This is a genomic window from Mesorhizobium sp. WSM4829 (genome assembly GCF_055811475.1).
On the sequence record NZ_JBVVQJ010000019.1, the window covers coordinates 57,672 to 115,342 of the forward strand.

Consider the following 57,671-nt stretch of genomic DNA (forward strand, 5'->3'; position numbering starts at 1 on the left):
TGCGTTCCCGTCGCGTTCGAGTGGCCTGTCAGGATGAGCTTGTTTGGATCTTTACCGAACATCTCGATGACGTCCAGTTCCGGTGGCCAGGAGCCGTCCGCCGGGAGAAGCCAGAAGGCCGGCCATGCCCCTTGTGTTTCGGGCATGTCGGCGCGAATTTCAAAATAGCCGTAGGTCTGCGCGAAGGATTCGTAGGTCGTCAGCAACCCTGACGTGTATTCGTAGTTATTTATATAGGGACGAATCGCCTCAGGAGCCCGGGCGGCGGTAATGGTGAGAACGCCGTCCTCGATGCTGAATGGATTGACGGAGCGTGTCGGGGCGTAGTCGGTATCGATGTACCATTGAAGATCATTGTTGCTCGTGAGCGTGCTGCCGTTCTCAGCCCCCCACCAGTAATTCGAATCCCAGGTGCCGCTCGAGCCGTTCCACAGGTCCAACGTATCGAACTCGTCCGAAAAGGTCAGTTCCAGGGCCGACCTGTCCACGGCCAGCTTGAACTGGCTTGCGGTGAAATCGCCGATGGTCTTGTTGGCGAAGACGAGAAACTCGCCGTCGGACAGATTCAGGCGGACGTTGGCTCCCGACTGCACCATGTTGGCGCGCACCTCGTCGAAGGAGGTGAAGCCGTAGCTCCCGACGCGAACCGTATCCGTCGCGCCAAGGTCCAGGATCAGGTCACTGCCGTTGCCGGGGTTGACGACGAAAATGTCCGCCCCGGATCCGCCCTTGAGCACGTCATCGCCCTGCAAGCCGTCGAGCGTCTGTTGGCCGGAGCCGCCGGTAACGATGTTGTTCAGCTCGTTGCCGAAAGCATAGCGTTTGTCGCCGGTGACCGTCAGGTTCTCGAAATTGGCCGGGAGCTTGTAACTCATCCAGGTCGAGATGGTGTCCACGCCCTCGCCGGATAGCTCGACCGCCTTGTTTTTCGCGGCATACAGATAATAGATGTCGTCGCCCTTGCCGCCACGCATTGTGACGGTGACGTTACCGTCGCCATACATCGAGTCGTTGTATGTGCTGCCATAAAGTGTTGAGCTGGAACTCGTCGCCGAATACCACCTTGCGGAGGATCCGCTGTAGGGAAGTGGAACGCCTTTGGCGTTCAGTACCGTGGCCATCCCGGTCCTTTCTCCTTTGTCTCGCTCGATAGCAGCCCTAACATCTATCGAGGGGAAAAGGAGCCAGCACTTTCTCACTTTCGAGTTCGGAAGGTTACCAAATGGTTATCACGTAGTGGGAGCACTTGCCGGGGAGCTTCACTGCCTCGAGTGCATAAGGTTGGGCCAACTGCAACATGATCGAAGATGTGGTGAGGCAGATCGAGACCGACCTCACCGCATTTCGCATCTCGAATAGCATTACCGCTGACCGGTGATGAAGAACTGCTAAAAGACCTTGAAAGCGCCCGCGTCGGCTCGTGATCGACGTCGGTGATCAGCATGTGCCCCGGCGAAAGCATGATGCTTGCAGTCATCCGGTTCTGCTCACTTTAGCTGACACGCTGCCTTTGTCTTTTTGAGGCGATTCCTGCTCGGAGCCACTTTCCTAAGCGCTTAGGTTTTGGTAATGTGCGGAAAATGCCGACTGTGTTCCGTTTCAGTGGCCTGCGTGTGGTCATCTATCCGAACGATCATCGACCCGCGCACGTCCATGTCAAGGGTGCGGTCGGCGAAGCGGTGTTCATCCTGCATTGCCCTGACGGGCCACCGGAACTGCGGGAGAGTTTTGGGTTCAACCGGCCCGATCTGGGCAGCATCAAGGACGAACTGGCAAACGTGCTAATCGTCCTTTGCGAGGAATGGATAACAATTCATGGCCGTTACTGAGGACGAATTTGAACGGGCCGAAAAGCGCATGGCCTCCTTGCGTGAGGTCGGACATGCTGTTTCCGCCCGCTACGATCGCCGGGCGGCGCGCATCGTCGTCAACCTGAATACTGGCGTGCAGGTGGCATTTCCCGCACGCTTGGCCGAAGGTCTTGCCGACGCATCGCCGGGCGATCTTGCGGAAATCGAGATCAGCCCCGCCGGTCTCGGCCTGCATTGGCCCAAACTCGATGTAGACGTGTATGTGCCGGCGATGCTGCAAGGCGTTTTCGGGTCCAGACAGTGGATGGCCGCCCAACTCGGCGCTGCCGGTGGCAGAGCCCGCTCGCGCGCCAAGGGCGCTGCATCTCGTGAAAACGGTCGCAAGGGCGGGCGGCCGCGCAAGCTGGCGAACGGATGAGCGGCGACATGCAGGAAGCGCGCCGGATCGCCGCCGCCATCAACCTCAGGGTTCGCCAGCTGGAAAAGAGGGCATCAGAGGCCGGCGCCATGGCCGAACACATGCTCGGATACATGCAAGACCTGCAACGGACATATGAAACCGCCCCCGACCATATCCTGGCCGATCCATGCTAGTTCCTCGACACAGTAGTTTTGACAGGTCGAGCCGATCGGCAGCGAACGTCAATAATTCCCGTCGGTGGCAAATCTTAGCGGCAGATCGCAAACATTGGAGATTGGCCGAAACACCCCTCCACTTCGTCATCCCAAGGCAAGCAAGGAGCGAAGCGACGCGCGCAGACCCTGGGATCCATGCCGTTACCTCAGCGGAGGAACGCAGCGGACCAGGATAAATGCTGATCTGTAGTGATCCTTCGCGCCCCCCTCTGTCCTGCCGGACATCTCCCCCACTTGGGGGGAGATTGGCAGCTTCGCTGACGGCGCCTGTTCATCAACGTTGGACATTGGCGAAAGCCGCAATGACGGCCGATCTCCCCACAAGTGGGGGAGATGTCCGGCAGGACAGAGGGGGGCGCCTCGCTCCGCCATCAAAGGTTCTGCACCGCAGCAGCGCTCCGAGGTAACTGCTTGGATTCCAGGGTCTCCGCGACGTCGCTTCGCTCCTGCTCCGCCCTGGGATGACGAAGGTGTGGTGGACTGCCGCTAATCGCAGACGTTGGAGATTGTGCAGCTGGACCGTCGACAATCCCTTTCAGGCTCGGTCTAGAACCAACCAAATCCTCTGTGCAGACGAACTAAAAGACCTTGAAAGCGCCCGCGTCGGCTCGTGCATCGACGTCGGTGATCAGCATGTGCCCCGGCGATACCGTGATCGAGGTCGCCAACTCGGCACGAGCAAGTGCATCCTGTGCGGTGATGCTGCTGGCCCAGAATACAGGGACCTCCCCGTCGATGATTTTGACCGCATCGCCCCAGTCGGGAGCCATCAAGTCGGCTATTCCGATGACCGTGGGATCTCCGACATGGATGGGAGAGCCGTGGGCATGCGGGAAGCGTGCGGTGAGAGCGCGAACCCTGTCGACATCGCAACGGCTTATCGGACGCATCGAGACGACCATTTCACCACCAAACGGTCCGACGCGGCACGTCTGAATCGTGGTTCGAAACTTGGGCGAGGCCTTGCCGCAGCCGATGCGGCTCAGTTTCTTTTCGGCAAGTGCAGCTTCGACGGTCAGCGAACTGCCGAGCGCGAAAGCGGCAAAATCATCCTGCCACAGGTCGATGATGTCCGTCCTGCGACGGGTCAGCTCGCCGAAATGATAGATGTTGTACTGGGGGGCATCGGTGCGGATGTCGATGTCGCCCAGCGCTGGGATCAAGGGGCTGCCGGCGCGATTAACGCCGACCAATGGACAGGGTTTCGGGTTGCGGATGCAGAACTGGTGGAAATCGCTGGCAAAGCTGCGCGGCACGATCACAACATTGGCCTGGAGCTTGCCGTGCGCCAGCCCCCCTGTATGCCCCTCATAGGCGCCGATTCTGACAAGCCTGCGCAGCCTGTCCGCATCGACCAGTCGCAGGTCCTCGAAGATCGGTGAAGTGGTCAGGCGAGCCATGGCTTCCGGTTCAGAGACAAGTCGGGAGGGCGTAAGATCGTTGGCGGCTCGGCTGCTTGTCAAATTGTCAGAATCTTTCCTCAACGATAAATTGTATTTATTGGCCGGCCAACGATTGCTTCCTCTTGCGACCGACGCTTGCGCAAATCTTTCTTGTGTCATTAACAGTTGCGGCAGCCGATCGCTTCTATCTGTCGGCCCGCCTCGTGCAGAAAACCAAGGTCCCGCTCCATGTAGAAGAGCAGGAAAGCAGAATAGAGGACAAAGACGAGGCTAAACACCAGCGTCTTCACGATCAGCGAAAGCGCAAAAACATTGAGGTGCGGCGAGGCGCGCGCCAAAAAGGCCAGCACAAGGTCGGACAACAGCATGCTGATAATGAGCGGGAAAACCAGGGTCAATGCCATCATCAGAATGCGGTTCAAGAGATCGAGGAAGATGCCGGCTGCATCCTTGCTGAACACCGGCAGAAGCTGGTCGATCGGCCACAGGCCATAGCTGTCGTAGAGGCTGGTCAGGGAAAGCTCGAGGCCGCCGGCGGCCAGGTAGACCGTGACCATGATGACGGCGAGCAAAGTGCCGGTGGCGCTCGTCTCATGCGTCATCATCGGATCGATCAGCGTCCCCATCGTCGAGCCGCGCTGCAGGTCCAGGATATCGCCGGCAGCCTCGGCCGCCCAGAACGGAATGCCCATCGCCAGCCCGAGCGTTACCCCGACGACGACCTCCTTGAGCATGTAGGCGACGATCATCGTCGTCGCGATGTCGGTGTTTGTCAGTCTGTCGACGATCATCGGAAAGACCGGAACCGCCAGCGCCAGGGCGACGCCGTTGCGCAGAAGGCCCGACAGCGGCACGCGCGAAAAGAGCGGCATCAGCAGCATGAACCCGGTCATGCGGGCGAGCGCGAAAGCTCCCGCCAGAAGAAACAACTGCAGCTCCTTGACCGACGCGAAGAAGGGTTCGACCGGCATCCGCGCGCCTCAACGTGTGACGACGGGGAATTCGTCCAGCGCCGTCGAGGCCTGCTCGGCGATCTGCTGGCCAAGCAGCGGGCCGAAGACGATGATGACCAGCAGGATCACGACAAGCTTGATCGTCTGCGGCAGCGACTGGTCCTGAATTTGCGTCAGCGCCTGGGCCAGCCCGACCAGGATGCCAACGGCCAGTGCCGCGATGATCGCCGGGCCTGACGCGAACAGCACCGTCAGGAGCGCGCCCTGGACCTTCGCCAGGATGAAGTCATTGCTCATGCAAACCTCCCAGCGGCGTCAGACGTAACTCAGGATCAGGCCGTGCATCAGCCGCGACCAGCCATCTATGGCGACGAAAAGGAACAGTTTCAGCGGGACCGAAATGAGGACCGGCGAGACCATGATCATGCCGAGCGTCATCAGGATGTTGGCAACGACGATGTCGATGATGAGGAACGGAAGATAAAGCAGAAAGCCGATTTCAAACGCCCGCGTAAGCTCGGACGCGACAAAGGCAGGAACGAGTATCGAAAGATCGTCGTCCTTCAGATCTTGTCGTGCCTGTTCCGGCCACAGGCGGTTCGTCCCATCGAGAAAGAACTGCCGCTCTTCCGGCTGGGTGAACTTGATCAGGTGCTGCTGCAATGGTTCCCTCACCAGTTGCGCCGCCCTGGCGAGGTCGTCGGTCGTCTGGAACTGAACCTGCCCTTCCTGAAGCCGTCCCGACATCTCGCTCAGCAACGGCGTCGTGACATAGACCGTGAGCACGAGCGCTATGCCGTAGAGCACCAGATTGGGCGGCATCTGCTGGACGCCGAGCGCGTTGCGGATGAGGAACAGCACGACCGAGATTTTCAGGAATCCGGTCATGGTGACGACTGCCAGCGGCAGCAGGCCGACAAAACCGACGGCAATCAGGATCCCAAGCAGGTTGGGCGAATTATCAAGCATTGTCGAACATGCGGGCGATCCGCACGCCCAGGCTCTCCCCAATCCGGACGATCTCGCCACGGCCGACGCGTTTGCCATTGGCGATGATGTCGACCGTCTCCTTCGTCACATTGGCGAGCGGAACGATGGCGCCGGGCGCAAGCTGCCTTACCTCGGCGAGCGGCATCGCCGTGCGGCCGAGTTCGAAGGCAAGCGCAACCGGCAGCTCGTCCAGAGTTGCCTCCTCCAATGCCTGGTCGGCGTGCGGCGGCGTGTCTTGGTTCATGGTCCACTCCCATTTCGATCCAGCGATTGCAGTCGGCGCGGCAAGCAGTTGCGGCCCGCTGGCAGTCAGCGCCGCCGGGGCATAAAGCCGCTCGGCAATGACCAATGCCGCGTCTTCCTCTTGCTCATCGAAGAGCACCACATCGCCAGGTTGCAGGCTTTGAAGATCACCGTGGCTGATTGTAAGCGCGTTGCGCCAGAGGCAGACCGGCAACGGGAATTCGGCAGGAACCGGAGGTCTTGCTTTGCCGATCGCGTCGAGAAAGCGCCCGGCCCGCACCGCCAGACCGACGCTGTCGGTGTGCAAGGCGCAACCTATGGTTTCGTCCTTGCCGGTCAGGACGAAAGCCAACGCGGTTTGGTCCAGAACGCTGTCTTCTTGTTCGATCGACGTAATAGCGATCGTCTCGCCCAGCTTGCTCTCGATCCATTCGAGATCCTTTTCGAATTCGGACTCCAGCAGCAGTGCGGCGTGAGCGGGCGCCAGTCGTTTCAGGTCGATCAGCTCGTCGGCCTTGGCAAGACCTCGTTCGACAACAGATAACGGCAGGCGCAACTTGCCCGCCATGTCTGCGAGAGTGAACGCAATCGTGCATATTGGCTGGTCCACAGGGTTTGGCGGCGGCCAGACGGCGGCGATCGCCATGGTTTTCCCGGCAATCGTGATCTGCGCGGCAGCACGACGGCGGTAGAAGGCGTTCAATGCCTCAACCTCCCCAGCCGCAACAGATTCCAATGTCAGCGGCTTGCCAACGCTCGAGCGTGTGCGTCTCGCCGGTTCTGCGCGCGCTTTCTTTTTTGCCGACGCCAAGGCCTGAGGCATCACACTTCCATATTCACGATCACGGATTGGACTATCGTTCTGCGGGCAAGCGCAGTGGACTGCGCTCGTCTTCCTCGGAAAGCTCGGCAAGCGCGAGGCTGCGACGCGCAGTGCGTTTGGCCAGATACTCCAAAAGCCCGTCCAGCTTCGTCACCGCCTTCATGCTGGCGCGATGATCGTTGCGGGCGGCCGACAACTCTGTTTTGCGTCGCTGCTCGGTGACGCCGGCCATTTTCTCGTTTTCCCGAAGTTTTTCGGTTTGCCTGGCGGCGTTCTCGAACTGTCCCTGAAGCCGATGAAGGCTGGCGGCCTTCACCGGTTGCCCGACAAGCGAAGCGAATGCTGCATCCTCAGCGTCGGCTGTGTGCTGCAGGTGTTCGCTGACCGCGGCGGCCGCCTCCCGAACCGCCCCGGCGGCCCGCTGCGCAGCGGCGTATCGCCTTATGACCAAATCGTTTGCGCGCTGTTCACCGTGGCGCCTGAGGTCGCGCAATCGTGCGATCGTGTCACGATCTTTCATTGACGATCCCCCGCATGCGTTCGCGTGTCTGCTCGATTGTCTCGTGGGTGGCGGACGGCTGTCGCAGGAAGGCGTTGATGGCGTCGATCTTCGCCACCGCCTCGTCCGCCACCGCATCGCTGCCCTTTTCGTATTCGCCGACGCGCAGCAGCAATTCGACGTCGGCGTAGCGGGCGAGCAGCTCCCGCAAGCGGCCGGCGTCCGACCGATGCTCGGCCGGCACCACCGTGTCCATGAGGCGACTGCGGCTGCGCAGCACGTCGATGGCCGGGAAATGGTTGCGCTGCGCAAGCTCGTTCGACAGAAAGACGTGGCCGTCGAGAAGCGCCTGGATTTCTTCGGCAACCGGATCCAGCGTGCCATCGCCCTCCAGAAGAACACTGTAGAGGCTTGTAATCGAGCCGACGTGGCCAGGCCCTGAGCGCTCGAGCAATCGGGGCAGGACAGCAAAAAGCGAAGACGGAAAACCGCGACGCGTCGGCGGTTCGCCTGAAGCGAGGCCAATCTCGCGCTGCGCACGGGCAAACCGCGTGATGTTGTCCATTGCCAGCAGCACATGCTTGCCCTGGTCGCGAAAATATTCGGCAATGCTGGTTGCCACATAGGCAGCCTTGACGCGCTCGATCGCCGGCCGGTCGGACGTCGCGACGACGATGACTGCGCGCGCCAGCCCTTCCGGCCCAAGCTGATGCTCGATGAATTCGCGCACTTCACGTCCGCGTTCGCCGACAAGCGCAACCACGGCAACATCTGCGTCGGTGCCGCTGACGATATCCGAAAGCAGGATCGACTTGCCGACGCCAGGCTCGCCGAAGATGCCGACGCGCTGCCCACGCGCGCAGGTGAGAAGCCCATCGAGGGCGCGGATTCCGAGCTGGATAGGCTCGGAAATCAAACTGCGCTCCAGCGGCGACGGCGGATAGGCGTTGACCGGATAGCTGCCGGTAATGCCATCCGGCGCAAGCGGCTTGCCATCCAATGGCTCGCCGAACGCGCTGATCACCCGACCAAGCAGGCCGGGCCCGACAGGCACCGTCTGGGTCTTTCCGGTCGCAATGACCTCGGTGAGGCTTGAAAGGCCGGTGAGATCGCCAAGCGGAACAAGGATCGCCATCTCGTCCATGAGCCCGACGACTTCCGCCTTGGTCGCCGTGCCGGTCCTGGGATCGAGGAGTTCGCAGATCTCGCCGATTCGAACCTCCTCCACCGTCGCGTGAATGACCGTGCCGGTGACCCGCCGTACACGCCCTTTCCTGGGCCGGCTGGCATCTTCACGCAGGCCGGAACGCAGGTTCGGAACGATCGATGCGAGGCGGCTCTCGAGCTTGGTGGCGGGACTTGTCATGCCGCCGCCTCGGCCTTTGATGAAATCGCAGCGGCAATGGCGTTGAGCTGTGCCTCGATGCTGGCGTCGATGACGGCAATGTCGGTCGAGAGGATGCAGGCGTCCGTCGCCAGCGTATCGTCGGCGTCGATCTCGACCGTCATGCCCAACTCACTCTCGCGCAGGACTGCGTTCAGTTCGTCGCGAACCCTGTTAACGGAAGCAGGATGAAGTCGGACTTTTAGATATTTAGCGCGGCGAATTTCAGCGACGGCCTGCGCGGCCGCCTTGGCGACCAGCATGCTCGCGTCGAATTCTCCCAGCACGCGCCTGACCACATCGAGAGCCAGATTGATGATTTCGGCTTCCAGCCCACCGAGATAGCGATCGACCTTGACCGCGGTCTCGCTCACCAAACGCGCGGCATCCGCGTCGCCTCGCGCCTTGCCATCTTCATAACCCTGCGCATATTCGGCCGCATAGGCTCGCCGAGCGGCGTCACGCAACTGCTGCGCATCACGCCTGGCTTCGTCGAGAAAAGCGTGCCCATCCTGCCAGGCGCTTGCCTCGGCAGCGCGCAGGATGCGGGCGACGGGGCGCCTCGGCACGGCAGTGGTCACTTTGTCCGGTTCGACCATATCGCCTAACCCATTGCCCGTCGAACAATCGCCGGACCAGTTTTGGCAAATGGTTCGGCTGTCAGCTGGTCGACAAGTTCATGCGGCATCAGCTTGAGGCGGACCCGCATGCTCGTTTCGCCCGGCATCGCCTGACACCAGGCGCCAAGGCAACGCAGGCCGTCGGCATGGACACGACTATGAATGTCTTCAAGCGGCTCCAACGGCTGCATTGGACCGGCCAGATCGCGGTTGGCGACTGCGAAAGCGCAGATTTCCGCGCCGAGCGCTGCCTGCAACGCAGCGGCTTGGCGTCCATCGATGACGGCGGCCAGACTGCCGGCCCAGTAGATCGCGCCGGCGCGAAGCGCAAGTTCCTCCAACTCCTCACCCGACGACAAGGCAATCGCCAGGTCTGTTTCATCGGCTGGTTCGTCGGAGACGGCGCCGCTGAGGCCGTAACGGTCGAGTAGAAGCACTGACAATCGCTTATGCAGGCGCTGCGACCGCAACATCCGCTCGCAGGCGGCCTCGCCGATCGTGCCGTCAAAGCACTGCGCCAGCCGGACCGCATCCGCATAGAATGCGGGATTGGACATGAATGCCTGCCATTCCGGGCTGGCGGTTTGCTTCGAGCCAGCCTGGATCATGTCTTCTTCACCGGCATGGCCGCGGCGTCGAGCGCATAAACGCCGGGTCGTCGATACCACTGGACGTAAGCCAGGCGGGCAGCCAGCGCTGCTATAGCCGCCGTCATGCCGTAAAACAGCCACATCGCGGCGGCGACGCTGTCGGGATGCAGCCAGAGGCCGAGGAACGTTGTGAAACCTGGCTCGCCGGCTGCGTGCTCGGGAACCGCCGCGGTAACCGGAATGAGCGTAACCGACACATTGTCATAAGTCAGCCCGGCGATGCCCTTTGCCACCAGCATCTTGACCTGAGGGATCAGCTCATTCATCGGAACGGATGCGCGATGGCGGATGAAAACCGAGGCGGACGATGGCACCAGCCGCTGTCTCAGCGGATCGTTTTCGGGCAAGACGAGATGAACGCGCGCGGAAAGCACGCCGTCGATGTCCGAAATCGTCTGCGACAGTTCCTGGCTCAGGCCATAGATCATCGTCGCCCGCTCTTCGACCGGCGAGGATACAAGCCCGTCTCGCTTGAACACGTCGCCGAGCGTCTGGAATTCCTGTTTGGGCAACCCGCTTTCGTCGAGGATAGCCATGGCTTCGGCGAAACGGTCCTTCTGTACCGAAACCGTCATTTTGCCGTCCTTGGCCGCCTCGCGCTGGGCCGGAATGCCGTGACGCATCAGCGTGGCCACGATCTCGTTGGCCTGCCGCTGGTTGAGGTCGGAATACAACTCAACCGTGCACGCCTGGAGCACAAGCATGCTCACTACGACGAGCGCGACGCGGCACCGGACGCCGCATCGATTCAATAGCGTTGACCGCTGCGGCAAGGATATCGTGTGCACGAACACTCCGTAGGCTTACTGTTGCTTGATCAGCGTGCTGGTGGACGACGTAACGGCCGTTACGCTGCTCGTGACCACTTCGAGATTGGCGGCTGCCCACATCACCGAAATGGATCGTTCGAGCAGTTGCTCGGCATTTTTTGCGGTGGCGTTTTCGTCTTCCTTGCCTGACGGGGCCTTGCCTGACAGGGCGGTCTTGCCGGCGCCATCTTGCATGGTGGCTGTTTCAGCATTCACGGGAGCGTGTGCCTGGCCAAGCGCCTTCTGGACCTGCTGCATGGTCCCTTCCAGCGACTGAACCGCAGAACCGAACAATGCAGACGGGTCCGTGAGCACCCCGCCCCCAGCCTTCTCCACCGCGGCCAGATAGTCGAACAGCTTGTGTTCGGCGACCGGCTCGGTCTTTTCCAGTTTGGAGGCCAGTTTGGAGGATTGTCCGGCCATTGCCGGATTGGCTCCCGAAGACGCCTGCGCCACCTGCTGGCCTGCCCGTGCGGCGACATCACCGCGTTCAGGCAGGGCAACCTTCGCCGCATCATGTTTTTCCTGATTGGCACCCACCATTCGGTTGCCCGGCTGCGCGGTCGTGCCGGCGGTGACCTGCTGCTGCGACGCCAGGCTGGTGGTCAAGTTCGCCAGTGTGGCTTCCAGGGCTCCAATCGGCGCGATTTGCATGAACCTGCCCTCCTTCTTGCTTAGTTCGGTTTGCCGGAGGGAACATTCTGCGCCTCCGCCTGCCTGCCGCGGAAAACACGGACCGGAACAACTTTGCCAGCCTCCTGCTTGGCGCTCGGCGCCGCAGGAACTCCCAGTGTTTTCCTGACAAGTTCGACATAGGACGGCGGCCCCGATACCGAGACGACATCGTCCTGCGTGAACACCTTTATCGGAAACTTCGGGTCGATGACGCCCAGCCGCGAAAGCCGATCTTCCGCACCGGCAGCCATGTTGGCATCAAGCGCGATCATTTCCGTCCGGACCTCAGCTTCGGTCGCGACGTTCATGACGATGCCATCGAAATGCCAGACCAGCCCGTATCGATCGCAGATTTCCTGCAGGAAATCGCGGGCGGTTCCAACCGGCATGCCGGCGCTTAAACGCCCCTTTACGAGTTTGCTGACACGCATCGGCACCCGCATGTTGCGGCCTAGCTCGACCAGCGCGTCGGTCACCGACTGATCGACGGTGATGTATTTGTACGGGCCGGCGGGCCAGCGCGGTTCGGCGGCGTTGGCCGGCGACGAGGCAGTGCCGAACGCCAGTATCATCGCAAGACCGCAGGCGACAAAAGCAGCCCTGGCTCCCGAGAACCGATCCGCATGGCAGGTGTCGCGTCCCGTCAACATTGGTCCTATCACAAAGGGACGCACGAGCGATGGCCCGCGTCGCTGGTTGAATGGTTTACCCGCCGATTCACTCTATCGTGCACATTGCTGAATTGGAAGTCCAATTGGAATGCGCACGAGCATTTGGTGCCAAACGTTGCGAACCGCTTGCAAAGCGATATGGTGCGCGCTGGAATCAGGTGATCGCCAGCTGAACGCCTGGATGCAGAAGAGAGATCGGTCTTGGCGGCAATCATGATCCTGCTTGCGAACTTGGCTGTTCCCGTCAAGGTTGCAGGACGCAAAGTCCGGGTCACCCGGCGCCTCATCCAGGGATTGCATGCATTTCTGATCACTGTCCTATCGATTGCCGCCATGGCGCCGGCGCAGGCCCAATCGAATAGCGGTTATGACCCACGCAGCTGGAGTTACGATCCGGCAAGAAATGTGCTGGTCTCGCCTTCCGCTCCCGACCAGCCTTCCGATGGAGAAAGCCGACGCGAGTGGTCGGCAATCCCGAGGGAGATCGTGCATTTCAGTGAGGCTCAACCGAAGGGATCGATCGTTATCGACACCACGCAGCGGCGGCTTTACTACATTTTGGGCAGCGGCAGGGCGCTGCGATACGCGGTGGGCGTTGGAAAGGAGGGATTGGAATGGTCCGGCCGCGACACGATTTCGGCCAAGAAGACCTGGCCGGATTGGCGGCCGCCGGCCGAAATGCGATCCAGGGAAGCGTCAAATGGCCGCTTCCTGCCCGTGCATGTCGAGGGAGGACCGAACAATCCACTGGGCGCGCGCGCCTTGTATATCGGCAACACGCTCTATCGCGTCCACGGCACCAACCAGCCATGGACCGTCGGACAGGCCAACTCCTCCGGTTGCATTCGCATGACCAATGACGACGTCATCGATCTTTATGACCGCGTGAAGATCGGCAGCCAGATCATTGTGCGGCATTGATGGCCGTTCCCGAAAGCCGCAAATGAGTGATTCCCAGTCGTGATACCTTTCAACATCAAGCAGCTCGAAACCTTTCTCCTGGTGGCGACCTTCGGAAGCTTTCGCAGGGCGGCTGAACGCCTGAATACCACACAGCCGGCGGTGTCCACCCGAATTGCCGGGCTGGAGGAAGCGCTTGGCGCCAAGCTGTTCGAGCGGCAGAGCAGCACGGTCCGGCTGACCGCCGAGGGACAACGGCTGCTGCCGCCTGCCCAACGGGTCCTGCGCGTCGCCGAGCGGCTGCAACTGATGGCCAGTTCTCTGTCAGAGACTTCAGAGACGACCAGGGTGCTGAGGCTTGGGGTCGCCGAAACGATCGTGCACACCTGGCTGCCGGATTTCCTCACGGCACTGAAGGCAAACTTTCCGCTTGTCGATACCGACATCGTCGTCGATGCGACGACGACCCTTCGCAACGAACTCATGTCACACCGGCTCGATCTTGCTGTGCTGATGGGCCCTGTCCTGGAGTACAGCATCGAGAATATCGAGATGCCGTCCTTCCCGCTTGTCTGGGTCTGCTCGCCGCAATTGGAATTGCCCAACCGGCGCAAGGTGACGCTGAACGACCTGATGCAGTTTCCGATCATCAGCTACGCCCGCACCACGCGACCCTACAGCGAACTCTACCGCAAGCTCACCGGCGAATTCGAAGAGACGCCGCGCATCTTTCCGGCCAATTCGCTGGCCGCTTCCATCACGATGACACTCAACGGGATCGGCATAGCCTCGCTGCCCGAGGGCGTCGTCCAGGACTATCTCGCAAGCGGAAAACTGCGCATCGTCGAATGCGAATGGCACCCGTCAGACCTGCAGTTTACCGCCTCCTACTCTTCCGAACCCTCCAATCCGATTGCGGAGCGGGCGGCAAAGCTGGCCGGCTGCGTCGCGCATGCCTACGCTGCGAGAACCGACAAGCTCAGGCCCGCGGTTTCTCAGCCGACCAAGGTGGCCGGCAGGTAGATGCGGTCGCCCGAGAAGATCACATCCGGGCTCAGTATATGATCCATGTTGAGCACCACCGTCTCGGCCACATCAGCGGAATGGGTCCTGGCGATCAGGCGAATGCTGTCGCCGTTCTTGACCTCGACCCACTGGTAGCCGTCTTGCTCCAGCGTTGGATTGGTGCGGCCCGCAGCATTGCTGCTGCCGTCGGCATGCGCCTCGACATGGTCGCCGGAAACCCAGCCGCTATGCATTTCGCCGTCCGGCCCGAAACCTTCGACCGGTATCCAGGCCTCGCCTGACTGATCGGTTGAAGGCTTCGCGGTCTGCTCGACGAATGTCCCGGGTTGCAGAACCGTCACCACGGTCGACTCCTCGTCAGGCTGGGTCCGCAAGTTCAGGCCGTCATCGGCCAGCACGACAAGTTGTGGGAAATCTTCCGGTGGGATCTGCGGCGCGTCTGGCACATCCGAAGGATCATCGGGTTGCTGGGACGAGGCATCGCCATCCGGCTTTTTTGGATCGGTTGGAGGGGTCGGCTTCGCGGCCTCCCAAGGCTCCGCGAGCAGGGCGTCCAGCGAGAAGAGAAGCATTCCAACGCCGAAGGTGATGCCCAGAGTCCACCGATCCCATGCAGCCCATTTTTTGTCGGACTTTTCCGCCGCCGCGATATCGGCATCGGTTCGCGGCACTGAACGGCTATTCATCCGGTCCGTCCTTCTGGCCGACGCATAGAATTCCGCGCAGCCGAACGTGAACATGGTGCCGGCGACTGTGGCGATCGGCGCCGGCCAGGACTGCACCGTATAGAAGGCGCAGCCAAGCACATAGCCGGGTCCAGCCAGATATTCGGCCAGGTTTCGGATCACCGGCCTGCCGGTGAACGTCTGCAGCATCGACTTCGTGCCATAGACGATGTTGCCGACCGTGAACGTGCTGTTGACGACAAGATCCTTACCTTGGATCATCCCGGTCGCGGCGCCTGGCGCTGCGGCAATGAATGTGGCTCCGCCGAGAGCGTTGAGGAACCGCCCAAACGGCTTGTGACTTGCGGTTGTGTTGGGGAAGAGCGCCTGCGCACCGAAAACGACGCCTCGCACGCCAAATGCCACCGCTCCGGCGGTGGCGGTCCAGGTTGGCGGCAGCGAGCTCCACAGCATGTAGGACGTGCCCGCCATGGTGCCGAAGGTGTCCAGCGCAGCCTGATATTCATTGGTCCGCGAATAAACCAGCGCGCCTTCCACAAGCGTCCGCTGATCCGGCGTCATCGAGTTTTTGTGGGTCGCCCGAAATGTCGTCAGCTGCAGCACCGAGAGCGCATTGGCCTGGTCCACGCTCATCCACTCGAACTGCTCAAGCGTGAACTTGCGGAACTGGCCGGGGCTCATTTCCCCGTACTGTTTTGGTGTCACCGCTTCGATCTGCGGCTGGGTCAGGGCTTCGGTGTGGTGGATCGTGAAGGCACCCCATTGATCGCGGGTCAGCACCGGAATCTGCTTCTCGGTCAGCCACGGCACCTGCTTGGGATCGAGCTTGGCCACGTCCACGGAATCGATTACGGTTTCGGAGATCGCCGGAACCTGGCGCTCGGTGAGGGTCTTCAGCAACCCGGCCTCGCCCAGATCCTTGAATTGCTGTGACGTGAACTTCGCGACCTGGCTGGGCTTGAACCATGGACCCTGACGCGCTTCCAACTTCGACATGTTGACCAGCTCGACCATGTCTCCTTTTATCGCCTGCAACTGTGGTTTCGTCAGGTGAGGCGTCAAACCGGTCTTGCCGAAATCCCGGAACTGCTGGTCCGTCACATTCCGGATGTGGCCCTCGGTCAGCCAAGGAATCTGTTTCCCGTCGAGGCCAGCAATATTGACCTGGCCTATCTTTGCCTTCGGGATACCGCGCAATTGGCTTTTGGTCAGATAGGGCAGCAAGCCGGCCTGATCCATGTCGCGGAACTGCTGTTCCGTCAGCTCGGCCACCTGCTCGCGCTTGAGCCATGGAATCTGGGTCGGCTGGAAATCGCCCATGACGAGATCTGGCACCTGGTCAAGCGGGGTCGCTCTGACGCCATCTCGGGTGAGCGGTCCATTGTTCGGAGCGGGTTGGCCCTTGTTTGCCGGTGCGGCAGCGCGCGGTTCACCCACGACGTGCGATGCGTTGGATGCAACATCGCCTTCGTGGCCCGGCGCGACATTCGCTGCCTGATATGCCGCGTCCGCGAAATGTCCGTAGTAGTCTGCGTAGGTGCCGCCGTCCGCAATGCTCGGCTCCATACTCCGGTAGAGCGCCGCCATCTCGTGGACAGCCTGGGTGCGGTCGATCTCGCCGGCGGTGAAGCGGTCATAGATATCGGCCTGCGCCTGGTCGGCTCGCAGCGCGAGATTCGGCTTGCCGCCGTTGGCAGCAAGCTCATCGGCTACGATGTATTGAACCAGCGCCGCTTCGCCCTCCGACTTCAAGCGAGCGTCTACGGTTGCGTCCCGATGGGCTTGGCGGTTCGCGAAATCCTGGGGCAGCACGTCGATCGGGGCGTCGGTCACATGCGACAGTTCATGGCTGAGCGCATCGACGAATCCGGCGACGACCGCGTCATTGTCCGCGGCCGGCGTGCGGAACATATCGGCATCCACGGAAATCACGTCGAGCGATCGGTCCAACCCTGATCCGGTTGCAGTCAGATCCTGTTCCAGGCTCGGATCGAAAATCCGCAGATCGCGCCGCGCCGGATTGACGATGCGCACGCCTTTCGCGTGGGCATTTCGCAAGAGTTCCATCATCTCGGGCGACCGGCTGACCTGATCGGCAAGATCGGCCCTCATCGCGGTCATCTCGGGCATGCCAAGATCCTGCTGGATCATATCGTCCAGCATGCTCGATGCTTCCTGGCGGTTGGCCGCAATTTCAGCTTGTGTCAGCGGTTTTGCCGTAGACGGTCCCCACGACCCTTCAGCCGCCGGGCCCTGTTCCCGTCGCGGCGCCGGACTCCTGGGCACAATCGGGCCGTCGCCCGCCGGGGCCGGCGCGCTGTCCGGGGGCGGCGAATTGTGCTTCACGTCCTGCTCGAGCAGCCGGTTGAGGTAATGCGCCTGCGTGGGCGTCAGTTCGCTGCGGGCCTGCTGGTCCAGCTGTTGCCGCAACGCTTTCCATGCTGGCCGGCTCATGCCGTCTGGCGGTCCGCCGGCGAGTTGGTCCGGATATGGCGCCGCGCCCAGTTCCGGGAACACATCCAACACGCGCTGACCAGCGAACTTTAAATCGCCGTGCGGCGATGCCGCAACCTCGGCGAGATAGGCGTCGAGATGCTGCAGAACGTCCGGCGTCAGTTGCCCCCCCGAAGTCTCCAGCGCCGAGAAAACCTTTTGCGCGCCTTCGGAGGATCCGGGATGCGCGCGGGCGGTACGGGCATGCGGGACAACATCCTTCCTCACCGAGCCGAGTTCCACTGTTGTTAGCGGCAATGGCCCATAGTTCAGGGCGACACCGGCGCCGTGGTCCGCGCGGTCCAGGCGGTTGAGCGGCCCGGCGCCCGTCTCGCGCGGAACGCCCTCGAAGGCGGGGCTGCCGCGCCAGGGTTCCTTGCCGCCTCCCAAGGGCGCAATGAGGTTGTAGTTGCGGAAGAGCAGACGATCCTCGAAACCAGGCACCTTGCCTTCGGAGCTATAGTGGCTGGCGCCACCTCTCGCGGCCTCCTCCCAGAAAGAGGCTGCCCTCTGGCTGAGCGGGCCAGGCTCCCTCCGGGTATATCCCGGCCGTCCGCCTTCGCCGCCGAGATAGCGCAGCGTGCGATTGACGTAGGCCCCGCTCACAGAGAAGCCAGCGATGGATAGTGAAAAGCCAGTGGCTTTTTCGCTCTGGAACGTGTTCTTCGACAGCATCGGCGCCGATGCGACCCACTGGGCGGAGGGAGCCGCCGCCTCGTCATAAGCGAAATTCGGCCGGTATCCATTGACGAAAAGTTTCTGGCCGTTCGCGTCGTTGGGGTGGACCGGGAGCAGGAAGCCGGTGCCGTCCGGGCCATTGTTCTTCAGGCTGAGCTCGCCATAGACCTGCCGGCTGGGCAGCGGCACTTTGAGGCCGACGCCGAGCATCGATCCGCCGAGACTGATCGTGCGGCCGTCGGGGCCGAGGATCGCCCCGGCAGCCAGGAGGGCGCCGTTGGTCGCCACGTCGTTCAGCAAGGGGCCACCCACGACATTGGCTTCGTGTTCCTGCAGGAACCAGGAAACAGTGGCGCGGTCGGACCGCCAGACCCCTTGCGCATCGCTGAAGAATGTCGGGGCGCGCCAAGAACTCGCCTTGTCGGCATCCAGCAACCGTTCCAGCAGGACGGGCACCTCGCTGTTGATCTCGGTCCCGGCCTTGGGCTTGCTTGCGGGCAGCGCGTTCTCCAGTGCGCTCGCGAGCGACTGCACCGCGGGGTCCGCGGATTTCTGCTGGTTGGCGGCGTAGCCGCGCATCTCTCGCCAAAGATATGGCGTCCAGGTGTCGTGGCCGGACAGAACCTTCTTATTGTAGCGGCCTTCCGGCGAAAGGTTGCCGGCGAGTTTGAACGAAGTCTCCGGCTGGAGCTTCGGACCGTAGACCCAAGTGCTGCCACTGTCGGCCTGCAGGACCTGCATGAGCGCATCCTGCTGCGCGGCGGTCACCGCCTTGCCGGACTTGGTGGCGCGCCCCTTGAAAAACGGCGAGGCGGCATTTGCCGCGGCGGCAAGGTTCGGATCGGTGGAGCGTGACGCCGCCTTGAGGTAATCGCCGACGACGCCACGGCCGGCATCGGTCCAGCCGGCTTCTCGCGGCAGCGCCCCGGCGGTAAGGAACTGCTCGCCGCCGGTCAGCCTGGCGTCGGACGACAGGCCGAGTTGGTCGATCACTTCTCCCGGCGACAGATGCGGCAGCTTGCCCTGTGCGCTGAACACCTGGAGGGTTGTCAGGCCGTTCTTCGAAAGCTGGCCGGCCGGCTTGGAGCCGGTGAACGGGCTGTGCTGGTCGACGTTGAGCATTTCGCCAAGCGCATGATGCTGAGCCGGCGTCATCTCCGTGCCGGACTGAGGCAGGCTCCTGCCGCCGAGCTGCACCCTGGTCATGGTCACCGCATCGCGGACGACAGGATCGCTGGAACGTTCGAGGGAATTGAGGTAGTCGCCGACGAGCTCCAGCTGCTCGGGCGTCCATGTCGGCGCGGGCGTCGCCGCATCGTCGGGAAGCGCCGGCAAGGTCGTGGCCAGGGTTTCGCCGAGCGCCGAGCGACGGCTGACTTCCGGATTGTCGGCAGGTTTGAACGTATGGACTTCCCTTGCCGGGGTGTTGACCCTGAGCTGGCCGTTCGGCGTGGTTATCGAACCGCGCTTGGCGCGCTCGACGGTCTTGCCGGAACCCAAATAGCCAGCCTCCGTGGCATGCTCGCCCAATGGGACGATTTCGGGGACGATGTCGCGGGTCATGCTCGCCTGCGGGCCGGCGACGACGACTTTGGCCGGCCGGTATTTGCCGCCGGCCTCGACATAGATGTCCTGTCCGGCGGTGACGCCGTCCTGCGCAACCGGCCGGTGATAGATGCTGTCGACCAGTTCGCCGAGCTTCGGATAGTCATAGCGGGGTTCGGTATTCGCGTAACGCGTGCCGATGCGCCGCAGGCCGGCTTTGACTGCAGCGATCGTCTGGCCGAAGCTGTAGGGGTTTGACGAGCGATTGTTGATGACCGGCGTGCCGTCGGGGCGAACCGGGCTGGGGTGACCGGTGTCCGTCACGGCCGGTAGCTCGGTGCGGGCGTTCGGATCGGCTGTCCAGCGGCCATCGGCGCCGAGATAAAGCACCGGCAAGGAAGGGTCGAGCTCGACAGCAGCCGGCACCGACTCCGGCGCGGCCGTGATCGCCTTGGGTTCGGGTATGGCGACAACACGCTGCCCTTCCGGCAGGTTGAAATCGACGAGCATCTCGCCGGTATGGCGGTTGCCAACAGTGTAGCGCATCAACGGGCGGGTGCCTTCGGCGCCACCTTCCGACGGCTTCGCTCCGGAAGGGCCCGACGTGCCGGTGAACGTCTTGGTTGCCGGGTCCCAGACGAGCCGCGAACCGCTGTCGGCCGCCTCCCGGTCGCCGGGATTTTGGGGATCGCCGCGCTCGCCCGGGGCGCTCGGCCCTTCGTCGTGGGCGTTGACAACCGTCCCCTCGATAACGGGGTGGCTGGGATCGTGGAAGACCAGCTTGTCGGTCGGGCGATGGACGCCGTCGGCGCCTTGCTCATGCACGACCATCGGCCGCGACGATTGTCCGCCGCCTGATGGATCACCCTTGCCGCCCGTAGGTGGCGGCGGGTTCGGCCCGTCGGACTCACCGGCCGGCAGCGCCCGCGGACCGGTTGGCCGGTTAGCCGGACCGGTGTTGTCAAACCCATCCCGGGCGCCGAAACCGGCTCCCTGCTGGCCGGACGTTTCGCCGGCCACTTCGCCCTCGATGATGATCTCGTTCGGATCCGGCATGACCTGCTCGCCGGTGGGCTTGTAGACACCGTCACTGCCCATCTCGTAGACGGCTCGCGGTTGCGGCCCCGATTCCGGTCCGCCAGGAAAACTGGCCGACGTATGAGGCCCACTGCGAGTTCCGCCTGCTCCTGGCATGTTGTACAACAGCGAGCGGCCGCCCAGGCCTGTGCCGACAGTGCCGACGCCTATGCCGACGATTGCGTTGGCGAGCTCGAGCACATTCATATCGCCCTCATGCGCCAGCGCCGCCAGATCTTGCAGCGATTTGCCGAGCAGCGGAACACCGGTAGCCACGGCGGCGGCATCGAGGTCCCATGCTGCGGCGGGCAGCTTGCTGCCGCTTTGCATGAACGCCGAGACCTCATCGGCATACTTGGCCTTGTCTACCTTCACCTGGAATTTGCCGATGCCCCAGCTGACCTCCTTCATGTGGGTCATCCCGAAGCCGCCCGCGAAAGCCTGGCGCCCGGACAGGCCGGTCTTTGCCAGGCCGTACGTGCGCAGGGCGCCGGCGCCCACGGGCAGGAATGCGGTTACGCCGGTCGCGACATTCCAGGCCGACTGGCTGTCGAAGTCGCCGCCCTGCAGGAGGTGATCACCCTCTTTGATCAGAGCCTTGCCGCCAAGGATTGAACCGGCGCCGACGGCGATCGGAATGGCCCATTGGCCGCCCGGCACGAACGAGACGATGGTTGCGGCGCCCGCCAGAAGGCCTAAACCTATGTCGCTGGCCTTGTCCCAGAAATCCACCTTGCGCGCGTCGGCCACTTCGAGTTCGTCGAGCGAAAAGCCATCCTTGCCGAGCGACATGTCGCCGCCCTTGGCCATGACCAGGTTGCCTTTGTCGCTGAACAGGCGATTCTCGTGCTGGAATTCGTCGAAGCTGCTGTAGTATTTACCAGCACTGTCGACATAGCCGGCCTCGTTGCCACCGCTCTTGATCGCGAACAGGGCAGTCGATGATTCCACCCCGCCATCAAGCGAGAAGATCGGCACGATCTTGACCTCGGCGTCGTCGCCGGCGCGGTCGGCGATTTCGTCGACGACCTTCTCGACTCCCTCGCTCGATGGATCGAGGCCAAGGGTCTGCGCAACCGTACCGCTGAGTTCGCCGGGCGCATAGGGCTTGTATTCACCGGTGAGTCCGGATTCATAAAGGTTCTCGAACCGCACCCGATAGCCAGCCATCGCCTGGTCCTGGCGTTCTTCAAAATACTGGTTTTTGAGTTTCGCCTCGTGCTCCTCCGAACCATATTCGAGAAGCTTGGGTTGGCTTGCCGAGAAAGCGTACCAGTCGCGCCCCGCCACCATCGCCGGCCGCACGTTTTCTTCCCAGTCCTCCAATCGGTCCTTTTGGGTCTCCGCCTGGTCTCGATTGATTTCCGCGGCGGCGACTTCGGGGGACTCCCACAGCTTCTGGCCGTCCATCTCGATCTGGACCGACTTGCCGCTTTCGCCAATTGCGCCCGGCCCCTGCGCTTCGTAGGCGGCGGCAACCTCCGGCGCGACCCACATGTCGCGGCCGCCCACCGTGACCTTCACCGCCGTCTCACCCGGCTTTAGCGTGCCAGCGGGCGCCTCGACGGTCCCCGGCCCGTGGTCGGTGATCGCCCGGTCGCGCGCCGCCGTCGCGTCGACGAGCGCAGTCCTCGCGTCTTTCAGTGCGGCATCAAAATTGTTGACCTGGACGTCGACAATCTTCGACCTGGCCGCGTCCAGCGCCGATTGCGATCCGTTTGCATTGGGTGTGCATACCGGCGCCGACGACGTGTCCGTCGAGGCCAGCATCTCCTGCCACTGCTTGTTGAGCGGATCGTCCCGGAAATCCTGCCTGATGCCGTCGTCGTTGAGGTCGTAGGTCAGGGCGGATTTATGGACGTTCGTGTCATCGCCGTTCTCGTCGGTGAACGTGGCGTTCTCATAGACGGTCACGACAAAGAGCTGGCCGTTCTCCTCGACAATGTCCTGCGACAGGATCTTGCCGGTAAACTCGCCGCGGCCATTGGTAAAGCCTTTCCAGTCGAAATGGTGCGGGTTTCGTTCCCGCGCCTGCGCAAGCAGTTGCTGCTTGAGAGGCTCCATGGTCACGGCAAGATCCGCCGCCGCTTTCTGCGCAATCCCATACTGCTGATATGCCTCGGCCAAGGTCACCTGGTTGGCCGCGCTTCCCTGGAGCGTCTGCAGACCTGCAAGCCGCTCTTCGATGGCCGTGTATTGGGGGGTTCCGGGCTTGGCATCGGTCAGCTTCAGCTCCAGCTCGGTCGAGGCGACCAGCTGGTCGACGGTGGCCTTGTTGCCATTGGCGGTGTGCAGCGCCGAATCGATAAGCCGCTCGGCGACCCCGGCATGCTCGGCCGTGGCGTCCTGGTTTGCTTCCTCCGCGCTGGGACCACCCGGGCTACTGACGGAATCCTGGTTGGGATCGCTGATCGCCGGCAGGTCGACCTGCTTGTCGATGGCGTCGAGAAGGCTCTGCTCAGCCGCCTGGTACTCGTCCGTGGCCGTGGCGGCAGCTTCGAGCGCGCTGTTGGCGAGGCTCAGCCGTTCCTGCGCTTCGGCCAGCGTACCCTTGGGTTCGGTCGGCTTCAACTCCAGTCCATAAGGCGCCAATGTGTCGTCGAGCGTCGCTTCGGCGGCTTCCATGGCCTCCTTGTAGGCGGGGTCCAGGGCGTAGACGTCGAGCTGCGCCTGGCTTTGCACGGAATTTGCCTGCGCCTCGCCGTGGCGCGACACAGCGACGTTCTCGGCCGCAATCGCCTTGGCCACCTCCGGATCGAACCACTGCCAGGTGCCGTCCACTATCAGCGGCACCCAATTGCCGCCTGAAGGCGCGGTTGCTGACGGCGGTTCGCCGAACGGGCCGACCGAGATCGGCGTGCCCTCGAGCTGCGGCGTGGCGGGGACCGGCTTGCCATAGGCTTCCATCGCAGCGACCACGGCCTGCTGTTTTTCAAGCGCGTCTGTGGTCAGCTCCGGCGTCGCCCCGCCGAACATGCCATCCAGCGCCGTCTTGACTATCCGGTCTTCCTTGGCCTGCTGCGGGTCACTGCTGTTCGGGTTGATGTCCAGCAGCAGCTCGGCCAGCGCCTGTTGCGCGGTGCCGGCGGCGATATCGGTGACGGCGCCGGTCGCAGCGTTGGTCAGCGTGACCTTGCCGTCCGGCGACGTGGTCATCGTGTAGCCGTTAAACGTCACATTGACGGTGGTCCTGGTGGCGCCGTCGATCACCACCGTCTCGCCTGGACGAATAAGGTCGGGGTCGCGCGGCGTGGTGAACAGTTCCGGATTGCTTTTGGCGAGATCGTCCAGCGTCACGCCGTTGGCCTCGGCGATGTCGCTCAGATTGTCGCCCGGCTTGACGTCGTAGTCGATCGGCTCGCTGTCGTTCAGCGTCTCGACGACGGTCTCGGTGCGTCGGCCATCCTTGTCCACGACGATCGTCGTCTCGGTGTTTTTGCCGGGGTCGACGATGGTCGTGGTCTCCTCGCCGGTCTCGGTGTTGCGCTCGGTCTGCGTAGTCACGCCGTTGCCGTCGACCATGTTGGTCGTCTTGGTGCTTCCCTCGGTGATCGTCGCCGAGCGCGAACCGTGGTGGTAGTCGTTGTTGTAGGTGGCGGTCCTTCCGGTATTCGGATCCGTGACGACGATCTGCAGGGTCTCGCCAGGGTCACCGCCCTGCGTCACCTCGAGGCCGGCGGCGTTCATTTCGGCGATCACCTGCTCCGGCGTGAGCTTGCTCGCCTCGGCGATCTCGTCAATGCTTTTGCCTGCGGCAAGCTGTTCCTCGATCGCCGGCACGCCCGAGCCGTCCGCCGCCTGCGATTGCGCCAGGGTGGTCACTTCGCCGCCCGGAGCCGTAACCGTGGTTACCGGCAATGCCGGGCCGCCGGCGGGCGTCACCGTCTGCACGGTCGAGCCGTTCGGCAGGTTGCTGGTGGTGGTGACGGCGCCGTCACCGCTGGTTTCGGTGGTTGTGGTTTCACGGGTCTGGGGATTGGTCGTGCGTTCGGTGACCGCGCCGTCGCCGAGATCGTCCACCAGCGTGGTCGTGATCGCGCCGGTCTGCGCGTCGACGCTGGTGGTTTCCTTGCGGCCGAGATCGTCACGGATCGGCGATGACGTCGCCTGCCTGTCGGGGCCGGTCTCTTGGGTGTAGTAGCCGCCGTGCTGATAATCCTGGTTTTCGGTGATCGTGCGGTCTCCGGCAGTGATCACCACCGTGCGGGTGTCGCCGTTGGCATGCTCGGTCGCTACCGCCGTCATGCCGCCGGCATTCAGAGCCGCCACCACATCCTCGGGAGCCACGCCCTGCTCGGCGGCGATGTTGTCGATGCTTTTGCCGCCATCGATCGCCTTGAGGATGTCGTTCGCCTTAACTTCTGGCGCCTTGACTTCTGACGCCTTGACGTCCGGCGTCTTGACTTCCAGCGCCTTGACTTCCGGCGAAACGACGCCGCCGCCGCCGAGATCCTGCATCACGAAAAGCGCTGGCGCGGCTGTGACGCCGCCGTTGGCCATGGTGACCGCGGCAGGCAGTTCCGGTCCTGGCTGCGCCGGCGGAGTCCGCTGCGGCGCCGGGGCAGTCGGCTGCGCCGTCGTCAGCTCCGCATTGACCTGCGTCAGCCGCTGGCGGGCGCCCGCGGCCGCGTCGACCTCGCCCATCCTGTTGGCGAGCCGGATTTCGTTTTGCAATTTCGTGGCTTCCGCCTGCAGCCGCGTAGTCTGCTCGGCTTGGGCCTTTGGATCGACCCTGGGCGGCGGCGGCGGTTTGACGGTGTTAATCGGGCGGATCATCAAACAACCTCCGGAGCCGGTCCAGTCCTGGTTCAGGCAGCCTGCCTGCCGTCAACGCCCCCGCGCCCGACAGTAGAAGCCCCGGAAGCTTACCGGGGCGGCTTCCAATAGATGCCGAAAGCAGCGAGTTGCTCTTCCGACTGTCTTACTCGTTCTGCAGCATTCACTTCAGACTGCGCAGCCGTAAGCGCCGCCAGAATCTCGACGGCGGCGAACGCCGGCGCCATGCTGCGAAAGAACGACTGCGAATTTGCCGTAACGATGATGGTCTCGCGCGCGATGCGGGCCAGCGGCGACACGCTGCTATCGGTGATTGCCACCACGCCGACACCCTGCCTGGCCGACTGGCGCGCAACCTCGATCGTCGTGCGTTCATAAGGCGACATCCCGACAGCAAGCAGCACATCGCCGCGCCCCGCCCCCTGCAGGGCATCCAGGCCATGTCCGCCCATCTCGCCGACAAGCGTCACCTTGCGGTCGCCGCCGGCCAGAAACGACATGATGTGAACGAAGTGGCTGGCGACCGGATAACCGGAGCGCGAGCCGAGACCAAACAGATTGCGTGACCGTGCAAGGAGGTCGGCGGCGCCGATGAATTGCGAGGCATTGCCGTACTCACCCAGACTTGAAACCTGCGCCGCGAGCGTGTCGGCGACGACCCCTGCAGTCGAATATCCGGGAACGCCACCCTGGTCGGCACCGTGTCGCGCCGGCTCACCGGCGCCTGTCTCACGCAGCGCGCGCGCATAAAGGCTGCGCATATCCTCGTAGCCTTCAAGGCCAAGCCATCGCGCCAACCGCATCATCGTGCTGTGCGAAACGCCGGCCTGGTGCGCCTGCTCGCGCATCGACATCAGTGCGACATCCTTGGGATGATCCAGCACGAAACGCGCCGCCACCCGAAGTTGCGGCGGCATGTTCTCGAAGCGTTCGACCAACAGCTCCGCCAAAGGACCTTGTTCCATTCTGCCATACCCCATTTCCCCCGATGGCAGGTTACTCCTCCTATGGTGGCAATGCAACAGTTGGAACCGAACTGGTTCATATATTCCAAGTGGACTTTCAATTTCGATCATGCTGCCCTAAGCTGGTTTCGCAACCTGCCGGCGTCGACGTGATTCCGGAGTTTGAAACTTGAATGATCCCTCAAGGAGACAATTGATGGCTGCTACCCCTCCCATTACGTCCGGCTCTGCCGGGTCACCGGAACAGAACCTGGACAAGATGATCAAGCATCAGGAGCGCATGTTTGGCCTCGAGATCACAAAAGAGATCGCGAAGTCCCAACATGACATGCTGATGAGCACCGCCAAGACGCTCGGCCAGTCGGCTGAAAAGGCCTAAGGCGGGATTCTCGAACCATGCGCCGCCGCAAGCATCCGGCGGCGCACGTCCACGGCACGAACGTTTCGATGCCGTTGTCAGGCTGCGTCTGAATTGTCATCAGCGGGAGATGAAGTGGCATGACCGCTCATTCTAACGGCAAAGATTGGGCTAACGGCAAAGATTGGGCTAACGGCAAAGATTGGGCTAACGGCCGCACCCCGGCATCGCGTCATTCCGTTGCGCTCAGCGTAACGCACGGATTTCACGCGGGCGCCCAACTCAGCCTGGTCGAGCCTCTGTATACGGTCGGCTCCACCACGGAGTCCGAAATAGTCCTTAGGGACGCCGGCATCGCGCCGGTCCACGCAAGGTTGCGGCGCAAGGGCAGCCAGATTGAAATCGAAGCCGTCGGCGGCGATGTCACGCTCGCCACCGGCGAGATCATCCGTGAAGGCCAAGGCCGCCGCTGCAAGCTGCCGCTGTCGATAAGCGTCGGCGATGCCCATATCCGGCTGGTCAACCCGGAACGCCCACCGAATCGCTGGTCTGTCTCCAATCGCCCCCTCGTGGTTGCGGGCAGCGTTCTCTTTGCTGTCTTCGCTGTTTCCGTCGCCGCCAATGGATTCTCCTTCGCCGAGCCGGACATTGGCAAAAAGCCATCCGCTCAGGTCGATAAACCGATCACAGTGGCCTTCGCTGGCGAGGCCGGGCAGAGTGTTCTGGACGATTCATCGCCGACACCCAGCGCCGCAGACGCGGAACGCCAACTCAAGCTGCGCCTCGAGCAATCCGGCATCAGCACATTGACCGTTCAGCAGTCACCTGGACGGCTCGTGGTCTCGGGCATGATCGCCAATGACAAGAATGCTGCCTGGACCGAAACGCAATCCTGGTTCGACCAGGCGTTCGGCGCGCACATCACCCTCGCCTCCAATGTCATGGTCGGCAACGCCGAGCAGGCTCCGCGCCTGAGGCTGCAGGCGATCTGGTATGGCGAGCGGCCCTATGTCATCGCCACCGACGGCGCACGCTATCATGAAGGCGCATTCACCAATGACGGCTGGACCGTCAAGCGCATTGGCGAGACGGAACTTCTCCTGACGAAGGGCGGCGCCACGGTCGCGCTGAAATATCCGTGAACCGCCGGCTTGAAGGCCCGCGATTCGATACGGCAAGGATGGATACAACCGGCCGCGAGGTGCGGCAGGCGGAAGGCGTGCGCGGTCAGGCAATCAACCGTCGGCGGATGAATGGCGTCGACAAGGCCGCAAGCCGGGCCCCGGGGACGACATCGGCCGCTGGTACGGAAAAGCCAGGAACCGCGGAATTCCAGTCCTCTCGGGGTACGGCGGGCGAATCGCTCGACGAGGCGCTCATCAACTTCGTCATGCCGAATATTCCCGAGCCTGCAATCCTGCGTCGCTCGGTACCCATTCTCCAGCATTTTGTAACGCATCTGGTTGCCGGCCTTGAGGGAGGCGAGCCACTCAAGACACTTGCCAGAACGCTGATGGAGGATGAAATCGAGCGTCATCGCGATCTGCTTGGCCGGATACAGGAAGGAATCGAAACCTGACTGATCCGGATGACACGGTGCATCTGCTGCATGTCCTGGGCTATCTCTACGGGTGTCACGGGCAGGCAAAGCGGGGCGCGGCATATCTGCTTATCGCGACGCAGCTGTCGCCGGGAAATGCCGGCGTTCTGCGCACGCTGGCGCATCTGCTCATACTCGATGGCGAAGCGGACAAGGCGCTTGCCACCATTGCCAGGCTGGAGACGCTGGAGGGAATGGACCATCCGACGCTGGCCTTGCTGAAGAGCCGCGCGTTGCTCGTGGCCGGCCGCAAGGCCGAGGCGCACAATGCCTTGCGGAGCTTCCTGTCGCATCGAGCCGCCGAATGACGGTGTCGGAGCGCCTTCTGCACTTCCTTGCCAAGCTGTCACGCCGCAGCGATCTGGTCATTGCCATCCTGATGCTCGTTGCAGTGGTGATGATGCTCATTCCATTGCCGACCTTCCTCGTCGACATTCTCATCACAGCCAATATCGCCGTCAGCGTGCTTATCCTGCTGGCTTCGTTTTACGTTTCTCATCCGCTCCAGTTCTCGTCGCTGCCATCGGTCATCCTCATCGCCACCTTGTTCCGGCTGGCGATCACGATCACGACCACGCGACTGATCCTGCTCCAGGCCGACGCAGGCGAGATCGTTTCCGCCTTCGGTAGCTTCGTCGTCGGCGGCAGTATTGCCGTGGGCCTGGTGATCTTTCTGATCATCACCGTTGCGCAGTTCATCGTGGTTGCGCGGGGCGCGGAACGCGTTGCCGAAGTTGCCGCGCGCTTCACGCTCGATGCCCTGCCCGGCAAGCAGATGAGCATCGATGCGGAGTTGCGCAACGGAGACATCGATCAGGCGGAGGCACGCCGGCTGCGCCAGCAGCTTGAGCGTGAGAGCCAGCTGTTCGGCGCGATGGATGGCGCCATGAAATTCGTCAAAGGCGACGTCATCGCCGGCATTGTCATCATTCTGGTCAACCTGATCGGAGGTTTCGCGATCGGAACGCTGCAGCACGATATGTCGCTGGGCGACGCCGCCGTGACCTACTCACTGCTCACTGTGGGTGACGGGCTGATCGCGCAGATACCGGCACTGCTTGTCGCTGTGGCCGCCGGCACGATGGTGACGCGCGTCGGCAGCTCGGACGGCACGAGCGATCTTGGCAAGCAAATTACCAGCCAGCTGCTGCGCGACCCCCGTGCGCTCGCACTCGCCGCGGTAATCATGGTCGGCCTTGCCGTAGTGCCGGGCTTTCCGCCCCTTGTGTTCCTGATCCTTGGTGCCTGCTTCGGCGCGGGCGCCTATGCCATCAACCGCCGCACCGCGCGGGAAGCCGAATTTGGGGATATCGGCCAGACCGCGGTGGCCGAACAAGCTGGAAAACCGGCGTCGCTTTCATCAACGCCCGTGGCAGCACTGCCTTCTTCATCCCGCATCGTCGTGCGCTTCGGAACCGAACTCGGACGCTCGGTCCCGGAACCCGAATTCGCCACGCTCGCTGATGGCGTGCGCCGCGAGCTTTTCGGCGATCTCGGTGTCGACGTTCCGGCTATCGGCCTGCAGGTCGACGAGAAGCTTTCAGCGAGAAGCATGCGCATCGATCTGGAGGGCGCACCCATCCTGGATGCTGAAATCCCCGCCGGCCGCGTTCTTGTCGAAGCGGACCCAACGCATCTCGATCTGCTCGATGTGACTTACGAAAAGGGTTCTCCGATTGCCGGCCAGCGCAAATTCATGTGGGTCGACGATCGCCACCTTTCGGCGTTGAAGGAAGCCGGCTTCGCCTTCTCCACGCCGGCGCAAACAGCGGCCAAATGGACCGGAAATGCACTTCGCCTCTATGCCGGCCATTTCGTCGGGATTCAGGAAACGCGCAGGCTGCTGTCGGACATGGAGCCGGACTATGCGGATCTGGTCAGACAGGCGCAGGAGATCGTGCCGCTGCAGAAAATCGCCGAGGTGCTTCGGCGACTTGTCGGCGAAAACGTGCCGATCCGCAACCTGCGCCTGATCCTCGAAGCGCTGATCGAATGGGGTCAACGCGAACAGGACGTCGTTCTGCTTACGGAATATATCCGCACGTCCTTGAAACGCCAGATCAGCTTCCGCTTCGCTGGCCGCAATAACATCATCGCAGCCTATGTTCTGCAGCGCTCGGCCGAGGATATCCTGCGAAACGCGGTGCAAAGCACATCGACCGGCACGTTCCTGAACCTTTCGGATGACGATGCACAGGCATTGATCGCCGAAATCGAACGAGCCTTGTCGCAGAACGCCACCGATGTCTCACCGGTCGTCCTCGCGGCGATGGATGTACGCCGTCATATGCGGAGCCTGCTCACGCACAATGCCATCGAACTTCCGGTCCTGTCCTTCGGGGAACTCGCACAGGAATTCAACGTCCAGCCATTGGCCACGATATCCGGCCGCTCGGGCATGGCACGCAACGTCTCTCGGTCGCTGCCATCGGCTGAGGCGAAAGCCGGACAAGAGGCAGCCTCATGATGCCAGCCGGGCGAATTGGGACAATTGGGGGAACACCATGCTCAAGAGGGGAACGGCATGACAATTCACGATATCGCAGCAGGCGTTCGATCCGCCACTTTCGCCGGGCGGATGCGCTGGCTCGCTATCGCGACGGTTGGCGTCTTGCTGGCGTTTTTGTTCACATATGCCGACGCGACGGCACAGGATATGTCGCCATTGCCGAGCCGGCCAACGGTCGACCTGCCGGTCGGGCAAGGACGCCTGCTGCGTTTCAATGAACCCGTCGAATCCGTCCTGATCGCCGACACCACGATCGCCGACCTTCAGGTCGTGTCGCCGGGGATGGTCTATGTCTTCGGCCTGAAGCCCGGCCTGACCAACCTCATTGCAATCACGGCCGATGAACGGGTCGAGGCAACGGCCCAGTTCCGCGTCACCCCCGATGTCACGCCTGCCAACGAAGCGAAAGACGCGATGCAGCCGAACTCGGCGACAAATCTCTCGATTTTCGGGACCCGCATTGTCGCGACCGGCGAGGCAGGAGGCGTCGAGGAGGCAACGGATGTCGACAATATCGCCCGCACCTTCTCGCCGCCGGAACAGCCGCCGCTGAACAACATGACCGTGCAGGGGTCGCAGCAGGTCAACATCCGGGTCCGTTTCGCCGAAGTCTCGCGTACTGAGCTGCAGTCGTACGGCGTCGACTGGTCTGTCGGGTACAGGAGCGGCGGTTTTGAATTCAACATGTTCCAGGACAATGGCGTGCCCTCCGGCACCGGCAATCTTGGTTTGAGCATGGACCAGGCGCAGGGCATCAACTTCGACATTCTCATCGAAGCGCTGCAACGCAACGGCGTCGTCAAGATACTGGCCGAACCGAACCTGACAGCGATGACCGGTCAGACCGCGAGCTTTCTTGCCGGCGGCGAAATCCCGGTTCCGATTCCGCAAGGAACGGACGTCGTTACCGTTCAATACAAGTCGTTCGGCGTTTCCCTCGGGTTCACCCCTACGCTGATCGGCCGCGATCGCATTGCGCTCCATGTTCAGCCGGAAGTCAGTTCCTTGTCGGAAGCAGGCTCAGTCAGCGCCAATGGCTTTGCCATGCCGAGTTTCGTTGTGCGCAGGGCTGACACCACGGTCGAAGTGGCGAGCGGCCAGACCTTTGCGATCGCCGGCCTTTTCCAGCAGCGGACCTCGCGTAATCTGGAAAAGTTTCCGGTTCTCGGCGATGTGCCAGTGCTTGGCCCGCTTTTTCAGTCACAGCGCTTCCAGCGCGAAGAGACGGAACTGGTGATCCTGATCACGCCTTACCTGGTCGAGCCGGTGCGCGACAGCCTCGCCACGCCGCTCGATCGTCCGGCAGCCAAGCGCCACAGGAAGCGCGCCAATGACGCATCGGCGATGGGCCTGATCATCAAGTAGCGGGGAACCGGACATGACATTTCGCATCGCTTTGTGCTCTGTTGTTCCAGTGCTGCTTGTGGTCGGCTGCGCCAACATCCGGCAACAGCCGCAGGACTATTCTCCCGGCTACAGCTATGTGTCGACCGACACCGGCGGTTCCGAGAAGGGCGTCGGCGGCTCCGTGCTTGCTCCCAATGCTTGTCTGAACGAACCGGCCGATGACGACCGTTCTGCGGCTGCGACCGATCTGACGATCGTCCGCGGCGTCGGCTCCCACCTGCCGCCCGGCTGCGCCAACGCCTACAATCTTCAACGCATGGCCGAAAGTCAGCGCGACCTCGTCGAGGGCCGGCGCATGGGGGCGGCGGCGGCGGCGCCGACGGCAAATGCCGCGCGGCGCTACCTCAATGGCGAAGAGGCGCCGATCGGTGGAGCCAACAGCGGGCCGCCGACGCCGCAAACAACGCTGCCAGTCGAGTGAGCCGATGCGGCCTTGCCCGCGGTGCACTAAAGCGCCTCGCGTCGCGACATGCGCCAGCTATCCGCTTGGTTGCGCGTCACAGAGGGTTTGGTTCTTTGACTGAGCTTGAAGGAGGCTGTGATGGTTGCCGTCGACCGATCTCCTCCTGCCAATCTCGAGGGTTTGCGATTAGCCATAAGCCACCACGTCTTCGTCATCCCAGGGCGAAGCAAGGAGCGAAGCGACGCGGCGCAGACCCTGGGATGACGAAGGGAGGGATGTTTCAGCCAATCCTAGAGGTTTGCGATTTGCCACTGAAATTGACTGAGAGGAATTGTCGACGGTCGCTGCCGATCGGCCCAACCTGTCAAAATCGCTGTGCAGAGGCACTAGAGCGGTTCATCTTTTCACAGAAACGCAAAAACAAGGAGATGGAGCGGTTCGGCGCAATTCCGCAGGGAAAGCGCTATGCGCTTTTCCCGGAAAAATCGTTTCACACTTTTCCTGGAATTGCTCTAGCCGAGGATAGAGCCGAGCGCTTTCGCCCTTGCCTGTGTGCTGCCCTTCGACCGGATGGTTCTGGCACGCGCAAGCAAGGTATTCACCTCCTTGGTCGCCAGGCCGATCGGCGGCGAGGCCCTGACCTGATCGGCCTGGCCAAGAAGTCCGTAGACCACCACGACGTTGCGCTTGTGATGCAACTGCGCATTGGGTGCGGCGGAGATCTTCTGGACCAGCGGCAGTGCTGTGGCGGAATTGCCTTCGAGCGCCGCGGCCAACGCCATGTTGCTCTCGACGTCGAGATCCCCCGGCGCAAGTTTCAACGCCTGAGCAAAAGTGGTCTGCGCCTCCGCGGTCTGGCCGGCGAATGTCTGCGCCACGCCCAGCCTGATATAGGCGCTGCTGGTATTGACCAGCGGCGCGGCCTGCGCGAGCGCGCGCATGCCGGCATCGATATCGCCCGTTTCCATCATCGCCGAGCCAAGCCCGAGCATTGCCCCTCCGTCATTCGGCGCTTTTGCCAGCGCGGCCTGATAGGCTCTAGCCGCCTCGGCGGGATAGCCCGCTCGCATATAGGCCTCGCCCGCCTTGACGAAGGCGCTCGGCTTGGCATCCGGCATCGCTGCCGCGCGCTGGTAGAGCGCGATTGCGGTGCCACTGTCTCCCTGCGCATGGATATCGTCCGCAAGCTTGATCAGACGCTCCGATTGCGACGACGGGCCCTGTGCCTTTGCCTGCTCGGTGTCGGTTTTGGTCGTCTGACAACCGGTCACCGCCAGCATGGCGACGACGGGCAAGAACACGACGTGCAGCCGCATATCCACCTCTCCGTATTCAAGCCCGCCGCACCTTACACACGGCCCTGGCCGACTGGAACCACAACAGTGCGATAAGATTGCAACATGGCCGAAGAAGCTGAGGAAAAGAAACTACCGGCGTCCGACAAGAAGCTTCGCGACGCTCGCCGCAAAGGCCAGGTTTCGCAGAGCCGCGACCTGGCCTCCGGCTTCACGCTTTTCGCAGCGCTTGGCTATCTTTATTTCGCCTGGCCGATGCTGTTCGGGCACCTTTCGGAACTCGTGCAGACCGTGAACACCCCCAGCGATTCGTTCGTTGAAGTCAGCCTGCAGGCTATCCGCCATTCGTTGTCATTGCTGATGCTTGCCACCTTGCCGCTGGTCGGAATCGTTGTCGTTCTCGCCGTGGTCTTCGGCATGCTGGGAACGTTCGGGCCGGTCTTCTCGTTTGAGCCGCTCAAGCCGCAATTCGATCACATAAACCCGGCGAAGGGTCTTCAGAAGATCCTGTCGCTGCGCAACGTCGTCGAGTTCACCAAAGGCCTGGCCAAGGTGGTGTTGCTGGCCGGCCTGTTCGCATTCCTTTTGATCGCGTGGCTGCAGCCGCTCTTCGATGCACCGGGATGCGCTCCGTCATGCCTGGAGCCAATTATCAAAGCGGTGCTGACACCGCTTGGAATTGCCGCCGCCTTGGCCTTTGTCGTCATCGGCGTGATCGATGTTCCTATTCAGCGCTGGCTGTTCCTGCGCGACATGCGCATGACGACAACCGAATACAAGCGCGAAAACAAGGACCTCGAAGGCGATCCGTTGATTCGACATGAACAGCAGCGACAGCGGCGTGAGGCCGTGATGCAACCGGCGAAGCTGGGCGTGAAAAACGCGGTCATCGTCTTCGTGGCTGGTGACCGCTCAGTGGCATTGCGTTACGTCAGGGGTGAAACGCCGGTGCCGACGGTCGTCGGCAAGGGCCAGGGCCGAGCGGCTGACGAGATGACGGCTCAAGCACGCGAGGCAGGTATTCCGGTGATCGAGGATGCGGCCGTCGCCGGCCCACTCTTCGAAAATACGAACACCGGAGCTTACATCGGCCAGGAGATGTTCCCACCGGTCGTACGCCATCTTGTCCGGCTCGGGCTCACTTGAGCCATGCGCGAACCGACCTTGCCGCAATGCCTGAGCAGCGCGGCAAGGTCAGCAGCGACAGCCGACTACTTGGCTGAACCCAACAGGACGTCGAGATCGACCGCGTCTGCCATTGCCTTGTATCCCGCGTCGTTGGGATGGAGGTTATCGCCGCAGTCGTAGTCGTCGCGCAAATACCCCGGCTTGGCCGGGTCTTCCATCACCTTGTCGAAGTCGACCACGCCATCGAAGCCGCCGCCGGTGCGGATCCATTCGTTCACCGCGACGCGAATGTTTTCTTTCTCGGGCGTGTAGTAACCCTCGGTGGGAAGTCCTTTGAAGGTTTCGGCGAAGGGGGTCAACGTCGCGCCGACAATGCGTATGCCATGGGCGTGCGCGCGATCGATGAGCTGTTTGTATCCGGTGATGATGTCTTGCGCCGTCGGTTCCTTGTCGTCCGGCGTGATTGCATTTTCGCCGGGCCAGCCGATATCGTTGATGCCCATCATAAGGACGACGGTCGAGACTTTGGGATGGCTCAGTATATCAGAATCGAAACGTCCCAAGGCATTGATACCCATACCGTCGGTCAACACGCGATTGCCCGAAAAGGCTTCGTTGACCACCGCGACCTTGCGGTTGGCCTCCTGCAATCGCTTGGCGATATGGTCCGGCCAGCGATTATTGGCGTCAGGGGTCGAGCAATTCCCATCGGTGATGGAATCCCCGAAAAACACGATCGCCTCGGATTCCGGCACGGCGTCAACCCATATGTCGCTCAGAAACAGGCGCGATTTGAGTGTGCTGTCAGCCTTGAACGCAGCCTCGTTTGTGAAATTGCCCGGGCCGGAGATGTAGGCGGTTTGCACGCCATCCCAATGCACCGACGACAACGCCGTCTTCTTCGGCAGGAAAATGCTGACCGAGATTTCGGAAAGCGCTGCTGCCGGGAGAGCGATGGGGTCGCTGAGGATCGGAGCTCCCGGCGGAACGACCACAGAACTATTGCCGCCCCAGGTCAGAGGCTTCAAGGTCGCCTGATCGACCTTGCCGCCCTTGCCTGCTATTGCGACGCTGCCGGCACCGATGGTCAGCGGCTTTTCGCCGAAAGCATTCGACAGCACGACCCGCACGCTATTGCCGCCAACGCTGATGCGGGCGACCTGGCGGACGGTCTGGTTCTCCAATACCTCCGGCACTCCGAAAGGCGCAGGAAGATCATCCGACCAGCGCGGAGCAGGTGTGGCAGCCCAAGTGGTGATCCAGGCTGCCTTTTCGGCGCCTTGTGCCGAAAAACCTGCAATCGCGGAACCGGCCGCCGCAGCTGCACATATCAGGATGATCTGACGTCGACGCCGTTTCCTCCCTGCGGCGGTAGAAAGCTCCGATGAAACCTTATCCGTGAAAACCAAAGGCCTGTTGAGCCGCATTTTTATCTCCTCCTCGAGACATGCTGGTAATGCCGCCGCCGGGCTCATTATGACGGGCTGCCTAGGGAATGAAATTCGACTTCCGTGGCAATTTTGGACCAGCGTCAGGAGCAAGGATTTGCGAGCGTGGAAACTGGTTCCTCTGGACAGTAATTTTGACAGTTGGGCCGATTGGGAGCGACCGTCGACAATTCTCTCAGACAATTTCAGTGGCAAATCGCAAACCTCTAGGATTGGCTGAAACATCCCTCCCTTCGTCATCCCAGGGCGAAGCAAGGAGCGAAGCGACGCGGCGCAGACCCTGGGATGACGAAGGTGTGGTGGCTTGTGGCTAATTGCAAACCCTTGAAATTTGGCAGGAGGAGATCGGTCGGCGGCAACCATCACAGCCTCCTTTCAGGCTCAGTCAAAGAAACGTCCGCAGCGCCCTCGCCGGATTCACTGGCGGACATCGATCCTGGGCCCCAATGTCTGGGTCATGACCCGCCGCACGACCTTGCCATCCGCGACATCGAGGCAGACGGTATCGACCAGGTATCGATACGCAACAATGTCGCGAGGCTCCAGCGCCTCAAAAGCGCGGTGCAGGAACGGCATGGAATAATGATGGTGTGGATAGAAGTTGTAACCGACCGCAACAGCCGAGTTCGCCAGGTTCGCGGCGCGATTGTGCTGTCCAAGAATAAACGGCGCCGGGCGGGCCGCATCGTAGTCAGGCGGCGTGATTGGCCGTTCGACTGGATAGGCGCACTCCTTGGTAAGTTTCATGACCTCATAGTTGGACGAGGCAGCGTCCGACGACTTCGGCCGCACCTTCCTGATCCCGATCTGGCCCCAAGCTGAGGTCGGAACGTGGCCGGATTCACGACGATATTCCTGATAGCCGAAGTGACGGGCATAGAGCAGATAGGAAGCGTCGCGGAAAAAGCTCGGTGCCACCCGCACCCAGTCACCTTCTTTCGTCAGCGCCTCGAAATGTGCTTGCCGGATTTGCCTTGAATCATACCAGCCGAGCCGCGCGTTATAAAAGACCGCGTCGCCGAATATGGTGACAACAATCCCGGCTACGATGGCAGTCGTGGAAAACGAATTTTCCTTCATTCTCGTCAGAGCCGCGACGATCAGACTGTTCAAGATGATCCAGTGCAGAAAAAGGGCGCCGCTCAGAAGGAAGATCCCGATATGCATGATATCGAATAATGCGGTCAGTCCGATGAGCCACCGCCGGCGCAAAAAAGCGAGAAAGCATAGAAGCTGCGCAGCAAGGATAACGACATTCATCGGAATCTGGACCGCCCTGACTGCTTCATAGGCATGGGCGAGCAGCGATTCGGAAAAGCCCAACGGGGCCGCGCCTAAGCCGTACCCGGCCAGCATGATGGAACTGGTCGGGTTCTCGAGGATCCAGCTCAACGGCCCTCCGTCAAGCGTGACCTTGGCCATCCCGGACATGAAGTAGTTGCCAAAATGGGCGCCGATCCCGGCCAGCAGCAGTATTCCGGCAGCCTGGGCCGCGAAATTCCTGGTTCCGAGTTCGTCAAGGCTGGGCAGGTTCCTGGTGAAGGGCTTCAGCCGGCTCAAGCTCTGCAGCAGGCCAAGGCCCAACAGGCCACAGGCCAGGAAGAGACCGACCTCAATCAACGGCGCATAGTCGTTGCGGCCCAGTTCCGCAGCATCGGAAACTGCCCGCGTGACATTCTTGTGGAAGCCGAAATAGACCATCGGGAAAATGGCGAAGGATGGCCGCAGGATCGAAAGAAGCGCCGCCGCAAGCGCGATCAGGCGACCATATGTGAGTGCATTGCCCAATGCGTCGGCGCGAGTTGCGTCGGCAATGCCGAGTTCGTCTCCAAGCCCGAAGCTGAAGAGGCCCAGCGTTATCGCCAGGCCGACCACGATGATGCGCGCAGCCCGCGCCTCGGCGGGATAGCGCACGAATGCAAAAAGGCAGCAAAGCAGAGCCAACCCGATGGCGCTGACCGTGGCGAGGGCAGGATCGTGCCACGCCACGCGGGACGCCGCCTTCTCGTACAACAGGATCGGAACGACCCCGCACAGGACCGGGAAAAAAAGAAGGACTGCAAGGACATAACGCTCAACGGGTGAACGCTCGATGCCGACTGACGGCCAACGCCGGGCGCTGCCCGCTCCGATGCTCATCCCATGCTTCTCCCGTCTTCCGGACTTTTCGCCTCACCTGTTCGGTTTTCGGTGCTCACCTTCCGGGGACGGGATGAGCCCTCACGCAGCCGCACGTTGCCGCCGGATATTGCTGCACTGCAACAGGATGCGTACTACAACCTAAACGCACAGGCAACGACGAAAGTTCAAGATGCCCCTGGCTCAATGCACGCGCGCAATTTGTGCCAATTACCGATAAATGCCCGCGTTAAATTGCCGACCTGTCGCAATTTGGTACAACAACAGCCACAGCGATCGCCGCCCGCGTCACCGTGCCCGGTGTCGAGCCAGGGTATTGCAGGCTCAAAAAAATGTTGCCAATCTACCCAAAGTAGTGGAAAATATTATGTTGCAGTGCCTAAGAGTGCGCTGCAACATTGAATTTGTCTCGCTGACCTGCAAAAAACCGATCGCATCGGCGTCAGGTGCAGGTCAGTGGCTGAAGAGGCCATGGAAAATGGTACTCGACACCCGGGCCAAACAGGTCGCCGACGAGCACCATGGTATCGTCGTGATCGGCGCTGGCTTCGATTCAGCCTTTTTCTTGCACCAGTTCGTCGGACGGAGAAAAGTTCGTGTTCCCTTCGGATTGTGGCGCCACAGCACGCGTGATCGGCAGCTCGAACGCCGCGCAAACAGCAATATCCGGGACGAGGACGCCGGCAGATCGTGGAATTACACGATCGGCCCAGGCGGTCATACCCGTGAGCAGCTTTGCCAGGGGGAGAAAATACCATGACGGTGTTCTATGACAGCAGCCGTCCGGACGCATTCATCGGCGGTGCCGGTTCGGACGCAGTCAATTACGGCGCTTCGTCCCGTGGAGTCATCGCCGATTTGGCTTCCGGCCATGCTTACAAGGTGCTGTCGATACTGCCGCTGGGCGATTCCATTACCTATGGAGTGATCGCGAGCTCTTCCGATACCGAAAGCGGCGGGTATCGGAAGTTCATGCTGGAACAGTTGGCGGCACTCAATGTGAAGATCGACTTCGTCGGTTCCTCGTCCAACGGACCCGCCAGCATGGGCGATCGGGATCACGAGGGTCACCGCAACTGGACGCTCAATCAACTGAACGGCATCGACAACGATGTTGTGGCCGCTACGAAACCCGACGCCGTCCTGCTGATCGCCGGAACAAATGACAGCTCGACCGATAGCGTGCCAACGATGTTGCAGGATCTGCGCAGTCTTTTGCTCAGCCTGACCTCCAGCGATCCCGCCTTGACCGTCTTCGTCGGTTCCTTGCCTCCCGTTCGCGTCGGCCAACAGTCGCAAGCGCGTGCAGACCGTGTCGATGCGTATAATGATGCAATGCCCGGTCTGATCTCTGAACTGGCCGCCCAGGGGCGCAAGATCGCCTTTGTCGACATGCGTGATCTGACACCGGATGACATCACCGCGCCGCCGCTTGACAGCGGGCTGCATCCGACTGCCGGGGGCTATGCAAAAATCGCCTCACATTGGATGGCCGCACTGGAACAACGTCTCGGCCTGGACGGGACCGGTATCGGAAGCGACCGCGACACCTTCACCAGCATCGAAAATCTTACAGGCTCTTCCTTTGCCGACCAACTCGGCGGAAACGAGGGAGCCAATGTGCTGGATGGGCTGGCTGGCGATGATTTGCTGGAGGGCCGCGGCGGCTCCGACCAACTCATCGGCGGGGTCGGCGCCGACACGCTTGTCGGCGGCACGGGTAATGACGTCTACTATGTCGACAATGCCGGAGACAAAACCATCGAGGCGACCAATGGCGGCGTCGACGAAACGCATGCTTATACAAACTGGACCCTGGCCGACAACGTCGAAAACCTCTTCCTGAGGTCGGCTGCCAATCTGGCGGGAAAAGGCAACGAACTCGCCAACACCATGGTCGGCAACGGCGCAGCGAACACGCTCGAAGGCCTCGGCGGCGCAGATCGGCTGGACGGCCGCGGCGGGTCGGACCGGCTCGTCGCTGGTCTTGGCGCCGATATCCTCATCGGTGGAACGGGAAACGACAGCTTCGTCTTCGCCGCCGGCCATGGCCACGACACCGTCGCCGACTTCGACCTTTCCGGCGATGATCTCCTGGAGATTTCAGGCTACCAAAGATATAGCGAACTCCGGCAGGTCGGGAGCGACACGCTGGTCGTCTTCTCCGACAGCGACACTGTTCTCCTCAAAGGCGTGACCAGCGCCTCCTTGAGCAGTGCGGATTTCGTCTGGATCGATCCACTCGACGAGCCGCCGCCGGGGTCAATCGTAGGCAACGACGGCAACAATACGCTTACCGGCGGTCCCGGTGCGGACGTCATTTATGGAATGGGCGGCAGCGATATCTTGAACGGAAAAGCGGGCGCCGACACGCTTGTCGGCGGCGCGGGTGATGACGTCTTCCATGTCGACAATGCCGGTGACAAAACCATCGAAGAGAACAATGACGGCTTCGACGAGACGCACGCCTATGTAAACTGGACCCTGGCCGACAACGTCGAAAACCTCTTCCTGAGGTCGGCTGCCAATCTGGCGGGAAAAGGCAACGAACTCGCCAACACCATGGTGGGCAACGGCGCAGCCAACACGCTCGAAGGCCTCGGCGGCGCAGATCGGCTGGACGGCCGCGGCGGGCCGGACCGGCTCGTCGGTGGTCTTGGCACCGATATCCTCACCGGCGGAACGGGAAACGACAGCTTCGTCTTCGCCGCCGGCCATGGCCACGACACCATCGCCGACTTCGACCTTTCCGGCGATGACCTCCTGGAGATTTCAGGATACCAAAGATATAGCGAACTCCGGCAGGTCGGGAGCGACACGCTGGTCGTCTTCTCCGACAGTGACACGCTTTCACTAAACGGTGTCCTCGTCGCAAGCGTCTCGAACAGCGATTTTCTCTTCGTGTAGAGCGGCATCTCCCTACGCTATGTCAAAGACAGTCGCTGACATGCGGTCTCTTCGCGCAAATTGCCCTTCGTCGTTGGCTAAAGCGCGTCGCGTTTGGCCGCCTCATGCGACGCGCTTTAGGTTGTTGTTTTTATGCATGTCGTTATCGCAAAACCGCTGCACACCCTCGGGTCAGGCCCAAGGGCATGCTTTTGCGCGACATGCAGTAGACCTCTTTTGCTTTATTCACCCGTTTCGGTCTCGATCAAGACAAGGCGGTCGGTACCGGACTCCGCACCCCATACCTCGCCGGAGCGCCCGTTGAGCTGGCGCACGTTGGCGTTGTCGCGGTCGGACGGGAAGCTCGCGAAGGTCTGCGTTGCCGGGTCGAAGCGGACGATGGCGTTCGCGCTGAAATCGGTGAGCCAGACCTTGTCGCGTTCATCGACATAGACGGCATAGGCCTGGGGCTCGTCTCCGGGCAGCTTCCAGCTGCGCCAGTCATTTGCGGCCGGATCGAAGACGCTAACCTGGCCGGCGTTCCATTCGCTGACCCAGATGCGGCCTTTGGAATCCGACCAGACGCGGCGGGCGCCCTGATCCGCGGTCGGCGGGTCGATCGGGGAAGCCTCGCCGGTCGAAACATCGATCCTGGCGATATGGTTGCCGGCGAGCGAGGCGTAGTAGACCTCACCGGACGGCGTGGTTGTGATCCCATAGGCGCCGCGACCGCGCGGAGCGTTCCAGACCTCGACCTTGCCGCTCGCCGGATCGAGCCTGCCGTAGATGCCCTCCTGCCCGGTGAACCAGAGCCTCCCGTGTTTGTCGAAGGAAGCGGTGTTGAGGTTCGCGTAGCGGTGCCCCTCGGGGAGCGGAAAGGCCTTCACCGCTTCCGTTTCGGCATCAACGCGCACGATGGCGCTGAGGCCGCCGTCGGTCACCCAAGCGGCGCCGTCGGGACCGACGATCACGCCGTGCGGCGCCGAACCGTCGCCAAGGGTGATGTGCCTGACGGCGCCTGTATCAGGATCGAGCCGCCCAAGCGCGCCCTGTGCCTGGGCGGTGTACCATACGGAGCCATCCGGCGCCGGAGCGACATCGTGCGGGCCGGCGCCCTCCGGAACGGGATAGTAGCGGACCTCCTCCGAGGCGGCACGCGCGGCCACCGAGCAGAGCAGCGCGGCGAACAGCGCCGACGCAATCGTACGAAACATGGCGAACTCCTCACATCGCGCGTTTCAATTTGCACAGCGAGCGATCCACGTATCCTTTTCGCGCCACTGCGGAGATGGCGGGCTCGCCGTGCCGCTTGCTGATCAAAGTCAGGAGCTAGTGCAGCCCCTGCCCTCGCCTAGGCCTGCAAGCCCAGAATCGTCGATAGGCGGTAGCATCATGGGAAACCTGCGTTACGACGACGCAACCGCGGCCCGCAATTGGACTTGGCGTGCCGAAGGCGTCAGCTTTGCCGCAAAAGTTCCCGCGCCAACTCTTGCCATTCCTCATCAAGCGTCAAAGTCGACGGCGCGGCGTCGCAGCGACGATACCAATACTCCGCATTGGATTGATCGCCTTCCTTGCGATGGAGGTAGGCATGCACGCGCATACAAGCCGTATCGTCGCGCAGCTGTGCACGCTCGTGCGCCTTATCCCAATCGCCCTTTGCATCCCACCACAGCGCCTCCAGGGCCGGACTCAGGCCGGCGGGCGGCTGTGATTTCGCAATCGAACCTCTGAAGGCTTGCAGATCCATTTTTTCCACCGACGTGATGTACATGGGCGGAGCCGATAATAATCCCGGATTCCCCAACAGCAAAGTCGCATCGCGCACAGCAAAAGAATGGCGGTGCTCTCTGCGTGGCCAATCTCGGGCGGCACAAAAAAGCGCCGGCGATTGCCGGTCGCTTGCGGCAACTGGCTGGGCGGCTCCTGACGCCGAGCCACAATTCTTTCCCGACGCGTTCCAGCAGCAAGCTGACCGCTTGGGCAAACAGTCGACCCTCAGCTGCCTCATTTCGCAAGCTGCCGAGCCGCATCTGGGCCAGGAGGTTGCGCCGGCCGGTCTGGCGACGCACCAATTCCACCGGGAGCCGAGGGCCCGTGGGGACGCACGGGGCTGCGCGAGTGCGTTGCCATCTCGCCGGCAGTGTCCAGTGCGGCGACCTACGACGCCGACGTAAAGGACTTTACCGAACGATCCGAGCTTCCCGGAGGATGGCGTGGAGATCCCGAGCACACGGGCAAGGCATCATTGAACGATCAAACGCGAGTAGCCAAGAGCAACAGACTCTAATGCGGTGCGATTGAGAATCGTCAGCGAGCCGCGGTCGTATTGGGTCAGATACCGCCGTTCCCATTCTCTCAGGCAACGATTCACTTTCGCTCGAGACGCCGGGATCATTGCCGCGAGGTCGGTCTGCGAAATGTGGATTCTCTGAGCTCCATTCACGGTAGCCGTGCTGTGCGGGGTCTCAATCAATCGCAAGACCGTGCTCGCCAATCGAATGGATAGGGCATTCGACGCACTGTGGATCACTCGCTCTTGCGCGTCGTGCGTTGCTTGGCATAAATACGGGATCACTTTCAGTGCGAGGTCCGGGTGCTTGTCGAAGACACTAGCCATGAAAGCTGCTTCGATTTGGAGCAAGTCGCTGTCCACGACTGACGCAGCGTTCATGTTACTGTGTCGCGCGATGAACAATCTAGTCAAATCGAAAGTATCACCAGGACCAAGATCAGAATAGATGAATTCTCGGCCGTCTGAGAGGGGGACACTAAGACGAACTTTTCCGCGAATTATATAGTAAATATAACGCGGTATATCCCCAAGGTGAGTTAAGACTTTATTCTTAGGAACCCTCCGTAGGATGGCTGCTTTCGCCATTTCACTAAGAGTATCTTGTCCAAATTGCCGAAATAAGCGTATGTTGTTCAGCTGTTTGACTCGAACCTCAGCGCCATTCTCTGTCATGGCTCCCTCTCCCTGATAGGGTAAGCGCCCCAGCCCCCTAAAGCATTGCCTTGACCACCTCTTAGAACGAGTCCGACCTCCAGTCCGTTCTCACGCGAACGGGTTACGGCAGAAAATATTAACACATTAGAATACGATAAAATAGCGACTCGTCTGTGCCCGGGGTAACAGCGACATGTCTCTGAGACATTTAAATCAAATCTAACCGACTGGAAGCCGTTGGGATAACCCCCTCCTTCCTTATGGGATGGCGTGTGCCATGACCCATAGAGGAGAAGGGATGCAACAGGATTCGGGGGGTCGTCTTATGCGGCATGCACCTACCGAGGCGTCGCGTGCGCTCTGGAAGCGGAGCGTAGAGCCGCTACGGCTCCCCGTGGGAGCAGTCTGCGTGTTTCTCGCAGCTGCTGATTTCCTCCTTGGACAGACAATACTTCTTGCGTCAATTGAGCTCTATCATAGGGCCTTCGAGGTGAGGCCGCCGGATGTCTGGGATTCGATCTGCCTAAGTGTCACCGCCGGCCTGTTGCTGGTCGCATTCATGACCGCCAGGGGCGCCTATACGGTTAGCGGCATCCTGGACGATCACTGCAGGATCAAAACACTCTTTGGCGCCTGGCTGTTTGTTTTCTTTTCAATTCTCTGGCTCGCCTTTCTCACGAAGACGACGTCGACGTTCTCGCGCGGCTCCTTGACGCTGGCGTTTGCGGTCGGATTCCCAATCCTGCTGCCTGGCCACGCGGTTCTAGCGCGTGGGCTGAAACGGCTTCTGGCGGCTGAGAAACTCGTGTTGCGCACAGTTTATCTGTTTTACTCTGGCGTTCCTGGAAAGGAACAGGGGATAATCAACAGGCTTGGGCAACAGGGCATCGCGATTTGTGGCGTTTCGAATATCGAGAACGATGATGGCACGATCGCAGCACGGTCGGTGCATGCCGCCGTCGCAGCTGCACAGACGGCGTTCCGTAATGGCTCGTATGGGGCAGTTTATCTCTTTTGCTCTTGGGACCAGCGGAAGTTGATCGAACGCATCCTGGAGGAAATGTCCCGCCTCCCGCTGCCGATTTATCTTTTCGCCGACGCCTACATAGATAGAATTCTGGCTGGAAGGCCGCTGCACACCGGCTGGCAGCGAGCCTTCGAAGTCCAGCGTGTGCCGTTGAGGCCTGCCGAACGCCTGCTCAAGCGGTTGTTCGACATTGCTGTTGCATCCCTGCTACTGCTGTTCCTTTGTCCGTTGATGGCCTTGGTCGCATGTGCCATAGCGCTCGAGAACGGTCGCCCTGTGGTGTTCCGGCAGATGCGACGAGGTTTTGGTGGTAAGCCGTTCAATATTTACAAATTCCGATCGATGACGGTGCAGGAGAACGGTACACAAATTCGCCAGGCTCAGCGCAATGATGCGCGGGTTACCCGACTTGGCCGAATATTGCGCCGGTCAAACATCGACGAGTTGCCGCAATTATTAAACGTGCTTCGGGGGGAGATGTCCCTGGTTGGGCCCCGACCTCACGCCGTCGCTCATGACGACGCCTATACTTTGACCATTGCGAGCTATGCTTATCGCCATCATGTAAAACCCGGTCTAACAGGGTGGGCTCAGATAAATGGCTTTCGAGGGGAAACGAAAGAACTCTGGAGGATGGAAAAACGCATTGAGCATGACCTCTGGTATATACAATCCTGGAGCATGCTTCTCGACATTAAGATAGTTTGGAAAACTGCTCTAGTGATGTTTTCGGATCGTAATGTCTATTGATGTGTAGCAGCTTCTCAGGAAGCTGAATGGATATATGTATTCCATCTTCCAACCGATTGACCGGATAATTTTGATTCTGATGCTTCGGGCGATCCCGCCGCCAGCGAGTACATCAAGCCTCACAATCGGGTTCGCGCCGGTTCAGTCGCCGGACAGTTGCGCATCTCGCAGGCTAGCTCAATGCGAAAACGCGAGGCGGGGAGATGGTCGGAGAGCCGGGGGCAGTCGGATCCATTCAACGGTTCCAGGACGGACCACGGGCTCATTGCGGCGAACGGAAAGCAGGCTTGCCGGCGGCGCAGCCGACTTCAACAAGAGAAATTGTGCAGTCCTATGAGCTTCCGCTCGACGGCATCCGGCTCTTGATTTCCTCTAGAATGTTGGTTGCGCGTGCGATGCGGCTGTACCTGGACAGAAAGTCTGCCTTCGCCTGCTGACCAATCTGATCCCGAAGCGCCTTGTTTTCGCGCAGACGCTGAAGAGCTTTGACCCAGTCGGACGGGTTGTCTGGCGACACCAGAACGCTGTTGACGCTATCCCTCAAAACTTCTCGTATAACTGACAGGTCGGAGGACACTATGGGTTTGCCATGCGCCATATATTCGAAGAGCTTGAGCGGCGACATTCCCTCAGCGATATTTCGACCGCCGCCCTGGCCCTCTACATCTCTAAGATAGGGCGCGAGGACAACGTCCATTTCGGCCAAGTAGGCATATGTCGCGGCGTGAGGAACGTAGCCGTGAAACACTGTGTTCGGGCATTTGGCCAGCTTCGATGTCCAATACTCTATATCGCCTGGAGTTCCCCCGACGATGTGAAATGTCGCCCAGCCGCATCGAGGCGCAATAGCGCTTATTATCTCCATGCCTTTTCCCTTATACAGGTGTCCGACATAACCAACCTTGAACGTGCCGCTGAGGCTGCATGGCTCGACATTCGGCGGAACAGGATCCGCGCCATTGGGCGCGATGAGAAATTTTCCCGCATGTTGAGGAAAGAGGCGGATGCTGTCGTCCCGCAGACGTTGCGACGTGACGACCAGCATACGGAATGCCTCCAGGCCTATCAGTTTGGCAAGGCGCTGACGCTGACGTCTGCTCAAACTGCCAATCGGGTCGTGTAGCTCAAAAACGGTCGTGAACCCGAAAAGTCCGGCAGAAACAAGCGCTACAGTAGCCGAGCGTGTAAAGACGACTTGCGGCCGCAGCCAGACCGCAGCAAGCAGCGCCTGCACAGCAAAAAAAAGCTCCCGGCCGGGCACAGGCCAAAAGGGTACAGGGAGAACGCGGAATGGGAACTCGATAGCGAATCCGTATTCGCGCGCGACCTTTGCATAATGATCCCGTGAATTCATGGAGGCGCGTGGAAGCGCTAGCAGGACCTCCGCTCCGGCAACCCGAAATGCATGGCACATCTTTGCGACCTGTACCGCATTGGCGGCCGGCGCCGGGACGTGCGCAGAATGTATATAGAGAAGCCGCATTTAGACCAGCGCGATGAAGAGGGCCAACTCGCCGGCTATGGCGAACCAAGCCAGGATGCTTCTTGACTCAGTCCCCGTAGGATCCGCCGACCAGGGAAGAGAAAATGTCCTGATCGAATGCACGCTCGCGCGCCTCAACCAGCTACCAGCGGACATCGACAAGAAGTAGCTTTGGGGCACGCGAAAAATCCGCAAGCTGCTGGTCCCCCCTCCCATGGCTCCCATCCCTGACAGGTAAAGCGCCCGGTCCTTAGAGCGTTGCCTTGACTTCTTTGAACGAGTCCGGTTCCGCGCAAACGCAGAAGTTCCAGTACATACGTTTATCACGATAAAATCGCTCCGCTGTGCCCGGGGTAACAGCGACCCGTCTCTAAGTCGCTTAAATCCAACAAGCTAAATCTGACCGATTGAAAGCCGATTCCGAATGGGATCGATCTGCCCCGCAATCCGCGCCGCGAGCCGAACGCCGATGGCAGTCGAGGCAAAGGCGCAACTCACCATCCTGGGCGATGGCCAATGCCGCCCCACCCTCGAGGAACAGGCGGCCCGGTTGGGCCTTTCCAGCAGGGTCACTTTCGCTGGCTCGGTCGAAAATGTCTTTCTATTCCTGTCGGAGGCTGAATTCTATCTTTCCACTCGGAGTCGAAAGGTATGTCAAAGTCAAACGCTCCTGAAAACAGCCTCTATTCCTTAAAGATCGTTAAATACGATTCGGCCGAGGAGGCAATTGTTGCCTACGTGCTGGTGTGATACTTTACGTGACGGGACAACTTGCCGTTGATAGCAACGGACATGCTAAATGTTGATTGGCACACTAACTTTGCACACCGGTTACAACGAGGGGGCGCAGCTTCAGAGCCTCGCCCTCCAACGCTGCATTTCGGACCTGCGTCCCGGCTCGCCGGCGGAGATCGTGGACCACCGCTATCCAAGACGACTGGAGACTGGCTATGGGCCGGCGACAAACGCACGCCAGCGAACGCTTGCCGCCTTCGCCGATGGACTGCTGCTCAGCCCCAAGAGGTTCTACTCTGAGGATAGGTCACCAACGTTTCGCTACGTAAGCGACCGCTATGATGCGGTTGTGGTGGGTAGCGATGAGGTTTGGAAGATCGACTACGTCTCCCGTCTCGGTGGGCTGATCAAGCGTCAGACCAACCCACTATGTCCCCCATTTCCCAATGTCTACTGGCCAGAAGTGGCGTGCTCGAAGATAGCATATGCGGCGAGCACCGGCAGCAGCACCAAATGGACCGAAATGCCGCGCCGCAATCGATACTTGATGGCCAAATGCCTGAACGAATTTGTGGCGATCGGCGTGCGGGACGAGCGGACACGTGAGTTGGTCCTCTGGGCAGATCCAAGGCTCGCGGATCGTGTGACATTGACCCCAGACCCGACAGTCGCTCACGATCTAACGTCGAATGCCACTCATGAAAGCCTGCGCGTAAAGCTGGCTTCCTGGGGCGTGGATTTCAATCGGCCCCGGGCGTTGGTGATAGCCGGCCAGCACGAGCTCTATGCAGAGGCCACGACCTCTCTGCGGGCGCGCGGCGTCCAGATTGTATCGGTCTCGGATCGCAATCACCTCGCAGACATCGATCTCACCGAAAAGCCGATTGATCCCCTCGAGTGGGCAAATCTGGCATCACAATTCTCCTACTGCTTGTCAGAGCGCATGCATGGGGCACTATTTGCTCTGCGGAACCGGTGCCCGTTAATTTGCCTGGACAGCCGGCGACCCGCCATCGGCTTCCCCACTAAGAATGAAGCTTTGATGACGCTGATGGGCATTCCCTCTCAGTACGTGTGTATTCACCGCAAGGGTGCCAGGGACCATTTGCTGGACATGTGCGAAAACGTCGGAAAACTTGTTCACGACTACATGAAGATGGACAACCGGTTCCGGGAACTAGCTGAGATTGGCCGTACGTTTCTGGACAGGGCCTTGCCTGCGGCCAAGTAAAATATGATGATGTAGAAAATGCTTCGAAAGCTGCAAATTCTTCTGTCTGCTCAAGCGAAGGTAATCATCTCCTACGTCTATGACGTTGGAAATTACCTGCGTTACAACGGGGATTCGCTGCTGGTTCCAAAGAAAGAGCGGCTATATTACCGCATAATCGTGGACGCTCACTCGATTGAGAAGGGCCTTTCTCTAAAGGACAGGCGGCCCGGTTTTGGCCAGGAAAAAATCAAGCGACTTATGAATGAGGTGTCCTCCTACGACACCTCGCTAGGGGCGTTTCCGCTTGAAATGGCTGTCGGCGCACTTCGCGCCTATGTTGACCTTCATTCACCAGGGGAGCCTGAGCAGCCCTTTGTTGAGAAAGTTCGTCAATTCGTCGAGCGTTTCAATGGGCTTGATGGAGTCGCCTTGACCGGCGGGGTTCAAAGCGCCATTCTGCCAATTGGGGGGCCAGCCCTCACACTCCTGGAAGGACTTCAGTGTCGTCGCTCGGTTAGATACTTTGACGAACAATTAATAGATCGCACCACATTGCTAGAGTTGGTACGCTTGGCGCAGGGTGCGCCATCCCAATGCAACAGGCAGGCGACAAGAGTATACCTCTACCAGGGCCGTCATCAAATCGATCAGATACTCGCTCTGCAGGGCGGGGCGCGAGGCTTTTCCCAGTCCATATCAAACCTGGCCATTGTCACGTCAGACACAAGGGCCTGGCGAGGAAGCAATCAACGAAACCAGATTTATGTCGATGGTGCGCTGTTCCTAATGCATTTCCTGTTGGCCGCGGAGGCACTTCGGCTCGTGGCTTGCCCACTCAATCTTGCGGTCGATAGTCGAGTTGAACGGCAAATTCGTGACGTAGGTCGAATTCGAGCAGGCGAGAGATTGATTGCATGCGTCGCCCTTGGCCCTATGGCAGGTACTGCCATCAGATTTGCCAGGTCGCCGCGCAGGCCGATTGACGAGGTGGTCTCGTTCGTAACCGAGGAGTAAGTCTCCGCTGGCACTTCCAGAGCGCTCGAACCAAGCTGGCTTCTCGGGAAGGGACAATGTCTTGATCGACTGCCCGCTCGCGAGCCTCAACCAGTTGCCGCCGCACATCGACAATACGCAACGTGAGCACGCGAAAAATCCGCAAGCTACGGGTCCGGCCCCTCCCATAGGTCCGTTTAAGCATTGCCTCAACTACTTTTTTTAACGAGTTCGGTTCCGATCCGATTTCGCGCAAACGCGGTGAAGCAGAAGTATTGGTACAAGGTATACCACAAAATAATCACTCCGCTGTGCCCGGGGTAACAGCGGCAGTTCTCTGAGACGTTTAAATCCAACAAGTTAGATCTGATCGACTGTAAGCCGTTGGAATACCCCTCCTTACGGACTGCATGTGTCATGGCCCGAGAAGGACACTTAGGATTCGGGTTCATCTCCATACGGCATGCACCCACCGAGGCGTGGCATGTTACTCCAATGCAGTAGCACCGATATCAGGACACATGAACCAAAAGCGCGGCTGGGCGTGGGAACGCACCCAACGGATAAATTCAGCGCGATCGGTGCGGTGATATGAAGGTACAGGACGCTGAAGGCAAGATTGACTTGGGGCGACGACTGCGTATCGCTCATGTCATCACCCGTCTCATCAATGGCGGTGCTGATGAGAATACCGTCCATTCCTGCAATTGGGCCGCGCAAGCAGGCCATGATGTTGTCCTGCTGCATGGCGAGGCCGTCGACCGGGAAATTGTAGCTAAAGTGGACCCGCGGGTGGAACTCATTGGCGTCCCGGGCTTGACCCGATCCATTTCGCCTGTCTCCGACAAGAAGGCATTGTTGGCGCTTACCCGGACGTTCCGCGCCTTGCATGCCGACATCGTACATACGCACACTAGCAAGGCAGGCATTCTCGGGCGTTTCGCGGCATGGGCGGCGGGCGTTCCAGCGATCGTTCATGGCGTTCATATCGTGCCTTTTGTCAATGTCGGCGTCGCCGAGCGGTTTGTCTATCTCGCATTGGAAAAGCTTGCAGCACCAGTCACCAGTGCGTTCATCAGTGTGAGCGAGGGCGTCCGTGACTTATATTTAAGCGCAGGAGTGGGACATCCAGACAAACATTATGTCGTCCATTCCGGATTCGACCTTGATCGTTTCCGCAACGCCCGTCCGCCCGACGATTGGCGCGATTTGCTGCGCTTGACACCGGACGCGCCGCACCCGCCTGTGCTCTTGATGATTGCGGCATTCGAGCAACGCAAGCGACACGCGGAATTTCTAGAGGTTTTCAAGAAAATCGCCGCGCGCTTACCCGACACGGTACTTGTGCTCGCAGGCGATGGGCCGCTTCGTTCGTTCGCCGAATTGCAAGTCAACCGGCTGGGGCTCCAACGCCGCGTGGTCTTTGCCGGTTATCGCGACGACCCCGAGCGGCTGATCGCACTCGCGGATCTATGCCTGCTCTGTTCCATGCGGGAGGGATTGCCCCGCGTGCTCATGCAATATCTCGCCGGCGGCAAGCCTTGCGTCGCGTGCGATCTGCCAGGTCTTCGCGAAGTGCTCCGTCCTGGCACCAATAGCGTGATCACACCCCCGGACGACTTGAGCGCCATGGCCGACGCCACGGCCGCCCTCCTGGAGGATCGCGAAAAACTGGCTTGCCTCGCCCAAGGTGCCGCAGCGACGGACCTCTCGAACTGGGACGCCAATCGCATGGGCAAGCGGATCGACTCCATTTACCGCCAGGCTCTCAACCAGCATCTGGCGAGCAAGGGAGCGTCGACTAGGCCTCCTGTTCGAAATCTGGCTCTTCCGCGATGAAGTGCCCTACAGAGATCGGGCAGATTGCCGGATTTGTTGGCGGCAAATTCGGTGGATTGATATGAATGTAACAGAAGTTGCCTCTGCTCATCCGACGAAGACCCCGCGAGCCGAAGCTCTTCCCAGCATACGTGTTCTGCTCGTGCTCCCAACCTATTTTCCTGAGTCATATGGCGGCGGCGAACAACAGGCGCGGCGATTTGCTCGGGCGCTGGTTGAAAGCGGCGTTTCCGTAACCATTCTGGCACCCAGATTGTCGCACTCGACCCCGAAACGGTCCGCCATCGACGGGGTGCCTATCCATCGCCTTCGTTTGCGCGCGGCTCCGTATTTGGGCGGGCGGCATATGCTGTCGTTCCTGTCGTGGTGTGTCCAGGTTTTGATCTGGATGCTGCGCCATCGCGACGAATTCGATGTCGTACATATCATCCATGCCCGACTTCACGCTGTTCCGGCGGCATTGGCAGGAGCCCTCCTGCGCAAACCGGTTCTCGCAAAATTGGCCCGGGGCGGACGGTATTTCGATCTCGACGTTGTGCGCGAAAAGAAAATCATCGGTCGCTGGGCGTCCGCGTTGATTAAACGTCACGTCACGGCCTTCATCGCCAATAGCCGCCAAATCGCTAGTGACTTGAAGAGACATGGCATCGACGCACATCGCATTCATATGATTCCGAATGGGATCGATCTGCCCCGCAAGCCGCACCGCGAGCCGAGCGCCGATGGCAGCCGACGCTTTATCTGCCTTGGCCGCCTCGATCCGGAAAAATGCGTCGAGCACATGATCGATGCGTTCGCGGCACTTCCCGCCGACGCAAAGGCGCAACTCACCATCCTGGGCGATGGCCAGTGCCGCGTCCCTCTCGAGGAACAGGCGGCCCGGTTGGGCCTTTCCGGCAGGGTCACATTCGCCGGCGCGGTCGAAGATGTCTTTCCCTTTCTGTGGGACGCAGATTTCTATCTTTCCACCTCGGTGTCAGAAGGCATGTCAAACGCCCTGCTCGAGGCCATGAGCTGCGGCGTGGTGCCGATCGTCACCGATGTCAGCGGTGCGTCCGACATTGTGGAGCATGAGTGCAGCGGCTTTGTGGCTCGCTCGCATGTGGAGTATTGCGGATTCCTTCGTCGCGCACTCGGCCTATCGGAGGCCAAGCGCGATGACATGGGAGAGCAAGCAGTGAACACCATCGCAATGCGCTTCAGCATGGAGAGGGCTGCCCAAGAGCAAATGAAGCTCTACGCGGCTCTTCTCAAGGAAGGGACCTCTTCGCTCCGCGTCCGGAGTGTGAATCGGACATGAAGCTCATCCTTCATATCGGCACTGGTAAGACGGGCACCACAGCGCTACAGCAATTCCTGTGCGCGAATGCAAAGAAGCTCCGCGAGCACGGCATTCACTATGCCACGCCTCCACACGAGTGCAATTTCAACAGCGTTCCCAATACGCAGTTATTAACCGGACTGGATAAATTCCGGCCTTTTTTCCTGCATCATCTGAGAGGGGCCAAACGAGACGGGGCGCACACGATCATCGCAAGTTCCGAAATTCTCTATTCGATCAGAAGCCGGGCGCGTTTCATGGCCAGGAACTCCAGCGCCGATGCCCTATCAGAGGAGCGCAATTTGATCGAACGTTTGCGTGCTTCCATTCCGGCGGAGGTGGAATGCCGTGTGCTGTGTTACGTGAGGAGGCCGGATCATTGGCTTGAGTCGGTGTATAATCAGAACGTCAAGAGCGGCGTTCTGTTCACGGGAGATGTCATCGATTTTCTAAACATGATCGAGGATATGCTGGATTATCATCGCTGCCTGTCCATTTGGCGCGAAGTCTTTGGGAGCAGCGCGTGTTCCGTACGGGTGTACGAGTCGGCCCTGCCGAATGTGATCGATGATTTCATGAACAATGTCGTTGGGATCGAGGATATCTCCGCATTTACCCGGCGCTATCTTCGGGCCAATGAACGCCTGAGCCGCGATGTCTTGGAGTATAAGCGCCTCAGGAACGAGCACATTCTTTTTTCTGAACGGCAGCTGGAACGCAAGATTTATGCCTTGGTTGATCAGAGAGTGACAGGCCCCAATAAAAATCAGGAATACCTCTCACCCGATGAAAGAGCCGGCCTCTTATCGAGGCTGGAACCAAGTATGAAGCGGCTACAGGCGGAGTTCTCTCTGCCGACCTTTCCGCAACTCGATCTCGATGCGGCCAAAGCCATGTGGCAGCCCTATCCGGGACTTTCGCTCGACAAGAGACAGGAGATCGAATTCCACTACAACGTTGTTCAAGGTCAGATGGGCTTCCGTCTGGAGCGACTTCTGAGGCGGTGGACCTCCTTGACGCGGAAGCGATTGCCGGTTCTCTCACCGATATTCGACTTTGCGCACGGCAGCCGCATACGCAGATTGCTGTTTGAGGCAATAAACCGATTTCTGTGACGGCCGCTGCCTCTGTGTTTGAACTGGCGCTAAGGAATGAGTACCGCAAGACTTGTCTGTGCCCATCCCGCGCATATTCCGGGCCAAGCGGCAAACGCCGTTCAGGTCGTCAATACGTGCAGCGCGTTTCAATCCGTCGGCTGCGATGCGGTCATCATACGGTCGGTTTCGGTCGTCAGCGTCACCGCTGCGCGTCCGACAGTGCTTGAGCTGGCGGATGGAAGATGAACTCCGCGTTGGGAAGGCAGCTGGCAGGGTGGGGAAAGAGCGTATTGCTCGTTCGGAAAGGCATGATTATGGGGTAAGAGGATTGAAGGGGCTCTGGCGTTCTTGCAAGATGCCTATCCAAAGCGTCCGCCCGCTTTCTTTGGAGTTGCGGCTATCTGCTCGGGTACGACGTTCCTTCATGCTCTTCTGTCCCAGCATAAGCCAGATTTTCATGCCACGGACGAAGGAGCTTCAGTAGGACTTACTAGTGAGTTGTAAAGCCCGGGATGGCAGTGGCTTTTGATGAGCGAAAGCAGAAATCTGACTAGCAGGGCGGCTCGCGGCCTTTCTTGGTCCGGCGGCACATTGCTGGTCCGGACTGTTTTGAATGTGGCCTGTACCGCCGTGCTCGCACGCCTGCTTTCGCCTCAAGAATATGGTGTTGTCGGCGCTGCCATGATCGTCGGTGCCCTAGGAAGTTCGATCGCCAATCTTGGCATGTCGCAGGTGGTGATCCAGCGACGGGACATCGAAGAGCGGCATATCGGAACCGTCATCTCCTTGTCCATGCTAATCGCCACCATTCTCGGCTTGCTTCAATGGGTGTTTGCACCACAGATCGCCGATTTTCTCCATGTGCCGGAATTGGTCCTCGTTTCGCGCGTCCTTGCGGTGATGATGGTCGCGAACGCATTCAATCTGATCGCCCAGGCCATTTTGTCGCGGCACCTGAAATTCAAAATATCCTCCATAGCGAGTCTGATCGCTTGGATTGCTTCCCATCTCGGCCTAGCCATTCCGCTTGCCTATTTAGGACTCAGCTATTGGGCCTTGGTGGTCGCGTATATGGCCGAGGCATTGATCCTGGCCAGCATCTATTTCTTCATCGCCAGGCACTATCTCGTGAGGCCCAGTTTCGATATGCAGTCCTACCGCGATATCCGCAGACAGAGCCTGGGCTATTCGCTTGTTGGTATATCGGCTTTCACCGCCAAATATATCGACAATGTTATTGTCGCGCGCTTGATCGGTACTGCAGAGCTGGGCATTTACTCGCGAGCGTATTATCTGATCGCGATGCCGGCAAATCTGTTCGGCAATCTGAACAAGAGTGTGGTTTTCCCGCTCCTGTCGAAGGTTCATCACGATAAGGCGAGACTCCGCACGGCTCAGCTTAAGGGTTATGCTTTGACGGCGGCGCTTGCCCTACCGACTAGCGCGTTTCTATGCTGCTTTGCGAAAGAGCTTGTCCTGACAGTGCTCGGCCAAAAATGGATGGATGCCGTCGTTCCTATTATCGTATTCTCTGCAGTAATTTATTTCCGCATGGGTTACAGAGTGTGCGGAGCCGTGACGCTTGCGACAGGCCGCAGTTACCGAATGGCGTCCATGCAAATCATTTACATGGCCCTTGTCGCTTCATTCGCATTCTTCTCGGCGCCCTACGGCGTGAACGCGGTGGCCTTTGCAGTGTCCGGCGCCATTGCGACAAGTTTCATGATTTATGCGGCAATCAGTTGTCGGATGACAGGATTATCAGCTCTGGATTTCGCGCTCGTCCATGTGCCGCCCGTCGCATTCGCCGCTGCGGTGTTCGCCACCGGCTCGGCGGTCAAAATGCTGCTTGCCGGATCGCCCGACTATCTTGTGCTCGCGACCGGGCTTCTCGTTATAGGTGCATTGTCCGTTGTCACTGTCTATCTGAGAGCGTCGCTCCTCTTCGGGAAATATGGGGCGGAAGTCCTGCAAACCCTAACATCCAAGAAAACGAAATGATTGGATTTGCATACCCCCACCGGGCCAGGTCGCAAACACCGTGCAGGTCGTGAAGGCATGCAGCGCGTTTCAAGCAATCGGCTGCAGAACCGTTCTCGCAATTCCCCTCGATCGACCCTGCAGGAGCAGGTGGAGCGAAATCAGGAAGGCCTACAATCCAGAGCGGTGTTTTGGTTTGTGGTGCATACTATTTGATCATATCCAGCCCAAAAGCTTGTCTTTGGCGGTGCCGTGTCGTTGCTCGCATAGCTGACGGCGCCCGATGCCGTGATCACACGGTCGATCTCCGTTGCCAGGGTTGCGGCTGCAGTGGGCATGCCAACGATGCTGGAGCTGCACAGCCCGGTTGAGGCCGAGCGCCAACCGTGAACCACGGCTTCAAAGTCGTGAGCAGAGTGTGATCGCATCATGCGCCCTCGATTGCGGACACGAACCGCTCGACATATCTTTGCCCGTCATCGAACCGCACAAACTCAGAAACTGTCAGCTCCATAGTCGAACAATTCCGCAGTTGCGCGGGTGCCTGTCCAAATCCGCTGTCGCGCTGAACGATCGAGGCGGGCAACCGCTCGGGTGTTGACGTCTGGTGCAATGTGATCGGATGCTTCGTCCAACCTTATCCGCAGCTTTTCGCCAGTTGTGGCGTTTGTGTTCGTCGTCCGCTCCGTCCCAAAAGATTTGACCTTAAACCGGATCCTTCCGTCCTCCGCTGCTGCTATGCCGAGCGCGTCGTAAAGGCTTTTTACAAAGGTATCCGGTGATTGGATCAAGTCCTC

At 60.5% G+C, this 57,671-nt stretch carries 47 protein-coding genes (2 of these 47 cut by a window edge); 24 read left to right on the plus strand and 23 right to left on the minus strand.

Annotated features, from left to right (window positions below):
- Positions 1–1,121 carry the 5' portion of an endo-1,3-1,4-beta-glycanase EglC gene (eglC, locus tag AC0L17_RS19045; protein ID WP_473517014.1) on the minus strand. It extends 271 nt beyond the left edge of the window, so 1,121 of the gene's 1,392 nt are visible here — the first part of the coding sequence; the start codon lies at positions 1,119–1,121; its stop codon lies beyond the left edge, outside the window.
- Between the two features lie 459 nt (positions 1,122–1,580).
- Between eglC and AC0L17_RS19050 the strand changes: the two genes are divergently transcribed.
- The 3 genes from AC0L17_RS19050 to AC0L17_RS19060 are packed head-to-tail and all read left to right on the plus strand — an operon-like array spanning position 1,581 to position 2,405.
- A complete protein-coding gene (locus AC0L17_RS19050) occupies positions 1,581–1,829 on the plus strand; it encodes a DUF4160 domain-containing protein (RefSeq protein ID WP_473516964.1) in 249 nt (82 codons plus the stop codon).
- Entirely contained in the window at positions 1,816–2,229 is a 414-nt protein-coding gene (locus tag AC0L17_RS19055) for a DUF2442 domain-containing protein (RefSeq protein ID WP_473516965.1), read from the plus strand. The genes AC0L17_RS19050 and AC0L17_RS19055 overlap by 14 nt, the downstream gene beginning before the upstream one ends.
- A complete protein-coding gene (locus AC0L17_RS19060; RefSeq protein ID WP_473516966.1) occupies positions 2,226–2,405 on the plus strand; it encodes a hypothetical protein in 180 nt (59 codons plus the stop codon). Before AC0L17_RS19055 ends, AC0L17_RS19060 begins: the two co-directional genes overlap by 4 nt.
- A gap of 620 nt (positions 2,406–3,025) precedes the next feature.
- On the opposite strand, the gene AC0L17_RS19065 is transcribed toward AC0L17_RS19060, so the two are convergent.
- From AC0L17_RS19065 to AC0L17_RS19090, 6 genes are all read right to left on the minus strand, one after another.
- Entirely contained in the window at positions 3,026–3,847 is an 822-nt protein-coding gene (locus AC0L17_RS19065) for a D-glutamate cyclase family protein (RefSeq protein ID WP_473516967.1), read from the minus strand.
- Positions 3,848–4,008: 161 nt separating this feature from the next.
- Positions 4,009–4,821: a type III secretion system export apparatus subunit SctT gene (gene sctT, locus AC0L17_RS19070; protein WP_473516968.1), complete on the minus strand. Its 813-nt coding sequence runs from the start codon at positions 4,819–4,821 to the stop codon at positions 4,009–4,011.
- A gap of 9 nt (positions 4,822–4,830) precedes the next feature.
- Entirely contained in the window at positions 4,831–5,100 is a 270-nt protein-coding gene (locus AC0L17_RS19075) for an EscS/YscS/HrcS family type III secretion system export apparatus protein (RefSeq protein ID WP_287205261.1), read from the minus strand.
- Positions 5,101–5,118: 18 nt separating this feature from the next.
- Entirely contained in the window at positions 5,119–5,772 is a 654-nt protein-coding gene (gene sctR / locus AC0L17_RS19080) for a type III secretion system export apparatus subunit SctR (protein ID WP_202363682.1), read from the minus strand.
- Positions 5,765–6,739 carry a type III secretion system cytoplasmic ring protein SctQ gene (sctQ, locus tag AC0L17_RS19085; RefSeq protein ID WP_473516969.1) on the minus strand — a complete coding sequence of 325 codons (975 nt, stop codon included), beginning with the start codon at positions 6,737–6,739 and terminating at the stop codon, positions 5,765–5,767. Before sctQ ends, sctR begins: the two co-directional genes overlap by 8 nt.
- A 151-nt stretch (positions 6,740–6,890) precedes the next feature.
- Positions 6,891–7,175, minus strand: a complete 285-nt coding sequence (locus tag AC0L17_RS19090; RefSeq protein WP_473516970.1) for a hypothetical protein — start codon at positions 7,173–7,175, stop codon at positions 6,891–6,893.
- Positions 7,176–7,178: 3 nt separating this feature from the next.
- Here AC0L17_RS19090 and AC0L17_RS19095 point away from each other — a divergent pair, with 3 nt between their 5' ends.
- The gene (locus tag AC0L17_RS19095) at positions 7,179–7,382 is read left to right on the plus strand and encodes a hypothetical protein (RefSeq protein ID WP_473516971.1); all 204 of its coding nucleotides are present in this window, start codon (positions 7,179–7,181) and stop codon (positions 7,380–7,382) included.
- Here the strand turns inward: AC0L17_RS19095 and AC0L17_RS19100 are convergent.
- Genes AC0L17_RS19100 through AC0L17_RS19125 form a run of 6 tightly spaced genes read right to left on the minus strand, consistent with a single transcriptional unit; the run spans position 7,366 to position 12,146 of the window.
- Positions 7,366–8,724, minus strand: coding sequence for a FliI/YscN family ATPase (locus AC0L17_RS19100; protein ID WP_473516972.1), 1,359 nt, complete (start codon positions 8,722–8,724; stop codon positions 7,366–7,368). The genes AC0L17_RS19095 and AC0L17_RS19100 overlap by 17 nt on opposite strands.
- On the minus strand, positions 8,721–9,341 hold the full coding sequence (sctL, locus tag AC0L17_RS19105) for a type III secretion system stator protein SctL (RefSeq protein ID WP_473516973.1): 621 nt from the start codon (positions 9,339–9,341) through the stop codon (positions 8,721–8,723). Before sctL ends, AC0L17_RS19100 begins: the two co-directional genes overlap by 4 nt.
- Before the next feature lie 5 nt (positions 9,342–9,346).
- Positions 9,347–9,919 (minus strand): SctK family type III secretion system sorting platform protein, encoded by a 573-nt coding sequence (locus AC0L17_RS19110; protein WP_473516974.1) that lies wholly within the window; start codon positions 9,917–9,919, stop codon positions 9,347–9,349.
- Positions 9,920–9,966: 47 nt separating this feature from the next.
- Positions 9,967–10,806, minus strand: a complete 840-nt coding sequence (gene sctJ, locus AC0L17_RS19115) for a type III secretion system inner membrane ring lipoprotein SctJ (protein WP_473516975.1) — start codon at positions 10,804–10,806, stop codon at positions 9,967–9,969.
- A gap of 9 nt (positions 10,807–10,815) precedes the next feature.
- Positions 10,816–11,475 carry a hypothetical protein gene (locus tag AC0L17_RS19120; RefSeq protein WP_473516976.1) on the minus strand — a complete coding sequence of 220 codons (660 nt, stop codon included), beginning with the start codon at positions 11,473–11,475 and terminating at the stop codon, positions 10,816–10,818.
- A 20-nt stretch (positions 11,476–11,495) separates the two neighbouring features.
- The gene (locus AC0L17_RS19125; RefSeq protein WP_473516977.1) at positions 11,496–12,146 is read right to left on the minus strand and encodes a type III secretion protein; all 651 of its coding nucleotides are present in this window, start codon (positions 12,144–12,146) and stop codon (positions 11,496–11,498) included.
- Positions 12,147–12,380: 234 nt separating this feature from the next.
- On the opposite strand from AC0L17_RS19125, the gene AC0L17_RS19130 reads away from it, so the two are divergent.
- Positions 12,381–13,088 carry a L,D-transpeptidase gene (locus AC0L17_RS19130; protein WP_473516978.1) on the plus strand — a complete coding sequence of 236 codons (708 nt, stop codon included), beginning with the start codon at positions 12,381–12,383 and terminating at the stop codon, positions 13,086–13,088.
- A 39-nt stretch (positions 13,089–13,127) separates the two neighbouring features.
- Positions 13,128–14,090 carry a LysR family transcriptional regulator gene (locus AC0L17_RS19135; protein ID WP_091590151.1) on the plus strand — a complete coding sequence of 321 codons (963 nt, stop codon included), beginning with the start codon at positions 13,128–13,130 and terminating at the stop codon, positions 14,088–14,090.
- Here AC0L17_RS19135 and AC0L17_RS19140 read toward each other — a convergent pair.
- Positions 14,063–25,348, minus strand: coding sequence for a LysM peptidoglycan-binding domain-containing protein (locus tag AC0L17_RS19140; protein ID WP_473516979.1), 11,286 nt, complete (start codon positions 25,346–25,348; stop codon positions 14,063–14,065). The genes AC0L17_RS19135 and AC0L17_RS19140 overlap by 28 nt on opposite strands.
- 89 nt (positions 25,349–25,437) lie before the next feature.
- Positions 25,438–26,298, minus strand: coding sequence for a MurR/RpiR family transcriptional regulator (locus tag AC0L17_RS19145; protein WP_473516980.1), 861 nt, complete (start codon positions 26,296–26,298; stop codon positions 25,438–25,440).
- Positions 26,299–26,509: 211 nt separating this feature from the next.
- Between AC0L17_RS19145 and AC0L17_RS19150 the strand changes: the two genes are divergently transcribed.
- From AC0L17_RS19150 to AC0L17_RS19180, 7 genes are all read left to right on the plus strand, one after another.
- On the plus strand, positions 26,510–26,692 hold the full coding sequence (locus AC0L17_RS19150) for a hypothetical protein (protein WP_135901656.1): 183 nt from the start codon (positions 26,510–26,512) through the stop codon (positions 26,690–26,692).
- A 119-nt stretch (positions 26,693–26,811) separates the two neighbouring features.
- Positions 26,812–27,813, plus strand: a complete 1,002-nt coding sequence (locus AC0L17_RS19155; RefSeq protein WP_473516981.1) for a SctD/MshK family protein — start codon at positions 26,812–26,814, stop codon at positions 27,811–27,813.
- Entirely contained in the window at positions 27,810–28,250 is a 441-nt protein-coding gene (locus tag AC0L17_RS19160; protein ID WP_473516982.1) for a hypothetical protein, read from the plus strand. Before AC0L17_RS19155 ends, AC0L17_RS19160 begins: the two co-directional genes overlap by 4 nt.
- A 17-nt stretch (positions 28,251–28,267) precedes the next feature.
- Complete coding sequence (locus tag AC0L17_RS19165) at positions 28,268–28,579, plus strand: tetratricopeptide repeat protein (RefSeq protein WP_473516983.1); 312 nt, start codon at positions 28,268–28,270, stop codon at positions 28,577–28,579.
- Positions 28,576–30,738 (plus strand): type III secretion system export apparatus subunit SctV, encoded by a 2,163-nt coding sequence (sctV, locus tag AC0L17_RS19170; protein ID WP_473516984.1) that lies wholly within the window; start codon positions 28,576–28,578, stop codon positions 30,736–30,738. The genes AC0L17_RS19165 and sctV overlap by 4 nt, the downstream gene beginning before the upstream one ends.
- Before the next feature lie 57 nt (positions 30,739–30,795).
- Entirely contained in the window at positions 30,796–32,145 is a 1,350-nt protein-coding gene (locus tag AC0L17_RS19175) for a type II and III secretion system protein family protein (RefSeq protein ID WP_473516985.1), read from the plus strand.
- 13 nt (positions 32,146–32,158) lie between these two features.
- Positions 32,159–32,608 carry a hypothetical protein gene (locus AC0L17_RS19180; protein ID WP_091590140.1) on the plus strand — a complete coding sequence of 150 codons (450 nt, stop codon included), beginning with the start codon at positions 32,159–32,161 and terminating at the stop codon, positions 32,606–32,608.
- A gap of 494 nt (positions 32,609–33,102) precedes the next feature.
- On the opposite strand, the gene AC0L17_RS19185 is transcribed toward AC0L17_RS19180, so the two are convergent.
- A complete protein-coding gene (locus AC0L17_RS19185; protein ID WP_091590139.1) occupies positions 33,103–33,906 on the minus strand; it encodes a tetratricopeptide repeat protein in 804 nt (267 codons plus the stop codon).
- Between the two features lie 84 nt (positions 33,907–33,990).
- Here AC0L17_RS19185 and AC0L17_RS19190 point away from each other — a divergent pair, with 84 nt between their 5' ends.
- Entirely contained in the window at positions 33,991–35,031 is a 1,041-nt protein-coding gene (locus AC0L17_RS19190; protein ID WP_473516986.1) for an EscU/YscU/HrcU family type III secretion system export apparatus switch protein, read from the plus strand.
- A 65-nt stretch (positions 35,032–35,096) separates the two neighbouring features.
- Here AC0L17_RS19190 and AC0L17_RS19195 read toward each other — a convergent pair whose 3' ends face one another.
- The gene (locus AC0L17_RS19195) at positions 35,097–36,488 is read right to left on the minus strand and encodes an SGNH/GDSL hydrolase family protein (protein WP_473516987.1); all 1,392 of its coding nucleotides are present in this window, start codon (positions 36,486–36,488) and stop codon (positions 35,097–35,099) included.
- Between the two features lie 390 nt (positions 36,489–36,878).
- Complete coding sequence (locus AC0L17_RS19200; RefSeq protein ID WP_473516988.1) at positions 36,879–37,853, minus strand: hypothetical protein; 975 nt, start codon at positions 37,851–37,853, stop codon at positions 36,879–36,881.
- Between the two features lie 54 nt (positions 37,854–37,907).
- Here AC0L17_RS19200 and AC0L17_RS19205 point away from each other — a divergent pair, with 54 nt between their 5' ends.
- From AC0L17_RS19205 to AC0L17_RS19215, 3 genes are all read left to right on the plus strand, one after another.
- On the plus strand, positions 37,908–38,546 hold the full coding sequence (locus AC0L17_RS19205; RefSeq protein WP_473516989.1) for a hypothetical protein: 639 nt from the start codon (positions 37,908–37,910) through the stop codon (positions 38,544–38,546).
- A gap of 370 nt (positions 38,547–38,916) precedes the next feature.
- Complete coding sequence (locus AC0L17_RS19210; RefSeq protein WP_473516990.1) at positions 38,917–39,360, plus strand: hypothetical protein; 444 nt, start codon at positions 38,917–38,919, stop codon at positions 39,358–39,360.
- Positions 39,357–41,507, plus strand: coding sequence for a GDSL-type esterase/lipase family protein (locus AC0L17_RS19215; protein WP_473516991.1), 2,151 nt, complete (start codon positions 39,357–39,359; stop codon positions 41,505–41,507). Before AC0L17_RS19210 ends, AC0L17_RS19215 begins: the two co-directional genes overlap by 4 nt.
- Positions 41,508–41,728: 221 nt before the next feature.
- Here the strand turns inward: AC0L17_RS19215 and AC0L17_RS19220 are convergent, their stop codons facing one another.
- The 3 genes from AC0L17_RS19220 to AC0L17_RS19230 form a co-directional block, all read right to left on the minus strand.
- Positions 41,729–42,700 carry a Vgb family protein gene (locus AC0L17_RS19220; protein WP_473516992.1) on the minus strand — a complete coding sequence of 324 codons (972 nt, stop codon included), beginning with the start codon at positions 42,698–42,700 and terminating at the stop codon, positions 41,729–41,731.
- A 242-nt stretch (positions 42,701–42,942) separates the two neighbouring features.
- Positions 42,943–43,236, minus strand: a complete 294-nt coding sequence (locus tag AC0L17_RS19225; protein WP_167366323.1) for a hypothetical protein — start codon at positions 43,234–43,236, stop codon at positions 42,943–42,945.
- A gap of 495 nt (positions 43,237–43,731) precedes the next feature.
- Positions 43,732–44,454: a Crp/Fnr family transcriptional regulator gene (locus AC0L17_RS19230; RefSeq protein WP_473516993.1), complete on the minus strand. Its 723-nt coding sequence runs from the start codon at positions 44,452–44,454 to the stop codon at positions 43,732–43,734.
- Between the two features lie 391 nt (positions 44,455–44,845).
- On the opposite strand from AC0L17_RS19230, the gene AC0L17_RS19235 reads away from it, so the two are divergent.
- Positions 44,846–46,213 (plus strand): exopolysaccharide biosynthesis polyprenyl glycosylphosphotransferase, encoded by a 1,368-nt coding sequence (locus tag AC0L17_RS19235; RefSeq protein WP_473516994.1) that lies wholly within the window; start codon positions 44,846–44,848, stop codon positions 46,211–46,213.
- Between the two features lie 331 nt (positions 46,214–46,544).
- Here AC0L17_RS19235 and AC0L17_RS19240 read toward each other — a convergent pair whose 3' ends face one another.
- Positions 46,545–47,696 (minus strand): glycosyltransferase, encoded by a 1,152-nt coding sequence (locus AC0L17_RS19240; RefSeq protein ID WP_473516995.1) that lies wholly within the window; start codon positions 47,694–47,696, stop codon positions 46,545–46,547.
- Positions 47,697–48,495: 799 nt separating this feature from the next.
- Here AC0L17_RS19240 and AC0L17_RS19245 point away from each other — a divergent pair.
- From AC0L17_RS19245 to AC0L17_RS19270, 6 genes are all read left to right on the plus strand, one after another.
- Positions 48,496–49,662: a polysaccharide pyruvyl transferase family protein gene (locus tag AC0L17_RS19245; RefSeq protein WP_473516996.1), complete on the plus strand. Its 1,167-nt coding sequence runs from the start codon at positions 48,496–48,498 to the stop codon at positions 49,660–49,662.
- An 18-nt stretch (positions 49,663–49,680) separates the two neighbouring features.
- Positions 49,681–50,658 (plus strand): nitroreductase family protein, encoded by a 978-nt coding sequence (locus tag AC0L17_RS19250; protein ID WP_473516997.1) that lies wholly within the window; start codon positions 49,681–49,683, stop codon positions 50,656–50,658.
- Between the two features lie 570 nt (positions 50,659–51,228).
- Positions 51,229–52,476, plus strand: a complete 1,248-nt coding sequence (locus AC0L17_RS19255; RefSeq protein ID WP_473516998.1) for a glycosyltransferase family 4 protein — start codon at positions 51,229–51,231, stop codon at positions 52,474–52,476.
- A gap of 61 nt (positions 52,477–52,537) precedes the next feature.
- Positions 52,538–53,776 (plus strand): glycosyltransferase, encoded by a 1,239-nt coding sequence (locus tag AC0L17_RS19260; protein ID WP_473516999.1) that lies wholly within the window; start codon positions 52,538–52,540, stop codon positions 53,774–53,776.
- The gene (locus AC0L17_RS19265) at positions 53,773–54,912 is read left to right on the plus strand and encodes a hypothetical protein (protein ID WP_473517000.1); all 1,140 of its coding nucleotides are present in this window, start codon (positions 53,773–53,775) and stop codon (positions 54,910–54,912) included. Before AC0L17_RS19260 ends, AC0L17_RS19265 begins: the two co-directional genes overlap by 4 nt.
- 510 nt (positions 54,913–55,422) lie before the next feature.
- Positions 55,423–56,895: a lipopolysaccharide biosynthesis protein gene (locus AC0L17_RS19270; RefSeq protein WP_473517001.1), complete on the plus strand. Its 1,473-nt coding sequence runs from the start codon at positions 55,423–55,425 to the stop codon at positions 56,893–56,895.
- Between the two features lie 473 nt (positions 56,896–57,368).
- On the opposite strand, the gene AC0L17_RS19275 is transcribed toward AC0L17_RS19270, so the two are convergent.
- Positions 57,369–57,671: the 3' portion of a sulfotransferase gene (locus AC0L17_RS19275; RefSeq protein WP_473517002.1), read on the minus strand. Its footprint extends 549 nt past the window's final position; only the last 303 of its 852 coding nucleotides appear in the window; its start codon lies off the right edge, out of view; it ends in the stop codon at positions 57,369–57,371.

Bases quoted from the DNA above. Each gene is read 5' to 3' on its own strand.
- AC0L17_RS19050 (WP_473516964.1), top strand. From the start codon at position 1,581: ATGCCGACTGTGTTCCGTTTCAGTGGCCTGCGTGTGGTCATCTATCCG.
- AC0L17_RS19055 (WP_473516965.1), top strand. From the start codon at position 1,816: ATGGCCGTTACTGAGGACGAATTTGAACGGGCCGAAAAGCGCATGGCC.
- AC0L17_RS19060 (WP_473516966.1), top strand. From the start codon at position 2,226: ATGAGCGGCGACATGCAGGAAGCGCGCCGGATCGCCGCCGCCATCAAC.
- AC0L17_RS19065 (WP_473516967.1), bottom strand. From the start codon at position 3,847: ATGGCTCGCCTGACCACTTCACCGATCTTCGAGGACCTGCGACTGGTC.
- sctT (WP_473516968.1), bottom strand. From the start codon at position 4,821: ATGCCGGTCGAACCCTTCTTCGCGTCGGTCAAGGAGCTGCAGTTGTTT.
- AC0L17_RS19075 (WP_287205261.1), bottom strand. From the start codon at position 5,100: ATGAGCAATGACTTCATCCTGGCGAAGGTCCAGGGCGCGCTCCTGACG.
- sctR (WP_202363682.1), bottom strand. From the start codon at position 5,772: ATGCTTGATAATTCGCCCAACCTGCTTGGGATCCTGATTGCCGTCGGT.
- AC0L17_RS19100 (WP_473516972.1), bottom strand. From the start codon at position 8,724: ATGACAAGTCCCGCCACCAAGCTCGAGAGCCGCCTCGCATCGATCGTT.
- sctL (WP_473516973.1), bottom strand. From the start codon at position 9,341: ATGGTCGAACCGGACAAAGTGACCACTGCCGTGCCGAGGCGCCCCGTC.
- AC0L17_RS19110 (WP_473516974.1), bottom strand. From the start codon at position 9,919: ATGTCCAATCCCGCATTCTATGCGGATGCGGTCCGGCTGGCGCAGTGC.
- AC0L17_RS19120 (WP_473516976.1), bottom strand. From the start codon at position 11,475: ATGCAAATCGCGCCGATTGGAGCCCTGGAAGCCACACTGGCGAACTTG.
- AC0L17_RS19125 (WP_473516977.1), bottom strand. From the start codon at position 12,146: ATGTTGACGGGACGCGACACCTGCCATGCGGATCGGTTCTCGGGAGCC.
- AC0L17_RS19130 (WP_473516978.1), top strand. From the start codon at position 12,381: ATGATCCTGCTTGCGAACTTGGCTGTTCCCGTCAAGGTTGCAGGACGC.
- AC0L17_RS19140 (WP_473516979.1), bottom strand. From the start codon at position 25,348: ATGATCCGCCCGATTAACACCGTCAAACCGCCGCCGCCGCCCAGGGTC.
- AC0L17_RS19150 (WP_135901656.1), top strand. From the start codon at position 26,510: ATGGCTGCTACCCCTCCCATTACGTCCGGCTCTGCCGGGTCACCGGAA.
- AC0L17_RS19155 (WP_473516981.1), top strand. From the start codon at position 26,812: ATGACCGCTCATTCTAACGGCAAAGATTGGGCTAACGGCAAAGATTGG.
- sctV (WP_473516984.1), top strand. From the start codon at position 28,576: ATGACGGTGTCGGAGCGCCTTCTGCACTTCCTTGCCAAGCTGTCACGC.
- AC0L17_RS19175 (WP_473516985.1), top strand. From the start codon at position 30,796: ATGACAATTCACGATATCGCAGCAGGCGTTCGATCCGCCACTTTCGCC.
- AC0L17_RS19180 (WP_091590140.1), top strand. From the start codon at position 32,159: ATGACATTTCGCATCGCTTTGTGCTCTGTTGTTCCAGTGCTGCTTGTG.
- AC0L17_RS19185 (WP_091590139.1), bottom strand. From the start codon at position 33,906: ATGCGGCTGCACGTCGTGTTCTTGCCCGTCGTCGCCATGCTGGCGGTG.
- AC0L17_RS19190 (WP_473516986.1), top strand. From the start codon at position 33,991: ATGGCCGAAGAAGCTGAGGAAAAGAAACTACCGGCGTCCGACAAGAAG.
- AC0L17_RS19195 (WP_473516987.1), bottom strand. From the start codon at position 36,488: ATGAGCCCGGCGGCGGCATTACCAGCATGTCTCGAGGAGGAGATAAAA.
- AC0L17_RS19205 (WP_473516989.1), top strand. From the start codon at position 37,908: ATGGGCGCCGATCCCGGCCAGCAGCAGTATTCCGGCAGCCTGGGCCGC.
- AC0L17_RS19215 (WP_473516991.1), top strand. From the start codon at position 39,357: ATGACGGTGTTCTATGACAGCAGCCGTCCGGACGCATTCATCGGCGGT.
- AC0L17_RS19220 (WP_473516992.1), bottom strand. From the start codon at position 42,700: ATGTTTCGTACGATTGCGTCGGCGCTGTTCGCCGCGCTGCTCTGCTCG.
- AC0L17_RS19225 (WP_167366323.1), bottom strand. From the start codon at position 43,236: ATGGATCTGCAAGCCTTCAGAGGTTCGATTGCGAAATCACAGCCGCCC.
- AC0L17_RS19230 (WP_473516993.1), bottom strand. From the start codon at position 44,454: ATGACAGAGAATGGCGCTGAGGTTCGAGTCAAACAGCTGAACAACATA.
- AC0L17_RS19240 (WP_473516995.1), bottom strand. From the start codon at position 47,696: ATGCGGCTTCTCTATATACATTCTGCGCACGTCCCGGCGCCGGCCGCC.
- AC0L17_RS19245 (WP_473516996.1), top strand. From the start codon at position 48,496: ATGTTGATTGGCACACTAACTTTGCACACCGGTTACAACGAGGGGGCG.
- AC0L17_RS19250 (WP_473516997.1), top strand. From the start codon at position 49,681: ATGCTTCGAAAGCTGCAAATTCTTCTGTCTGCTCAAGCGAAGGTAATC.
- AC0L17_RS19255 (WP_473516998.1), top strand. From the start codon at position 51,229: ATGAAGGTACAGGACGCTGAAGGCAAGATTGACTTGGGGCGACGACTG.
- AC0L17_RS19260 (WP_473516999.1), top strand. From the start codon at position 52,538: ATGAATGTAACAGAAGTTGCCTCTGCTCATCCGACGAAGACCCCGCGA.
- AC0L17_RS19265 (WP_473517000.1), top strand. From the start codon at position 53,773: ATGAAGCTCATCCTTCATATCGGCACTGGTAAGACGGGCACCACAGCG.
- AC0L17_RS19270 (WP_473517001.1), top strand. From the start codon at position 55,423: ATGAGCGAAAGCAGAAATCTGACTAGCAGGGCGGCTCGCGGCCTTTCT.